51 protein-coding genes (2 of these 51 cut by a window edge) are annotated in these 56289 nt (G+C 65.5%); 27 read left to right on the top strand and 24 right to left on the bottom strand.

The window, feature by feature from the left end:
* The 3 genes in view from KI242_RS12515 to KI242_RS12505 are tightly spaced (at most 55 nt apart) and all read right to left on the bottom strand, a layout consistent with a single transcriptional unit that may run on beyond the window.
* On the bottom strand, positions 1-323 hold the start of the coding sequence (locus tag KI242_RS12515) for an FAD-binding oxidoreductase (protein ID WP_053157697.1). It extends 958 nt beyond the left edge of the window; 323 of the gene's 1281 nt are visible here — the first part of the coding sequence; its start codon is at positions 321-323; the stop codon falls past the left edge of the window.
* A gap of 55 nt (positions 324-378) precedes the next feature.
* Positions 379-1869 carry an aldehyde dehydrogenase gene (locus KI242_RS12510; RefSeq protein ID WP_152686109.1) on the bottom strand — a complete coding sequence of 497 codons (1491 nt, stop codon included), beginning with the start codon at positions 1867-1869 and terminating at the stop codon, positions 379-381.
* 33 nt (positions 1870-1902) lie between these two features.
* Positions 1903-3279, bottom strand: coding sequence for a glutamine synthetase family protein (locus KI242_RS12505; RefSeq protein ID WP_011060639.1), 1377 nt, complete (start codon positions 3277-3279; stop codon positions 1903-1905).
* 266 nt (positions 3280-3545) lie between these two features.
* On the opposite strand from KI242_RS12505, the gene KI242_RS12500 reads away from it, so the two are divergent.
* The 9 genes from KI242_RS12500 (at position 3546) to KI242_RS12460 (ending at position 12711) form a co-directional block, all read left to right on the top strand.
* Entirely contained in the window at positions 3546-4301 is a 756-nt protein-coding gene (locus KI242_RS12500; RefSeq protein ID WP_011060638.1) for a gamma-glutamyl-gamma-aminobutyrate hydrolase family protein, read from the top strand.
* 232 nt (positions 4302-4533) lie between these two features.
* The gene (potA, locus tag KI242_RS12495) at positions 4534-5676 is read left to right on the top strand and encodes a polyamine ABC transporter ATP-binding protein (RefSeq protein ID WP_011060637.1); all 1143 of its coding nucleotides are present in this window, start codon (positions 4534-4536) and stop codon (positions 5674-5676) included.
* Positions 5677-5720: 44 nt separating this feature from the next.
* Positions 5721-6602 (top strand): ABC transporter permease subunit, encoded by an 882-nt coding sequence (locus tag KI242_RS12490; RefSeq protein WP_212806377.1) that lies wholly within the window; start codon positions 5721-5723, stop codon positions 6600-6602.
* Positions 6599-7495: an ABC transporter permease subunit gene (locus KI242_RS12485; RefSeq protein ID WP_011060635.1), complete on the top strand. Its 897-nt coding sequence runs from the start codon at positions 6599-6601 to the stop codon at positions 7493-7495. Before KI242_RS12490 ends, KI242_RS12485 begins: the two co-directional genes overlap by 4 nt.
* A gap of 136 nt (positions 7496-7631) precedes the next feature.
* A complete protein-coding gene (locus KI242_RS12480; protein WP_053157692.1) occupies positions 7632-8729 on the top strand; it encodes a polyamine ABC transporter substrate-binding protein in 1098 nt (365 codons plus the stop codon).
* 341 nt (positions 8730-9070) lie between these two features.
* Positions 9071-10177 (top strand): hypothetical protein, encoded by a 1107-nt coding sequence (locus KI242_RS12475; RefSeq protein ID WP_227454096.1) that lies wholly within the window; start codon positions 9071-9073, stop codon positions 10175-10177.
* A 205-nt stretch (positions 10178-10382) separates the two neighbouring features.
* Positions 10383-10907: a DUF2867 domain-containing protein gene (locus tag KI242_RS12470; RefSeq protein WP_212806210.1), complete on the top strand. Its 525-nt coding sequence runs from the start codon at positions 10383-10385 to the stop codon at positions 10905-10907.
* 24 nt (positions 10908-10931) lie between these two features.
* Entirely contained in the window at positions 10932-12101 is a 1170-nt protein-coding gene (gene solA / locus KI242_RS12465) for an N-methyl-L-tryptophan oxidase (RefSeq protein ID WP_072442418.1), read from the top strand.
* Positions 12102-12270: 169 nt separating this feature from the next.
* Positions 12271-12711, top strand: coding sequence for a CBS domain-containing protein (locus tag KI242_RS12460; protein WP_011060630.1), 441 nt, complete (start codon positions 12271-12273; stop codon positions 12709-12711).
* Positions 12712-12735: 24 nt separating this feature from the next.
* On the opposite strand, the gene KI242_RS12455 is transcribed toward KI242_RS12460, so the two are convergent.
* Positions 12736-13647: a LysR family transcriptional regulator gene (locus KI242_RS12455; RefSeq protein ID WP_011060629.1), complete on the bottom strand. Its 912-nt coding sequence runs from the start codon at positions 13645-13647 to the stop codon at positions 12736-12738.
* A 134-nt stretch (positions 13648-13781) separates the two neighbouring features.
* Here KI242_RS12455 and KI242_RS12450 point away from each other — a divergent pair, with 134 nt between their 5' ends.
* The 3 genes from KI242_RS12450 (at position 13782) to KI242_RS12440 (ending at position 19199) form a co-directional block, all read left to right on the top strand.
* The gene (locus KI242_RS12450; RefSeq protein ID WP_053157686.1) at positions 13782-14852 is read left to right on the top strand and encodes an AbrB family transcriptional regulator; all 1071 of its coding nucleotides are present in this window, start codon (positions 13782-13784) and stop codon (positions 14850-14852) included.
* Positions 14853-15129: 277 nt separating this feature from the next.
* The gene (locus KI242_RS12445) at positions 15130-17355 is read left to right on the top strand and encodes an LTA synthase family protein (RefSeq protein WP_210693942.1); all 2226 of its coding nucleotides are present in this window, start codon (positions 15130-15132) and stop codon (positions 17353-17355) included.
* A gap of 212 nt (positions 17356-17567) precedes the next feature.
* Entirely contained in the window at positions 17568-19199 is a 1632-nt protein-coding gene (locus KI242_RS12440; protein ID WP_015635108.1) for a methyl-accepting chemotaxis protein, read from the top strand.
* Here the strand turns inward: KI242_RS12440 and KI242_RS12435 are convergent.
* Positions 19189-20400, bottom strand: coding sequence for an MFS transporter (locus KI242_RS12435; protein WP_212806209.1), 1212 nt, complete (start codon positions 20398-20400; stop codon positions 19189-19191). The two genes, KI242_RS12440 and KI242_RS12435, sit on opposite strands and share 11 nt — an antisense overlap.
* 159 nt (positions 20401-20559) lie before the next feature.
* Between KI242_RS12435 and KI242_RS12430 the strand changes: the two genes are divergently transcribed.
* On the top strand, positions 20560-21525 hold the full coding sequence (locus KI242_RS12430) for an AraC family transcriptional regulator (RefSeq protein WP_161466954.1): 966 nt from the start codon (positions 20560-20562) through the stop codon (positions 21523-21525).
* Positions 21526-21608: 83 nt separating this feature from the next.
* On the top strand, positions 21609-22451 hold the full coding sequence (locus KI242_RS12425) for an NAD-dependent protein deacetylase (RefSeq protein WP_053157671.1): 843 nt from the start codon (positions 21609-21611) through the stop codon (positions 22449-22451).
* A gap of 3 nt (positions 22452-22454) precedes the next feature.
* Here KI242_RS12425 and KI242_RS12420 read toward each other — a convergent pair whose 3' ends face one another.
* Entirely contained in the window at positions 22455-23357 is a 903-nt protein-coding gene (locus tag KI242_RS12420) for a LysR family transcriptional regulator (protein ID WP_015635104.1), read from the bottom strand.
* Positions 23358-23509: 152 nt separating this feature from the next.
* On the opposite strand from KI242_RS12420, the gene KI242_RS12415 reads away from it, so the two are divergent.
* From KI242_RS12415 to KI242_RS12405, 3 genes are read left to right on the top strand one after another with little or no spacing between them, the layout of a single operon-like run.
* A complete protein-coding gene (locus KI242_RS12415) occupies positions 23510-24208 on the top strand; it encodes a CoA transferase subunit A (protein ID WP_011060621.1) in 699 nt (232 codons plus the stop codon).
* A gap of 36 nt (positions 24209-24244) precedes the next feature.
* Complete coding sequence (locus KI242_RS12410) at positions 24245-24904, top strand: 3-oxoacid CoA-transferase subunit B (protein ID WP_011060620.1); 660 nt, start codon at positions 24245-24247, stop codon at positions 24902-24904.
* A gap of 11 nt (positions 24905-24915) precedes the next feature.
* Positions 24916-26094 (top strand): acetyl-CoA C-acetyltransferase, encoded by a 1179-nt coding sequence (locus tag KI242_RS12405; protein ID WP_212806208.1) that lies wholly within the window; start codon positions 24916-24918, stop codon positions 26092-26094.
* Positions 26095-26227: 133 nt separating this feature from the next.
* On the opposite strand, the gene KI242_RS12400 is transcribed toward KI242_RS12405, so the two are convergent.
* A complete protein-coding gene (locus KI242_RS12400) occupies positions 26228-26530 on the bottom strand; it encodes a hypothetical protein (protein WP_015635102.1) in 303 nt (100 codons plus the stop codon).
* Positions 26531-26722: 192 nt separating this feature from the next.
* Positions 26723-27667, bottom strand: coding sequence for a LysR family transcriptional regulator (locus tag KI242_RS12395; protein ID WP_015635101.1), 945 nt, complete (start codon positions 27665-27667; stop codon positions 26723-26725).
* Positions 27668-27796: 129 nt separating this feature from the next.
* On the opposite strand from KI242_RS12395, the gene lysA reads away from it, so the two are divergent.
* Together lysA and KI242_RS12385 are read left to right on the top strand one after the other, a co-directional pair.
* A complete protein-coding gene (gene lysA / locus KI242_RS12390) occupies positions 27797-29029 on the top strand; it encodes a diaminopimelate decarboxylase (protein WP_207239044.1) in 1233 nt (410 codons plus the stop codon).
* 187 nt (positions 29030-29216) lie between these two features.
* The gene (locus KI242_RS12385) at positions 29217-29870 is read left to right on the top strand and encodes a hypothetical protein (protein ID WP_212806207.1); all 654 of its coding nucleotides are present in this window, start codon (positions 29217-29219) and stop codon (positions 29868-29870) included.
* 79 nt (positions 29871-29949) lie between these two features.
* Here the strand turns inward: KI242_RS12385 and KI242_RS12380 are convergent, their stop codons facing one another.
* Both KI242_RS12380 and KI242_RS12375 read right to left on the bottom strand, forming a co-directional pair.
* Entirely contained in the window at positions 29950-30753 is an 804-nt protein-coding gene (locus tag KI242_RS12380) for an alkaline phosphatase D family protein (RefSeq protein ID WP_212806206.1), read from the bottom strand.
* Positions 30754-30819: 66 nt separating this feature from the next.
* Positions 30820-32313 (bottom strand): MFS transporter, encoded by a 1494-nt coding sequence (locus tag KI242_RS12375; RefSeq protein WP_212806205.1) that lies wholly within the window; start codon positions 32311-32313, stop codon positions 30820-30822.
* Positions 32314-32440: 127 nt separating this feature from the next.
* On the opposite strand from KI242_RS12375, the gene KI242_RS12370 reads away from it, so the two are divergent.
* Complete coding sequence (locus tag KI242_RS12370; RefSeq protein WP_212806204.1) at positions 32441-33358, top strand: LysR family transcriptional regulator; 918 nt, start codon at positions 32441-32443, stop codon at positions 33356-33358.
* A gap of 27 nt (positions 33359-33385) precedes the next feature.
* Entirely contained in the window at positions 33386-33835 is a 450-nt protein-coding gene (locus KI242_RS12365) for a hypothetical protein (RefSeq protein ID WP_015635096.1), read from the top strand.
* A gap of 72 nt (positions 33836-33907) precedes the next feature.
* Here the strand turns inward: KI242_RS12365 and KI242_RS12360 are convergent, their stop codons facing one another.
* The 3 genes from KI242_RS12360 to KI242_RS12350 form a co-directional block, all read right to left on the bottom strand.
* Positions 33908-35947 carry a methyl-accepting chemotaxis protein gene (locus KI242_RS12360; protein WP_233447059.1) on the bottom strand — a complete coding sequence of 680 codons (2040 nt, stop codon included), beginning with the start codon at positions 35945-35947 and terminating at the stop codon, positions 33908-33910.
* A 217-nt stretch (positions 35948-36164) separates the two neighbouring features.
* A complete protein-coding gene (locus tag KI242_RS12355) occupies positions 36165-36458 on the bottom strand; it encodes a DUF3144 domain-containing protein (RefSeq protein ID WP_011060609.1) in 294 nt (97 codons plus the stop codon).
* 166 nt (positions 36459-36624) lie between these two features.
* Positions 36625-37746: a site-2 protease family protein gene (locus tag KI242_RS12350; protein WP_212806203.1), complete on the bottom strand. Its 1122-nt coding sequence runs from the start codon at positions 37744-37746 to the stop codon at positions 36625-36627.
* Between the two features lie 493 nt (positions 37747-38239).
* On the opposite strand from KI242_RS12350, the gene KI242_RS12345 reads away from it, so the two are divergent.
* Together KI242_RS12345 and KI242_RS12340 are read left to right on the top strand one after the other, a co-directional pair.
* The gene (locus KI242_RS12345; protein WP_092308884.1) at positions 38240-38536 is read left to right on the top strand and encodes a transposase; all 297 of its coding nucleotides are present in this window, start codon (positions 38240-38242) and stop codon (positions 38534-38536) included.
* The gene (locus KI242_RS12340; RefSeq protein ID WP_169894174.1) at positions 38533-39366 is read left to right on the top strand and encodes an IS3 family transposase; all 834 of its coding nucleotides are present in this window, start codon (positions 38533-38535) and stop codon (positions 39364-39366) included. Before KI242_RS12345 ends, KI242_RS12340 begins: the two co-directional genes overlap by 4 nt.
* Positions 39367-39414: 48 nt before the next feature.
* Here KI242_RS12340 and KI242_RS12335 read toward each other — a convergent pair whose 3' ends face one another.
* The 7 genes from KI242_RS12335 to KI242_RS12305 form a co-directional block, all read right to left on the bottom strand.
* Positions 39415-40053 carry a glutathione S-transferase gene (locus KI242_RS12335; protein WP_011060607.1) on the bottom strand — a complete coding sequence of 213 codons (639 nt, stop codon included), beginning with the start codon at positions 40051-40053 and terminating at the stop codon, positions 39415-39417.
* Between the two features lie 39 nt (positions 40054-40092).
* A complete protein-coding gene (gene rtcA / locus KI242_RS12330) occupies positions 40093-41121 on the bottom strand; it encodes an RNA 3'-terminal phosphate cyclase (protein ID WP_015635092.1) in 1029 nt (342 codons plus the stop codon).
* Positions 41122-41129: 8 nt separating this feature from the next.
* Positions 41130-41918, bottom strand: a complete 789-nt coding sequence (locus KI242_RS12325) for a nucleotidyltransferase domain-containing protein (RefSeq protein ID WP_011060605.1) — start codon at positions 41916-41918, stop codon at positions 41130-41132.
* Positions 41919-41933: 15 nt separating this feature from the next.
* The gene (locus tag KI242_RS12320) at positions 41934-42563 is read right to left on the bottom strand and encodes a hypothetical protein (RefSeq protein ID WP_123576487.1); all 630 of its coding nucleotides are present in this window, start codon (positions 42561-42563) and stop codon (positions 41934-41936) included.
* A gap of 16 nt (positions 42564-42579) precedes the next feature.
* Complete coding sequence (locus tag KI242_RS12315; RefSeq protein WP_212806202.1) at positions 42580-43923, bottom strand: PBS lyase; 1344 nt, start codon at positions 43921-43923, stop codon at positions 42580-42582.
* 4 nt (positions 43924-43927) lie between these two features.
* Entirely contained in the window at positions 43928-45154 is a 1227-nt protein-coding gene (locus tag KI242_RS12310; protein ID WP_011060602.1) for an RtcB family protein, read from the bottom strand.
* A 772-nt stretch (positions 45155-45926) separates the two neighbouring features.
* The gene (locus tag KI242_RS12305) at positions 45927-47471 is read right to left on the bottom strand and encodes an RNA-binding protein (protein WP_212806201.1); all 1545 of its coding nucleotides are present in this window, start codon (positions 47469-47471) and stop codon (positions 45927-45929) included.
* 204 nt (positions 47472-47675) lie between these two features.
* Between KI242_RS12305 and rtcR the strand changes: the two genes are divergently transcribed.
* A complete protein-coding gene (rtcR, locus tag KI242_RS12300) occupies positions 47676-49268 on the top strand; it encodes an RNA repair transcriptional activator RtcR (protein WP_212806200.1) in 1593 nt (530 codons plus the stop codon).
* A gap of 116 nt (positions 49269-49384) precedes the next feature.
* On the opposite strand, the gene KI242_RS12295 is transcribed toward rtcR, so the two are convergent.
* A complete protein-coding gene (locus tag KI242_RS12295) occupies positions 49385-49804 on the bottom strand; it encodes a PaaI family thioesterase (protein ID WP_123473616.1) in 420 nt (139 codons plus the stop codon).
* A gap of 197 nt (positions 49805-50001) precedes the next feature.
* On the opposite strand from KI242_RS12295, the gene KI242_RS12290 reads away from it, so the two are divergent.
* Positions 50002-50799, top strand: a complete 798-nt coding sequence (locus KI242_RS12290) for a DUF4349 domain-containing protein (RefSeq protein ID WP_041117320.1) — start codon at positions 50002-50004, stop codon at positions 50797-50799.
* 329 nt (positions 50800-51128) lie between these two features.
* On the opposite strand, the gene KI242_RS12285 is transcribed toward KI242_RS12290, so the two are convergent.
* Both KI242_RS12285 and KI242_RS12280 read right to left on the bottom strand, forming a co-directional pair.
* Positions 51129-51671 carry an ATP phosphoribosyltransferase regulatory subunit gene (locus KI242_RS12285; RefSeq protein ID WP_041117318.1) on the bottom strand — a complete coding sequence of 181 codons (543 nt, stop codon included), beginning with the start codon at positions 51669-51671 and terminating at the stop codon, positions 51129-51131.
* 413 nt (positions 51672-52084) lie between these two features.
* Complete coding sequence (locus KI242_RS12280; RefSeq protein WP_212806199.1) at positions 52085-53176, bottom strand: DUF1615 domain-containing protein; 1092 nt, start codon at positions 53174-53176, stop codon at positions 52085-52087.
* Positions 53177-53508: 332 nt separating this feature from the next.
* Between KI242_RS12280 and KI242_RS12275 the strand changes: the two genes are divergently transcribed.
* Both KI242_RS12275 and KI242_RS12270 read left to right on the top strand, forming a co-directional pair.
* Positions 53509-54123 carry a LysE family translocator gene (locus KI242_RS12275; protein ID WP_212806198.1) on the top strand — a complete coding sequence of 205 codons (615 nt, stop codon included), beginning with the start codon at positions 53509-53511 and terminating at the stop codon, positions 54121-54123.
* A gap of 51 nt (positions 54124-54174) precedes the next feature.
* Positions 54175-55725, top strand: a complete 1551-nt coding sequence (locus tag KI242_RS12270; protein WP_212806197.1) for an FAD-dependent oxidoreductase — start codon at positions 54175-54177, stop codon at positions 55723-55725.
* Here KI242_RS12270 and KI242_RS12265 read toward each other — a convergent pair.
* Positions 55712-56289 carry the 3' portion of an SDR family NAD(P)-dependent oxidoreductase gene (locus KI242_RS12265; RefSeq protein WP_103407871.1) on the bottom strand. The gene runs 280 nt beyond the window's last position, so the window shows 578 of its 858 coding nt (coding positions 281-858); its start codon lies off the right edge, out of view; the stop codon is at positions 55712-55714. The genes KI242_RS12270 and KI242_RS12265 overlap by 14 nt on opposite strands.

The raw sequence follows: 56289 nt of genomic DNA, 5'->3' as shown, positions 1-56289 counted from the left end.
CGGATGATGTCGGCGCCTTCGAAGATCATGCTGCCGAGCACTTCGGCGCTTTTTTCGCCGTAGCGTTCTTCGATCACGTCCACGTCGCGGCTGTAGGAGTTGACCAGTTGCCCGCCGTTGCGCCCGCTGGCGCCGAAGCCGACCTTGGCCGCTTCCAGCACGGTGACGCTGTAGCCGGCTTCCGCCAGGAACAAGGCCGAGGACAGGCCGGTGTAGCCGGCGCCGATCACGCAGACGTCGCACTCCACCAACTCTTCGAGTTGCGGGTAGTCGGTGTTCTGGTTGCGGGTCGCCGCGTAGTAGCTGTTCACGTAGGTTTGCATGAGAAATTCCCCAGCGGGTACGGGCCCGGGCCCGCCGCCGCTGTTGTTATAAGAGTTAGAGCTTGATCCAGGTCGCTTTGAGCTCGGTGTATTTGTCGAAGGCGTGCAACGACTTGTCGCGGCCATTGCCGGACTGTTTGAAGCCGCCGAACGGCGCGGTCATGTCGCCGCCGTCGTACTGGTTGACCCACACACTGCCGGCCCGCAGGCCACGGGCGAAACGGTGGGCGCGGCTGAGGTTGGCGGTCCAGACCCCGGCCGCCAGGCCGAAGATGCTGTCGTTGGCGATCTGCAGCGCTTCTTCTTCGGTATCGAAACTGATGACCGACAGCACCGGGCCGAAGATTTCTTCCCGGGCGATGGTCATGGCGTTGGTCACGCCGTCGAAGATCGTCGGCTCGACATACAGGCCGCCAGTGCTTTCCAGGGTGCGGACACCGCCGGCCAGCAGTTGCCCGCCCTGCTCCTTGCCGATGTCGATGTAACGCAGCACGTTCTCCAGCTGGCGCTGGTCCACTACCGCGCCGACCCGGGTCTCGGGGTCGAGGGCGTGGCCCGGTTTCCAGCCCTTGAGGGCCTCCACCAGCAGCGGGATGAACTGCTCGCGGATCGAGCGCTGCACCAGCAGGCGCGAGCCGGCGGTGCAGACTTCGCCCTGGTTGAAGGCGATGGCTGCGGCCGCCGCCTCGGCGGCTTCGCGCAGGTCCGGGGCATCGGCAAACACCACGTTGGGGCTCTTGCCACCGGCTTCCAGCCACACCCGCTTCATGTTGCTCTCGCCGGCATACACCAGCAGTTGCTTGCCCACGGCAGTGGAGCCAGTGAAGGCCAGCACGTCCACATCCATGTGCAGGGCCAGGGCCTTGCCGACGGTGTGGCCGTAACCCGGCAGGACGTTGAACACGCCCTTGGGGATGCCGGCGTCCAGGGCCAGCTGGGCGATGCGGATCGCGGTCAACGGCGACTTTTCCGACGGCTTGAGAATGAACGAGTTGCCCGCCGCCAGGGCCGGGGCGAATTTCCAGCTGGCCATGATCAGCGGGAAATTCCACGGCACGATGGCCGCTACCACGCCTGCCGGTTCCCGGGTCACCAGGCCCAGCTGGTCGTGGGGCGTGGCCGCCACTTCGTCGTAGAGCTTGTCGATGGCTTCGGCGTTCCAGCGGATGGCGTTGGCCGTGGCCGGAATGTCGATGGCCATGGAGTCGCCAATCGGCTTGCCCATGTCCAGGGTTTCCAGGAGCGCCAGTTCTTCCTGGTGCTCAAGGATCAGTTCGGCAAAGCGCGTGAGGATGCGCTTGCGCTCGGCCGGGGCCTTGCCCGACCAGACGCCACTGTTGAACGCCTGGCGCGCCACCGCCACCGCACGATCGGCATCGGCCTGATCGGTGCTGGCAACGTTGGCCAGGAAGCGCCCGTCCACCGGGCTCAGGCATTCAAAGGTGGCACCGCTGGCGGCGGCGCAGTACTGGCCGTCGATAAAGGCACGGCCTTCAAGGCTGAGGGACTGGAAGTGCTGCTCCCAGTCGCTGCGGGATTTAGTCATGGCAAATACTCAACGCAGGAAGTGACACGGTCATCAGACCGTGTGCAGGTACCAGTTGTATTCCAGGTCGGAGATGGAGTTTTCGAACTCCGCCAACTCGCTTTCCTTACAGGCCACGAACACGTCGATGTACATCGGGTCGATGTACTTGGCCATCACTTCGCTGTCGTCCAGTACGCGCAGGGCGTCCCGCAGGTTGGTGGGCAGGCTTTGTTCGTTCTGCTCGTAGGAGTTGCCTTCAACCGGCGCGCCCGGGTCGATCTTGTTGGTCAGGCCGTGGTGAATGCCCGCCAGCACCGAAGCCATCAGCAGGTAAGGGTTGGCGTCGGCGCCAGCCACCCGGTGCTCGATGCGCACCGCATCGGCAGAACCGGTGGGTACGCGCACGGCCACGGTGCGGTTGTCGATGCCCCAGGTCGGCGAGTTCGGCACGTAGAACTGCGCACCGAAACGGCGATAGGAGTTGACGTTGGGGCACAGGAAGGCCATCTGCTGCGGCAGGGTGTCGAGCACGCCGCCGATGGCATGGCGCAGGGCTTCGTTGGTCTCTGGGTCTTCGCTGGCGAAGATGTTGTTGCCCTGTTTGTCGAGGATCGAGATGTGCACATGCAGGCCGTTGCCCGCCTGGCCCGGGTAGGGCTTGGCCATGAAGGTGGTGTCCATTTCATGGTCGTAGGCGATGTTCTTTACCAGGCGCTTGAGCAGTACTGCGTAGTCACAGGCCTTGATCGGGTCGCTGACGTGGTGCAGGTTGACTTCGAACTGCGCCGGGGCGCTTTCCTTGACGATGGCGTCGGCCGGAATGCCCTGCTCTTTCGCGCCTTCGAGGATGTCTTGCAGGCAGTCGACGTACTCGTCGAGGTCGTCGATCAGGTAGACCTGGGTGGAATGCGGACGCTTGCCGGAGATCGGCGAACGGGGCGACTGCGGACGGCCGTTCACGTTGTCCTGGTCGATCAGGTAGAACTCCAGTTCAAAGGCCGCGCAGATGGTCAGGCCCATCTCATCGAACTTGCTCACCACCTGGCGCAGCACTTCGCGGGGGTCGGCGAAGAACGGCTGGCCTTCGATCTCGTGCATGGTCATCAGCAGTTGCGCGGTGGGGCGCTTCTGCCAGGGCTCGACGCTCAGGGTGCCGGGGATCGGGTAGCAGATGCGGTCGGCATCACCGATGTCCAGGCCCAGGCCGGTGCTTTCCACCGTGGAACCGTTGATATCCAGGGCAAACAGCGAGGCGGGCAGGTTGATGCCCTTCTCATAGACCTTGTGCAGCGCGGTGCGCTCGATGCGCTTGCCGCGCACCACACCGTTCATGTCTGCAATCAGCAGATCGACGTAGAGAACCTCGGGGTGTTTTTTCAGGAAGGCATTGGCTTCATTGAGTTGAATGGCACGCGGGGGGACCGACATGATGCACCTATTGTGTTAATTATTATGTTCACTGCTGTGACACGCCAGCAGTCAACCCGAAAGAAAAACCGGAGTCAATAGCCAACAGCAGCCACCATTCGTCAATTATTTTGCCTCACTAAAGGTCGATACGCCGCGCAATCCGCGCCGCCTGCGGGTTTCAAGCAGATAATGTTTAGAATTTTTTACATGGAAGTTGTTAATTAAAATCAACGAGGATAAGCTCTGGAAAAACTCGTTCCAGCGTGAATTTCGAGGTGATAAAAATGGCATTCAAGCCATTGATCGGCGTTACTGCGTGCGTCAAAGAGATCGGCCTGCACCCCTACCACGTCAGCGGCGACAAGTACTTGCGTGCTGTCAGCGTCGCGGCCGAGGGCCTGCCCCTGATCATTCCTTCCCTGGCGGATCTGATCGACATCGACGATCTGCTGCGGCAAGTGGATGGGCTGCTGTTTACCGGCTCGCCATCCAATGTCGAACCCTTCCATTACCAAGGCACTCCCAGCGAGCCGGGCACCGCCCACGACCCGCAGCGCGATGCCACCACCCTGCCCCTGCTGCGCGCGGCGATTGCCGCCGGCGTGCCGGTGCTCGGCATCTGCCGCGGCTTCCAGGAAATGAACGTGGCCTTCGGCGGCAGCCTGCACCAGAAGGTGCATGAACTGCCGGGCTACATGGACCACCGCGAAGCCGACGATCCACGCATCGAAGTGCAGTACGCCCCGGCGCACCCGGTGGCGATCCAGCCCGGCGGTGTGTTCGAGGCCATGGGCCTGGGCGGCGAGATCCAGGTCAACTCGATCCACAGCCAGGGCGTCGACCGCCTGGCCCCCGGCCTGCGGGTCGAGGCCGTGGCCCCGGACGGCCTGATCGAGGCGCTGTCGGTGGAACACAGCAAGGCCTTCGCCTTCGGCGTGCAGTGGCACCCGGAATGGCAGGTGCTGTCGAACCCGGCCTACCTACGGATCTTCCAGGCCTTTGGCGACGCCTGCCGGCAACGGGCCGCACAACGGCGCTGAACCACCGGCCGCGGCCACAACCCAGACGATTCATCACGCCCTGCCCCGCGGCGAGCGCGCCTGTGCGCGCCCGTCGTCCAGCGTGAGCAACACACGGCAAGACCACAACAACAAATAGCGTCAGGCCGCCAGGGAGGCAGCGCCGAATCAGCCCGCACTCACTGCGGGCTGGCAATCAACCTTTAGGCCCGGCCGAATTGATCGGGCTGCTGACACCTGTTGGGAGTTTCACATGGCAAACGCCTCCAGCACTTACCGCAAGGCCCTCGAAGGCACTCCGAGCCCGCAGAAGGTCCTGGTCAAGATCGACCGCGTGACCAAGAAGTTCGATGAAACCGTGGCCGTGGACGATGTGTCCCTGGAGATCCACCAAGGCGAGATCTTTGCCCTGCTGGGCGGTTCCGGCTCCGGCAAATCCACCCTGCTGCGCATGCTCGCCGGCTTCGAACGCCCCACCGAAGGCCGCATCCTGCTGGATGGCGTGGACATCACCGACATGCCGCCCTACGAGCGGCCGATCAACATGATGTTCCAGTCCTACGCCCTGTTCCCCCACATGACCGTGGCCCAGAACATCGCCTTCGGCCTCAAGCAGGACCGCCTGCCGGCCAGCGAGATCGACGCCCGGGTCGAGGAAATGCTCAAGCTGGTGCACATGACCCAGTACGCCAAGCGCAAGCCGCACCAGCTCTCCGGTGGCCAGCGCCAGCGCGTGGCCCTGGCCCGCTCCCTGGCCAAGCGCCCCAAGCTGCTCTTGCTGGACGAACCCATGGGCGCCCTGGACAAGAAGCTGCGCTCGCAGATGCAACTGGAACTGGTGGAGATCATCGAGCGCGTGGGCGTGACCTGCGTGATGGTGACCCACGACCAGGAAGAGGCCATGACCATGGCCCAGCGCATCGCCATCATGCACCTGGGCTGGATCGCCCAGACCGGCAGCCCGGTGGACATCTACGAAGCGCCGGTGAGCCGCCTGGTGTGCGAATTCATCGGCAACGTCAACGCCTTCGACGGCACTGTTACCGAAGACCTGGAAGGCTACGCCATCATCGACTGCGCGGACCTCGAGCAGCAGATCTACGTCGGCCACGGGGTCAGCACCTCGGTGCAGGACAAGTCGGTGACCTACGCCATCCGCCCGGAAAAGATGCTGGTCACCACCCTCAAGCCCGATGCCCGCTACAACTGGTCCAAGGGCAAGGTGCATGACATCGCCTACCTGGGCGGCCACTCGGTGTTCTACGTCGAGCTGCCTGGCGGCAAGATTGTCCAGTCGTTCATGGCCAACGCCGAGCGTCGCGGCTCGCGGCCAACCTGGGATGACGAAGTCTACGTCTGGTGGGAAGACGACAGCGGCGTGGTACTGCGAGCATGAGTACATCGACCATGAGCACTTTCAATCAGAAGCTGTTCCGTATGCTGCCCAGCGGTCGCAAGCTGGTGATCGGCATTCCTTTCCTCTGGCTGTTCCTGTTCTTCATGCTGCCGTTCTTCCTGGTGATGAAGATCAGCTTCTCGGAAGCGGCCCTGGCGATTCCGCCCTACTCGGAGATCTACAGCTACGCCGAACAGAAATTCCAGCTGCTGCTGAACCTCGGCAACTACGCCATGCTGGCCGGCGACGAGCTGTATTTCTCGGCCTACCTGGGTTCGCTGAAGGTGGCCCTGCTGAGCACCCTGATGTGCCTGGTGGTGGTTTTCCCCATGGCCTATGCCATCTCCAAGGCCAGCAAGGAGGCGCAGAACGTCTTGCTGCTGCTGATCATGATGCCGACCTGGACCGCGATCCTGATCCGCGTCTACGCCTGGATGGGCATCCTCAGCAACAACGGCCTGCTCAACAGCTTCCTGATGTGGACCGGGCTGATCAGCCAGCCGCTGGAAATCCTCAATACCAACACCGCGGTGTACATCGGTGTGGTCTACGCCTACCTGCCGTTCATGGTGCTGCCGCTGTACGCCAACCTGGTCAAGCATGACCAGAGCCTGCTGGAAGCCGCTTCGGACCTGGGTTCGAGCAACTTCAACAACTTCTGGAAAATCACCGTGCCCCTGGCCAAGAACGGCATCATTGCCGGCTGCATGCTGGTGTTCATCCCGGTGGTGGGTGAGTTCGTGATTCCGGAACTCTTGGGCGGCCCGGAAACCCTGATGATTGGCCGCGTGCTATGGCAGGAATTCTTCAACAACCGTGACTGGCCGGTGGCCTCCGCCCTGGCGGTGGTGATGCTGGCGATCCTGATTATCCCGATCTTGCTGTTCAACCGCAGCCAGGCCAAAGAGATGGAGGCACGGGCATGAAACGCTTCGAATTTTCCAAACTGATGCTGGTGCTGGGCCTGCTGTTCATCTACCTGCCGATGCTGATCCTGGTGATCTACTCGTTCAACGCCTCCAAGCTGGTGACAGTGTGGGGCGGCTGGTCGATCAAGTGGTACGTCGGCCTGCTGGACAACCAGCAACTGATGGGCTCGGTAATGCGCTCCCTGGAGATCGCCTGCTACACCGCCATTGCCGCGGTGGCCCTGGGCACCCTGGCGGCCTTCGTGCTGACCCGGGTCACCCGCTTCAAGGGCCGCACGCTGTTCGGCGGCCTGGTCACCGCGCCGCTGGTGATGCCGGAAGTGATCACCGGCCTGTCCTTGCTGCTGCTGTTCGTGGCCATGGCGCAATTGATCGGCTGGCCCATGGAGCGCGGCATCGTCACCATCTGGATCGCCCACACCACATTCTGCGCAGCCTATGTAGCCGTGGTAGTCTCCGCGCGCCTGCGGGAGCTGGACCTGTCCATCGAAGAAGCAGCCATGGACCTGGGAGCGCGACCGTTCAAGGTGTTCTTCCTGATCACCATCCCGATGATCGCGCCGTCACTGGCGGCCGGCGGCATGATGTCCTTCGCCCTGTCCCTGGATGACCTGGTACTGGCCAGCTTCGTTTCCGGCCCGGGTTCCACCACCTTGCCGATGGAAGTGTTCTCGGCGGTGCGCCTGGGGGTCAAGCCGGAAATCAACGCCGTGGCCAGCCTGATCCTGCTGGCGGTGTCCCTGGTGACCTTCCTGGTCTGGTACTTTGGCCGCCGCGCCGAAGCGGCCCGCAAGCGGGCGATCCAGGAGGCCATGGACTTCACCGCCAACGAATCCTGGCAGCCACCGGCAGCGAAAAAACCTGCGGTACGAACACCTGCGACGGCCTAATCGCCTCTTCGCCAGCAAGCAGGCTCCTACGGATAACCCAAACCTGTAGGAGCCAGCTTGCTGGCGAAAAAGGCTCACCCCGAACCCTCGAGTTGCACACGCAGCAATCTGCACAATAAGAAATGGAGTTGTAGTGATGAAAATGCTTGGCAGGACTCTGCTCTCACTGTCCTTGATGGGCGCAATGGTTACCGGCGCTCAAGCCAACGACAAAGTGCTGCGCGTCTACAACTGGTCGGACTACATCGCCCCGGACACCCTGAAGAAGTTCGAGGCCGAGACGGGTATCCACGTCACCTACGACGTCTTCGACAGCAACGAAACCCTGGAAGCGCGCCTGCTCACCGGCAAGTCCGGCTACGACATCGTGGTGCCGTCCAACAGCTTCCTGGCCAAGCAGATCAAGGCCGGGGTCTACCAGGAACTGGACAAGTCCAAACTGTCCAACTGGAAAAACCTCAACCCGGTACTGCTCAAGAACGCCTCCGCCAGCGACCCGGGCAACGCCCATGCCTTCCCCTACATGTGGGGTTCGATCGGCATCGGCTACAACCCGGACAAGGTCAAGGCGGCCCTGGGCACTGATGCCCCGACCAACTCCTGGGACCTGCTGTTCAAGCCGGAGAACGCCGAGAAGCTCAAGGCCTGCGGCATCAGCTTCCTCGACTCGCCCACCGAGATGCTCCCCGCCGCCCTGCACTACCTGGGCTACCCGGTGACCAGCAAGGACAAAGCGCAGATCCTCGAAGCCGAAGCCCTGTTCATGAAGATCCGTCCTTCGGTGACCTACTTCCACTCCTCCAAATACATCTCGGACCTGGCCAACGGCAACATCTGCGTGGCCGTGGGTTATTCCGGCGACGTGCTGCAGGCCCGTTCCCGCGCCGAAGAGGCCGGCAACAAGGAGAAGGTCGCGTTCAGCATTCCCAAGGAAGGCGCCGGCAGCTTCTACGACATGATGGCCATCCCCAAGGACGCCACCAACGTCGACAACGCCTACCTGTTCATGAATTTCCTGATGCGCGCGGACATCATCGCCGAGGTCACCAACAGCCTGGGCTACAGCAACGCCAACGCGGCGGCCACGCCGCTGGTGGACGAAGCGATCCGCAACGACCCGGCGTCCTACCCGCCCCAGGCCGTACTGGCCACCCTCTACGCAGTACCGGACCAGCCGATCGCCATCCAGCGCGTGATGAACCGCGGCTGGACCAGGATCAAGCTGGGCAAATGACTCAAGCTGCCCGCCGCTGGCGGGCACCGCTCGCCTTTTTCCGTTCACGTCGCGCCTTACCACCGCGACACTCCTGCGAACGGCTTCACCCGGCTCCCTCGGTTGGGGTGAATCCTTGGCGCCTTCGGGCGCCTTTTTTGCGTTCCCTGCAGCCGCTGGCGCAGGCGCGAATGGCTGGAGCGACATAGGCGATCCCGGCAACAGAGGGTCCTGCGGCCCCTTTCGCAGCCTCGCTAACGCTCGGCAGCGGCTACAGCTGGCAGACAGCCATTACTTTGGCTAGATTCAGCCGACACGGCTCCCCTCCCACTTCGTTCAATGACCGCCACAGGTCCTTCGACATGCATGCAACCTTACCCGCGCTCTTGCTGGCTTCTGCCTTGTTCCCGCTGTACGCCAGCGCCGCACCACCGGTGCTGGCGCTGGTGGCCCTGCCCTCTACGGCCAAGCCGGCGCCGGGCAGCGAACACTCCATCGGCAACATGCCGCTGGCGACCTCGCAGCAGGGCCTGGGCCTGTGCTTCAGCCACAGCGCGGCGGCGGTATTCAACTACTACCAGTGCCAGGCGGCCAAGGAAGACTGCACCCGCATCGACAAGAACCAGCTGGCGGCGCCCCTGGACATGGCGCGCTTTGGCCGCAAACCCACGGGCGAGGTAGACAGCGTCGCCTCCTACGAGGACATCGACGAGGGCGGTGACCCGCTCTACACCCTGGAAACCGCGGCCCTGATGGTGGGCTCCGTGGTGTCCCAGGCGTGCTTTTCCGAAGAGAAACTGTTCAAGGACAAGTTCGTGCCCAGCGGCGCCATCAGCGCCGAGGACGTCAAGGCCCAGCGCGCAGTACTCAAAGCGCTGGAGGACTTCTATCAACAGAACCGGCTCAAGGCCCCCTGTGCCGAGTGTGTCGCCAGCGCGACGCAGGTGGCCGAACTCCAGGCCATCTACGCCACCACCCGCGATCCCCGGGGCATCGCCCAGGCCCTGGGCAAGCCGCACTTCGGCGGTTTTTTCTCGGCCATCATCATCCCCCCCGAATGCCGGCGCCTGAGCCGCCGGGCACTCTTCGAACTCCAGGACAAGCTGCAGATCCGCGCCCTGCCGGAAACGGCCGCGCAGAACAACTTCGCCGGCCTGTACCCGGCGCTGAAACAGGCAATCAATGCCGACAACCCGGTGATCATTGCCAACGTCTGCCTGTATCGCGGCGCCAAGCAGAAAAAATGCCCCGAGCAGTACCGGCACAGCCTGGTGGCCTACGCACATGCCCGTCTGTGTACGCCCCAGGGCCAGTGCCAGGAAGGGCTCAAGGTGCTCAACAGCTGGGGCGAGCAATGGCAGAACCACGAGGGCCAGCAATGGTTCGATGCCCGGCGCCTGCTGGACAGCACCGGCTATGGCAAGCAGAGCATTGGCTGGCTGGAACACAGGAGCGCGGACCAGGACTGAGCAGCCCGGCGGGTCCCGAGGGTTCCTGCTCGCACCGGCCCCCTTCGGGCTGATAACAGCCGAATCCCGGCGCGGCCATTGCCCAGCGGCAACTGGCCGCTACACAACAGCAGGTTCCTCGCCTCAGGAAGTGGTATTTTTTGCGGCTTCTGGCGTGGCTGATCGGCATGAAGCCAAGGCCGCCAACTTTCAGGGAGCTGCACCGATGAAGTCTGCCGTACACCCTTGCCCGTTGCCCCATGACTCCAGCATCGCGGCCCTGGCCCCGGGTGCCACCTTCATCGACTGCCGCCGCACCCTGGCCGAGGACCCCGAACGCAGCGCCATACGTCACCTGCTGTGCCTGATGAGCCAGACCCCGGCCTGGATCGACCGCCTGATGGGCCTGCGCAACCGCGTGGTGCAGCTGTTCGGCCTCAAGGACCTGGGGCGCCTGACCCGCATCGACCTGTCGCGCCCCGACGAGGATTACCAGCCCGGCGACCGGGTGGGTATCTTCACCCTGATTTCCCAGAGCCCCGACGAGGTGCTGGTGGTGGACCGCGACAAGCACCTGGACGTGCACCTGTCGCTCAACCGCCTGCCGCTGGACGCCGAGGGCCGGCGCCCGGTGGTGCTGTCCACCGTGGTCCACCCGCACAACCGCCTGGGGCGCCTGTACATGCTGCCGGTGGCGCCGTTCCACCGGATCATCGCGCCCATGACCCTGGCCACTATCAATAACTGCTGAGCCTTCCATCCCAAGGATCTTGCCGTGCACACACCGGATTTCGATGTTGTAGTCGTAGGCCTGGGCGCCATGGGCGCCGCCACCCTCTATCAACTGGCCAAGCGCGGGGTAAGGGTGGCGGGCATCGACCGCTTCGCCCCGCCCCACGACCTGGGTTCCAGCCACGGCGACACCCGCATCACCCGCCAGGCGGTGGGCGAAGGGGCGGCCTATGTGCCCCTGGCGATCCGCTCGCAGCAGATCTGGCGCGAACTGGAGGCGGAGCTGGATGTGCAGTTGTTCGAGCAATGCGGGGTGCTGGTGATGACCGCCAGCACCGACCCGCAGCGCCCGGCAGGGGCCCGGGACTTCACCGACAACAGCATCGAGCTGGCCCGGCGCTATGGCATCGAGCACCAGGAGCTGGACGCCGCCGAGATCCGCCGGCGCTTCCCGCAGTTCGCCCCGCTGGATGACAGCGCCCGGGGCTACTTCGAACCCGGCGGCGGCTTTGTCCGCCCGGAACGCTGCATCGATGCGCAACTGACCCGGGCCCGGCAACTGGGGGCAACCCTGATCACCGGCCAGACAGTGCTGGAGCTGGACGCCCAGGATGACGGGGTGCACATCATCAGCGACGGCTCGCGGCTGTTTGCCCGACAGGTCATCGTCAGCGCCGGCATGTGGTCGGCGCAGTTGCTGGGGGCGCCCTTCGATTCGCTGTTGCAGGTGTGCCGTCAGCAGCTGTACTGGTTCCGCCTGGATGAGCCCGAGCGCTACCCGGCCCGCTCCCCGAGCTTCATTCTCCACAGCGCCGATGACGTGGACGCCTGCTACGGCTTCCCGCCGATTCCCGGCGAAGGCAGCGTGAAGATCGCCACCGAGCAGTACAGCGCCAGCAGCCAGCCGGACAGCCTCGACCGCCAGCCCAGCAGCGCCGACGCCCAGCGCCTGTTCCACAAGCTGATCGCACCCCATATCGCCGGGTTGGCCCCCGAGTTGGTGAAGGCCAGTGTCTGTGCCTACACCGTGACCCCGGATTCGGGGTTCATCATCGACCGCCACCCGCGCCTGGCCAATGTCACCGTGGTCAGCGCCTGTTCCGGCCATGGCTTCAAGCATTCGGCGGCGATTGGCGAAGCCCTGGCCCAGCAGCACGTGGACGGCTGCAGCGAAATCGACCTGGAAAGTTTTTCTCTGCACCGCTTCAACTGACGGCAACGGCCCCTTTATCGGGGCCGTGGTGAAAAAAAATCCTCAGGGTGACGTTTTTCGCCGTTTATCTGCCGTTTTCAGCCTTGCTGGTTGGCCGAGTCTCTACGATTCTTTAGAAACCCCTCAGGGCGGCGCATCGCCGCCCCACGTAGAACAACCGGAGCGCCCCATGAAGAGCGTCGCAGAACTGCTGAAACTCAAGGCCAAGCACAACCAGCAAGTGCACACCATCGCCCCGCACCAGATGGTCCTGGAGGCGCTGATGGTGATGGCCGAGAAAAACGTCGGCGCCTTGCCGGTGCTGGAGAATGGCGTGGTGGTCGGGGTCATCAGCGAGCGCGACTACGCGCGCAAGCTGGTGCTCCACGGGCGCTCCTCGGTGGGCACCCCGGTCAGCGCGATCATGAGCTCGCCGGTAATCACCGTGGACTCGCACCAGAGCGTGGACACCTGCATGAACATCATGACCGACAGCCACCTGCGCCACCTGCCGGTGGTGGAAAACGGCCAGTTGCTGGGCCTGCTGTCCATCGGCGACCTGGTCAAGGAAGCAATCGCCGAACAGGCCGACCTGATCCGCCAGCTGGAGCAGTACATCCGCGGCGAATGACCCCATGCCCTGCGCCGCCCTGGCTCACAGGGCGTCACCCGCCGTGAAGAATTGCCGCCCATCGCTCTTGAGCAGATCCAACAGGGCCTGGGCTGCGGGCGACAGGTAGCCTTCGGCGCGTACCAGCACCACGATGCTGCGGCGCATGCAGGTTTGCGCCAGGGGCACTTCCCGCAGGTGGGCGATGCCCTTGAAGTCGTCCAGGGTTTCCCGGGCCAGAAAACTCAGCAGCCCGGTCTTGGCGATCAGCCGCGGCAACAGGGAGATGGTGTTGGTCTCTATCTGCACCGAGGGCAGCGGCAGTTCATGGCTCTGGAACACGTTGTCGATCCAGCGTCGCGCCGACACCCGGGTGCCCGGCAGCACCCAGCGGTAGGCGCACAAGTCGCGCAGGCGCATGGGCGTGGCGAATATCGGGTGGTCGCGGCTGGCCACCACCACCGCCCGGTCTTCGAACAGGGTGTGGTGGCTCAGGTGCGGGTCGCCTTCGAACATCGGGCAGATGACCATGTCCAGGCGCCCGGAGCGCAGGGACTCGCGCAACAGGTCGTCCTGGCCGATCACCAGGTTCAAGGTGATGTCCGGGGCCCGCTCCAGCAAGGTGGCGGTCATCTGCGGCAGCAGGTGTTCGGCCATGCTGGCGGCGCAGCCCAGGCGGATGTTGCCGAGCACGCCGCTGGCGAAGTCCCGCACCTCGCGGTGGGTCTCGGCGATGTTCTGCTGCAGTTGCCGGCTGCGCCGCTGCAGCAACTCACCCACGGCGGTGAGTTTGATGCCGCGGCCTTCACGCTCGAACAGCTTGGTGCCGAAGGACTCCTCCAGGCGCTGGATGCTCTTGGTCAGCGCCGGCTGGCTGCGGTTGAGCTTCTGCGCCGCCCGGCCCAGGTGGCCGAGCTCGGCGATGGTGTCGAAATAGGTCAGGTCGCGCAGGTCCATGATCGATCAACAATAGTTATGAGTTGATCACAATTAGAAACTGGACTTGATCAATCGCGCTATCAATAATTTGCTCCGGCGCAGGTTTTACCGCTCCCGCAACAGGAGTGGCCAGCGTCTTGGAGAGTCGTCCCTTGTCGCCATCGCTTCGTCTATCCCTGAATACCTGGCCCCAGGCGCTGCAATGGCCGGCCTGGCTGTTGCTGGCCGGCATAAGCGGCCAGTTGCTCAAGTACCTGGAGATTCCCGCCGGGCAGTTTCTCGGGCCGATGCTCACGGCGATCCTGTTTGGCGTGTGCGGTGCCAGCATCCGCGTGCCGCGCCTGGCGTTTCGCCTGGGCCAGGGCTCGGTGGGTATGCTCGCCGCCCACTCCATGACCCTCGCCGTGCTCACGGCCATGCTCCAGTCCTGGCACGTGATGCTGGTGGCCACCCTGCTCACCGTCAGCCTCAGCGCCCTGGTGGGCCTGGTGCTGGTGCGCTTCGGCGCGATTGCCGCCAGCACCGCGGCCTGGGGCACGGCGCCCGGTGCGGCCTCGGCCATGGTGTCGATGGCCGACGAGTTCGGCGCCGACTCACGGGTGGTGGCCACCATGCAGTACGTGCGGGTGGTGTGCGTGGTGATGGTCGGGGCCCTGGTCAGCCACTGGATCGGCGCTCCGGCCAGCGGCAGCGAGGCCCACGCCAGCCAGATGGCCCTGCACGGCATGAGCCTGCCGAATGTTGGCCTGAGCATCGTGGCGATCGTCTGCGGTGTGCTCCTGGGTTCGTGGGTGCCTGCCGGGGCCCTGCTGGTGCCGCTGCTGCTGGGCGGCGCGCTGCAGGTCAGCGGGCTGTTGCAGATCAGCCTGCCGTCCTGGCTGCTGGCCTGCGCCTACGGCGCCATCGGCGGCTATATCGGCCTGCGCTTCGACCGCCCGACCCTGAGCTATGTGTTCGGCCACCTGCCGGCGATGATCGGCGGCGCCCTGCTGCTGATCGCCCTCTGTGCCCTCTCTGCCTGGGGGCTGGCCCTGTGGATGGGCAAGGACTTTCTCTCGGTCTACCTGGCCACCAGCCCCGGCGGCCTGGACGCCATGGCGATCATCGCGGTGGACACCCATTCGGATGTCGGCCTGGTGCTGGCGATGCAGACCCTGCGCCTGTTCGCGGTGATTGTCAGCGGCGCGTTTTTCGCCCGGCTGATCATCAAGTGGTCGCGATAGGTGCCGGAGCAAGCTCCCCTGCCCCCCTACAGCGCTTGCCCTTGATTGATCGGCATCAGCACCCAAGGCACATTTTTTTAACAACCTGAAATAGTAAATCCAAGCGGTGTGAAACCTGCCCCTGCTCGCCGCCAGCCTTCCAGGCTGGGGCTTTGCACGGATTCCACCGCCTCTTGGGGGTGATTCGCAAAGCCTGTCCCCAGGTCTTTCCTTGACGATTAAGAAACGTCTTGCCGTCAGCTCTTGTTAAGATCGCGCACATTTGCGTGAAGATTTGATGACAGGCAGGTTATTTGTGAAGTTGATCCGTCGTTGCCTACAACACCCTCTTGCCCCCCTGTGCGCCCTGTTCGGCCTGCTGTTGCTGCTGCCCATGGGCGCGCGCCTGGCCCTGGGCTGGTCCAACCCGCTGGGCTATCTGTCGGACCTGGCCAGCGCCAGCCTGCTGACCGTACTCCTGTACCGCCGGCCCTGGTGGCTGGCGCTGCCGGTGCTGCTGGTCTGGGCCCTGCTGACCCTGGTCAGCGCCGAGCTGGTAAGCGCCGTGGGGCGCATGCCCAACCTCGCCGACCTGCACTACCTGGTGGACCCGCAGTTTGTCGGCAACTCCACCGGCGGCGGCCTGACCCACCCGGACCTGGGCCTGGCGCTGTTGCTGGGGCTGGTGCTGTGGCTGGTGGTCCAGCGCGCCCACCGCGGGGTGCGCCCCCCGGCACTGCCGCGCCATAGCTGGAGCCTGCCGGTGCTGTTGCTGGTGGCCCACGGCGGCATCCAGTACCTCAAGCCCAGCGAAGCCGACCAGTGGCAACTGTTCAACCTGCCCCACCAGGCCCTGGCCACCGCCACCGGCCAGGCGCAGATGCAGGTGGAGGACTGGCTGCAAGGCGACGTCGCCGATGCCCCACCGCCCATGGCCGGGCTCACCCGCCTGGACCTGGAAGGCCAGCCGCTGCTGCCCAGCGCAGGCCGCGCGCGCAACGTGCTGCTGATCACCCTCGAAGGCATTCCCGGTGCCTATATCCGCACCAACCGCGAAGCCCTGAACAGCCGCTACCAGGAAGACCTGATGCCCAAGCTCAGCGCCTGGGCCGAGCGCGGCATGAACACCCCGGACTACGTGCTGCACAGCCACCAGACCATCCGCGGCCTGTACGCCATGCTCTGCGGCGACTACGACAAGCTCGACAACGGCACCCCCAAGGGCGTCGAGATGCTCACCCAGAGCCAGCGCAACCAGGCCTGCCTGCCGGCGCAGATGCACAAGTTCGGCTTCAACACCCACTACCTGCAAGGCGCCGGCCTGCGCTTCATGGCCAAAGACAAGATCATGCCGCACATCGGTTTTGACGCGACCCATGGCCTGGAGTGGTTCAAGAACGACAACTACCTGGAGTTCCCCTGGGGCAAGGACGACAAGGCCTTCTTCGAAGGCGCACTGACCTACGTCGATCAGTTGAAGAAGAAAAAGCAGCCATGGATGCTCACCCTGCTGACCGTCGGCACCCACCAGCCCTACTCGGCGCCCGAGGACTACCTGGAGCGCTATGAGACGCCGAAGCAGGCCGCCGTGGGCTACCTGGACGACGCCATCGACCAGTTCCTCAAGGGCCTGGAACGCAAGGGCGTGCTCAAGGACACCCTGGTGATCATCACCTCCGATGAATCCCACGGCATCGACGGCGTGCGTCTGGCCTCGTCCTGGGGCTTCAACCTAATGCTGGCCCCGGACCAGGACCTGCTGCCTCATCTCAAGTCCGGGACCTACGGCCACGTCGACCTCAGCGCCTCGGTGCTGGACTACTTCGGCCTGCCGGTGCCCGCCAGCCTCAGCGGCCGCTCGCTGTTTCGCGACTACGCCCAAGGCCGGGAAATCATGTCCTACACCAACGGCAAGCTGCGCTACCACGACGGCCAGGGCACCTTCACCGAGTGCGACTTCCAGCAACGCTGCCGCTACTACGCCAGCCCCGGCTTCATCGCCGACAGCGCCAGTCTGCAGGGTCAATACGGAGGCCTGCGAGCCCGGCAGATCAGTGCCCGAGCCACGCATCTGGATCGCAGCCTGCTGCAATCGCCACTGAACCAGCACTATCAGTTCGGCAGCCCGGCGATCATCCCGCTGCAGGCGCAGATCAAGGATGACTGGGCCGACAACCTGATCGGCGCCCAGTACCTGGAAATGCCCAAGGGCTCCCAGACCCGGGTGCGCTTCACCGTGCGCTCCGCCGACCCGCAGCAGAACGCCTACATCCTGCTCAAGGGCAAGGAACTGGAACAGGACGTGCCCCTGGGCCTGCCGGAAGAAATGCTGGTAACCCCGGACCAGCCGCTGCAGATGGACTTCAGCTTCGACAACCCGGAAACCCGCAAGGCGTTCTCCTTCCACCTCCTGGGCTACGGCCTGGGCGCGGTGGAAGTCAGCGACTTCAGCGTAATCACCGAGTTGCCGGGGCAACCTGAAAACGTCGACCCCGAAGAAGACAGCAGCGCCCATTCCAGCTGAACCTTGCCGGACATCGAGCATCGCCCTTTCGGGCGATGCTCGATGCACACCTCTACAAACCCGCAAAAAATATCTTCCTGTACATGAAACTTTTTTTGTACAGGAAAAGTCGGACCGTTGATGTCATTTGAACATCATTGAGCTATCACGCTGCCTCATCTAGACACAGCCCTGTGAAGCATTCAGTCAACGGTTTAGGAGCGGTCCTTCCTATGTTTTCCAATCTGAGCATTTCGCAAAAGCTCTATGCCGGTTTCGGCGTCGTCCTGCTGATCCTCCTGCTGCTGGTGCTGGCGGCCCTGCGCGGTTTCGATCAGGTCAGCAGCAGTGTCAAAAGCAACATCCACAGTTACGAAGTACTCAGCCAGTCCGACGCCCTCTTGCGCAGCCTGATCAATATCGAGACCGGCATGCGCGGTTATGCCCTGACCGGCCGCGACAGCTTCCTCGAACCTCTGGAGCAAGGCGAAAAAGCCTTTACCGACTACTACGCCCGGATCAAGAGCAGCACCGCTGACAACCCCGAACAGCAGGCGCGCCTGGAGCGACTCAAGGCCCTTCACGACCAGTGGCTGCAAGACGACGTCCAGGGCAACCTGGCCCTGCGCCGGGCGATCAATGCGGGAAGCCGGCCTGCCGAAGCCATGGCGGCGCAGATCAGCGCCGGCCGCGACAAAGCCAAGATGGACGCCATGCGCCAGCTCACCAGTGAGTTGCGCGAAGCGGAAAAAAGCCTGCAGGACGCCCGCAGCCAGGCCATGGACGCTGCCAAGTCTTCAGCCCTGGCGATCCTGATCGGCGGCGGCTTGCTGGCGGCGGTGCTGGCCATGCTCGTTGCCTGGTCGCTGTCCAGCAATCTGGTGGGCCGTATCCGCCAGGCCGTGGAGGTGGCCAAGGCCATCGCCGCCGGCCGTCTCGACAGCAGCATCAGCGTCACCGGCCGTGATGAGGTGAGCAATCTGCTGCAAGCCTTCGCCGCCATGCAGGAGCGCCTGCGGACCATGATCAGTCAGATCAAACTGGGGGCCGACCAGTTGGTCAGCGCCTCCCAGAGCATTTCCAGCGCCTCGTTGCAGCTTTCGGCCTCGGCCCAGGAACAGTCCCACTCGGCCTCCTCCATGGCCGCCACGGTGGAAGAGCTGACCGTGAGCATCAACCATGTGGCAGACAACGCCGGGGATGCCCACGCCCTGTCCAGCGAGTCCGGGCGCCAGTCCGAGGAAGGCGGCAGCGTGATCCAGGACACCCTGGGCAGCATGCGCCTGATCGCCGAGACCGTGCAGGCTTCGGCCACTCAGATCGGCGAACTGGGTCAGCACGCCGAGCAGATCTCCAGCATTGTCAGCGTGATCAAGGGCATTGCCGAACAGACCAACCTGCTGGCCCTCAACGCGGCCATCGAAGCTGCCCGGGCCGGCGAGCAGGGCCGTGGTTTTGCCGTGGTCGCCGATGAAGTGCGCCTGCTGGCCCAGCGCACGGCCAATTCGACCCAGGAGATCACCGAGATGGTCGACAAGATCCAACTGGGCACCCGAGAAGCGGTGAGCAGCATGGACGTCGGGGTCAATCAGGTGAAAAGCGGCGTCGAACTGGCCCAGCAGGCCGGCGAGGCCATCGTCAACATCCGCACCTCGTCCGGCAATGTGGTGCGGGTGGTGGACCAGATCTCCCTGGCCCTGCGGGAACAGACTGCCGCCAGCCAGGATGTGGCGCGCAACGTCGAACGCATCGCCCAGATGTCCCAGCAGAACAGCCAGGCCGTGGAAGAAACCACCGAGACGGCCCGCTCCCTGCAACAACTGGCGCAGAACCTGGAGCAGCAGGTGAACGTGTTCAGGCTCTAGGGCTGGCGTCAGCACTGCCCGGCTGAAGGCGCCGTGCACGCACCAGCATCAGGCTCAGCCCCGCCCCCAGCAGCAAGACCGTGATCAGCATCAGCCAGGCGTTGGCAAAACCCGCCGCGCCTTGCTGCACGGCACCGAACAGCACCGGCCCGAGGGCGAACCCGGCAAAGAAGCCTGCCGAGAGCAGGCCCGAGGCCGCGGCCGGGCCGCCAAAGGCCGGATCGCGCAGCAGCATGCTCATGGCGATGGCATTGGTGGCCACGGCGGTCAGGCCCATGCCCAGGGCGCCGAACCACAAGGGCCAGTGCGCCTGGGGCATGGCCTGGGCAGTCACCGCCAGGGCCAGGCTGGCCAGGAGCAATAACGTCAGCAGCAGCCAGGATTCCTCGGCCATACGTGCTGCCAGTGGCGTCAACAAGGTCCGGGCCAGGATGCCCATGACCCCGAACCCGGCGACCATGGCTCCGGTCTCGCCGACCGCCACCCCTTGGCGAGCCGCGAATACCCCAAGAAAGGTCACGAAGGACGAAAGCACCAGGCCGACACACAACTGCACGCTCAGCAGCAGCGCCAGCCGTGAATTCGGCCGGGGAATCTTCAGGCTCATGGTCTTGCCCGCTGCGCTGCCCGCCGCCACCTGTGGCCCCCACAGGGCCAGCAGCAAGGTCGGCAGGAGCAGGCAGGCCAGGGCCGCGCGCCAACCCAGAGACCCGGCCAGAGGCGGCAACAACAGGCCGGCGATCAGCGCGGACAGCTGCACCCCAGACTGTTTCAGCCCCACCACCGCAGCCTTGCTACGAGCCTCGACACACTCGGACACCAGCAGATTGGTCACCGGGTTGGCCAGGGCCTGGGCCACTCCGCAGATCGCCAGGGCCAGCAGCACCCCGGCAAATCCCGGCAGGCTGACCAGCAGGCCGTACCCCGCCAGGGTCGCCCAGAACAGCAAGGCCAGGGCCCGTCGAGTGCCGAGCCGGTTCACCAGCGGCCCCGCCCACAAAGACAGCAATGCCGCCAGGCCAAAAGCGCTCATCACCAGCCAGCCCAGCCAGTGGGGCGCCACCCCAAGATCAGCGATCAGCAAGGGCCCGAGGGTGCCGATGGCGTAGAAGATCAGCATCGGCAGGCCCATGGCACACACCAGCACCGTGCGCAGCCAGAGCCCCCGGGGACCGGCGGATTTCAAGTTCTGCGGGTTCATTGCTTGCTCCTTTACAGGTGGGGCGCCGCAAGATTGCGAGGCTCGCCCCTGCTTGGGAAACAGCTTACTTTTTAGCGAGAATGCTTATCATGCGTGTTCATATGGGAAACGGATCCATTCCCATGGCAAACGCAGAACATCCATTGCAGGAGCGCGAACATGGCCGTTGCACCCGGTTCTTCCCAGTCCTATCGCTTGCCGTGCCACGCACCACGCGAGCACAGCCAGGCCCCGGGCGGCGGGTCACGCCAGCAGTTGCCCGAGATTCTGGGCGATTGCCATTTCGAGAGCCTGCCCTTGGCTCAGGGCCTGACCCTGGTGCGCTCGCGCTATCACCCCAATCGCCCCTTGATCGAGGAGGCCAGCAGTTGCCACGCAGGCCGCTTGCTGGTGATCACCTGCGCCCTGCAAGGTACTTCGGGCTACCTGGATGCCAAGGGTTCGAGCCTGGCGTTTCGCGCCGGACACACCACCGTCACCGCCTTCCAGGCCAGCCGAGGCGAACGCCGTTATGGCGCCAATGAAACGGTGGCGCAACTGCGCCTGCTGGTGGGCGAAGCCCTGCTCCAGCAGTACCTGGGCCCCGCCCGGGCTCACCAGTTGCTGGGCCAGGACGCCTTGCAACTGTTGGCCTGCGGGCCCACTTCCCGGGCCAGTGCCGGCCATCTCAGTGCACTGGCCCAACCCTTGGGCCTGCAGCAGCCACCGACGCTGGAGCTGCATATCCACGCCCTGAGCCTGCTGTCCTTGCAATTGCAGGCCCTGGCACCCGCCCCTGTCGTCCCGGGCCGGCACCTGAAGGCCGCCGATCTTGAACGGCTGCAGCGGGTGCGCGACCTGATGTTCGAGCAGATGCACCAGCCCTTGAGCGTGGCCTACCTGTGCGCCGCTGTGGGTCTCAACGAGTTCAAGCTCAAGCAGGGCCTGCGCGAGCACTACAACACCACACCGCAGCGCATGCTCCTGGAAATCCGCATGGGTCATGCCCACCGCCTGCTGGAAGGCGGCTGCCAAGTGGCCCAGGCGGCCTATCAGGTGGGCTACCGCTTTCCCGGCAACTTCAGCGCGGCCTTTACCCGGTTCTATGGCAAGCCACCCAAGTCGGTGTTCGGCCCCCGGCGCTGAACCTTGGGTAAAACACTGGCGCCGCGAGGGCTTTGCGTCTATTTCTGGTAGGCGTCCCTGGCCACTGGAAACGAGTGCAGCCCATGATCGACCGCCCTACTGCCCCATTGTTCGAACAACTCGCCGCCGCCATGCACGGCCAGCCGTTCATGGTCCTGACCGGGGCCGGCATCAGCACCCCGTCGGGCATCCCCGACTACCGCGACAGCGAAGGCGTGCGCCGCGGCAAGCAGCCGATGATGTACCAGGAGTTCGTCAGCGAGGCCAACGCCCGTCGTCGCTACTGGGCCCGGGCCATGCTCGGCTGGCCGCGCATTCGCCAGGCCCGACCGAATGCCGCGCACCAGGCGTTGGCGCAATTGCAGGCCGCAGGCCGGATCGCCGGGGTGATCACTCAGAATGTCGATGCCCTGCACGACGAGGCCGGCAGCCTGGAGGTCATCGAGCTCCACGGCAGCCTGCAGCGGGTCTTGTGCCTGGACTGCGGCCAGCGCAGCCAGCGGGAGGCCATCCAGCAGCAACTGGAGGCGCACAACCCTTACCTGGCCGGCGTTGACGCGGTGCAGGCGCCGGACGGCGACACCCTGCTGGACCCGGCCTTCGAGGAACGCTTTCAGGTGCCCCACTGCCCCTACTGCAATGGCTCGCGATTGAAACCCGATGTGGTGTTCTTCGGCGAGAACGTGGCCGCGGCCACCGCTGCCCGGGCCTTGAGCGCCGTGCACGAAGCCGCAGGCCTGCTGGTGGTGGGTTCGTCGCTGATGGCCTATTCGGCGTTCCGCCTGTGCCGCGCCGTGGCCGAGCAAGGCAAGCCGCTGCTGGCCATAAACTTCGGCAAGACCCGCGCCGACGAGCTGCTGGACCTCAAGCTCGGCGAGCCCTGTGACCTGTTGCTGCCCCAGTTGGCCGAACGTCTGCTGCGTTGAGCCTCAGAGTAGCGCCAGGCGCTGGCCGAGGTTTTCCTCGCGCAGGATGTCGAACAGCGCCTGGGCCGCGGTGGACAGCTCGTCCCCCGGCTTGGTCAGTACACCAATGGCCCGCTCCACCACCGGATCATGCAGGGTCAGGCAGTGCCCGCCCAGCTCGCGCATCTGCTGGGCGCACAGCGCCGGCACCGCACTCACCCCCAGGCCGCTGGCGACCATGCGCCCCACGGTCGCCAACTGGTGGCTTTCAAACTCCACCGGCAGTTGCACGCCCCGTGCCCGCAGGTGATCTTCGAGCATCACCCGCACCGTGGACGGCCGCTGCAAGGTGATGAAGGGCTCCTGCAACAGCGCCTGCCAGTCGATCTCGCTGCGCCGGGCCAGGGGCGAATCCCGGGGCACCACGGCGACAAAGCGGTCGATGTACAGCGGGGTGAACACCAGCGAGGTGCTGTCCTGGGGCTCGAACGCCACCCCCAGCTCCACCTCGCGATCACGGACCATCTCCAGCACCTGCTCGTTGACCACGTCGTTGACCGTGACGTTGACCTGGGGATAGCGGGCCCGAAAGTGCTTGAGGATCGGCGGCAGCAGGTTGCCGGCAAAGGACGGCATCGCCGCCAGGGTCACCCGGCCTCGCTGCAGGGTGAAACGCTGGCGCAGTTCGTCCTCGGCGTTGTCCCAGTCGGCGATCAGACGCCGCGCCAGGGGCAGCAGGGCCTCGCCTTCCGGGGTCAGGGCCACATTGCGCGTATTGCGCGTGAACAGGCGCCCACCCAGGCCTTCCTCCAGCGCCTTGATCGTCAGGCTCAGGGCCGACTGCGACAGGTGCAGCCGTTCGCAGGCCAGGGCAAAGCTCAAACTGTGGGCCACGGCCAGAAATGCCCGTATCTGTTTAACCGTCATCTGCCATTCTCTTGGGTGTATGCCGCCCTGGATTATGCTGCTTTTCCAATCAATCAACCTTAAAAATCAACTTAACAAATCAATCCCGCAGCGCAACACTGGCCCGCAAACGGCTGGCCAGCCGCCAACGAACAAGAAAGAGGAAGGTGCAAATGGCAGGTTTCGACAAGCGCGTGGCGTCCTACGAGGAAGCCCTGGAAGGTCTGCAAGACGGCATGACCGTGATCGCCGGCGGCTTCGGCCTGTGCGGTATCCCCGAAAACCTGATCGCCGAGATCAAGCGCCGCGGTACCCGCGACCTGACCGTGGTGTCCAACAACTGCGGGGTCGACGGTTTCGGCCTGGGCGTGCTCCTGGAAGACCGCCAGATCAGCAAGGTGATCGCTTCCTACGTGGGTGAAAACGCCCTGTTCGAGAAGCAGTTGCTCAGCGGCGAGATCGAAGTGGTACTGACCCCCCAGGGCACCCTGGCAGAAAAAATGCGCGCCGGCGGCGCCGGGATCCCGGCCTTCTTCACCGCCACCGGCGTCGGCACCCCGGTGGCCGACGGCAAGGAGACCCGCGAATTCAAGGGCCGCACCTACCTGATGGAAGAGTCCATCACCGGTGACTTCGCCATCGTCAAGGGCTGGAAGGCCGACCACTTCGGCAACGTGGTCTACCGCCACACCGCACAGAACTTCAACCCCCTGGCGGCCACCGCCGGCAAGATCACCGTGGTCGAAGTGGAAGAAATCGTCGAACCGGGCGAGCTGGACCCGACGCAGATCCACACCCCCGGCATCTACGTCGACCGGGTCATCTGCGGCACCTTCGAGAAGCGCATCGAACAGCGCACCGTGCGCAAGTGATCGCCCTTCCCCAGCCCGACTAAAAGGACAACAAACATGGCTCTTACCCGCGAACAAATGGCTCAGCGCGTCGCCCGCGAACTGCAGGACGGCTTCTACGTCAACCTCGGCATCGGCATCCCGACCCTGGTGGCCAACTACATCCCCGACGGCATGGAAGTCATGCTGCAGTCGGAAAACGGCCTCCTGGGCATGGGCGCCTTCCCCACCGAGGACGAAGTCGACGCCGACATGATCAACGCCGGCAAACAGACGGTGACCGCGCGCATCGGCGCCTCGATCTTCTCGTCCGCCGAATCCTTCGCGATGATCCGCGGCGGCCATATCGACCTGACCGTGCTCGGCGCCTTCGAAGTGGACGTGCAAGGCAACATCGCCTCCTGGATGATCCCCGGCAAGCTGGTCAAGGGCATGGGCGGCGCCATGGACCTGGTGGCCGGTGCCGAGAACATCATCGTCACCATGACCCACGCCTCGAAAGACGGCGAATCCAAACTGCTCAGCCGCTGCAGCCTGCCGCTGACCGGCGCCCAGTGCATCAAGCGCGTGCTCACCGATCTGGCGTACCTGGAGATCGAGAACGGCGCCTTCATCCTCAAGGAGCGCGCCCCCGGGGTCAGCGTCGAGGAAATCGTCAGCAAGACCGCCGGCAAGCTGATCGTGCCGGACCACGTGCCTGAAATGCAGTTCGCCTGAGGAGCCCCATCATGCAAGACGTCGTCATCGTTGCCGCCACCCGTACCGCCGTGGGCAGTTTCCAGGGCTCCCTGGCGGGCATTCCCGCCGTTGACCTGGGCGCCGCCGTGATCCGCCAACTGCTGGCCCAGACCGGCATCGACCCGGCCCAGGTCGACGAAGTGATCATGGGCCAGGTGCTCACCGCCGGCGCCGGGCAGAACCCCGCCCGCCAGGCCGCGATCAAGGCCGGCCTGCCCCACGCCGTGCCCGCCATGACCCTGAACAAGGTCTGCGGCTCGGGTCTCAAGGCCCTGCACCTGGGCGCCCAGGCCATCCGCTGCGGCGATGCCGAGGTGATCATCGCCGGCGGCCAGGAAAACATGAGCCTGTCCAACTACGTGCTGCCCGGCGCCCGCACCGGCCTGCGCATGGGCCACAGCCAGATGGTCGACTCCATGATCAGCGACGGCCTGTGGGATGCCTTCAACGACTACCACATGGGCATCACCGCCGAGAACCTGGTGGAGAAATACGGCATCAGCCGTGAAGCCCAGGACGCCTTCGCCGCCGCTTCCCAACACAAAGCCGCAGCGGCCATCGAGGCCGGGCGCTTTGTCGACGAGATCACCCCGATCCAGATTCCCCAGCGCAAGGGCGAGCCGCTGACCTTCGCCACCGACGAGCAGCCACGCCCCGGCACCACCGCCGAGGCCCTGGCCAAGCTCAAGCCGGCGTTCAAGAAAGACGGCAGCGTCACCGCCGGCAACGCCTCGGCGCTGAACGACGGCGCTGCCGCGGTGATGCTGATGAGCGCCAGCAAGGCCCGGGCCCTGGGCCTGCCGGTGCTGGCAAAAATTGCCGCCTACGCCAACGCCGGCGTCGACCCGGCGATCATGGGCATCGGCCCGGTCTCGGCCACCCGCCGCTGCCTGGACAAGGCCGGCTGGACCCTGGACCAGCTGGACCTGATCGAAGCCAACGAAGCCTTCGCCGCGCAGTCGCTGTCGGTGGCCCAGGAACTGGAATGGGACGCCAGCAAGGTCAACGTCAACGGCGGTGCGATCGCCATCGGCCACCCGATTGGTGCATCGGGCTGCCGGGTGCTGGTGACCCTGCTGCATGAAATGATCAAGCGTGATGCCAAAAAGGGCCTGGCGACCCTGTGCATCGGCGGCGGCCAGGGCGTGGCCCTGGCGATCGAGCGCTAACCTCCGCGCAAAACCGCCCTCCTTGTAGGAGCTGGCTTGCCAGCGAAGGCGCCCGTGAGAGCGCCTTCGCCAGCAAGCTGGCTCCTACGGGGAATGCGTGCGCAGGATGGTCTTTGCCAGCGAGTTTTTCCCGCTATGCCAGGTCCAGCTGTACGCCATCCACGGCACCATCGACTGTCCATTGGCGAGCCCAGTCGCTGTCTTGAACCACACTGCTATGGCCCTGGTAGACGACGCTCAACTGGGCAGCCTGGGCAGCATTGGCATTGCAGATCAGATACAGGTCGGCACTGGCATCCGCTTGCAGGACATAAAGAACCACGTTTCCTTGGGCAGGTATGTTGACGTTGGCCAGGTTGTTGCCCTGGGCGGTATTCCTGATGGCGACTTGCTGCGCAGCGGCGGTGTTGTTGCGTGCGTGAATGGCAATAGGCATTTTATTTGACTCCAGAACTGGTCAGGGGATTGAGTCGCTACGGTCCGGGCCTGCACCTGAGGCTTGTCACAAGATCAGCCGACCGCAGGGCTATCCTCGGTAACTGTCTGCCGCCATACGAGAGGGACATGTTTCCCTGAAGCGCCAACACACCCTCTTCACCAACAAGCTGAACATTGGGCCACGCCCCCATCAGCCTGAGCGATTCACCCCTTGCCCTCCCTGCACTATCCGCCCGACCTGCTCTTGCAGTGCCTTGGCCTGGGTGCGCAGGGCTTCACTGAAACCCTCGACAAAACTCGACGAGGGCCGGTAATCCGGGCGGATCAGCATCACCCGATAGGGCACCGACAGCTGCAACGGTCGGATCGCCAGACCGCGCCCGGCCTCTTCCATGGCACTCAAGGGGTTGATGATCGCCACCCCGAGCCGCTGGCGCACCATGGCGCACACCGAAGCTGCGTTGGTGGTTTCCACCACTATCCGGCGATCCACCCCGGCCTGGCGAAAATGCTCATCCAGGGTCTGGCGGTAGATATCCAGGCCCGAGAGGTTGATGAAGTCCTGGCCGCGAAAATCCGCAAGCGCCAGCCGTGGCCTGGCCAGCAGCGGATGGTCGTCCGCGAGGATGCAGACCATGTCGGCGCAGAACAGCAGTTCGCCCTGGGTGCCCCGGGGCAGGTGCTCGCTTTCGGTCAGGCCCAGGTCATGGCGCTGGGCACTGAGGGCCTCTTCCAACAGCGGCGATTCCTGGGCGGTGATGCTCAGGCCGATGCCCGGGTGCTGCGCCTGGAACTGCTTGCACACCGGCGGCAGCAGGGTCTGGGAGAACAGCGGCAGGCAGCTCAGGCTCAACTGGCCGTGCTCGAAGCGGCGGATCGACTGGGCCACGCTGTTGATCCGCTCCAGCCCCACATAGGCCCGCTCGACTTCCTCCAGCAACAGCAGGGCCTGGGCCGTGGGCAGCAGGCGCCCGCCTTCACGATCGAACAGGCGCAAGCCGGAAAGCGTTTCCAGCCGGGCCAGCTCGCGACTCACGGTGGGCTGCGAAGTAAACAGCAGGCGCGCGGCGCCGGTGACGCTGCCGGCCTGCATGATGGCGCGGAACACTTCGATGTGCCGCAGGGAGATGTCCATGGCGGGAAACTCGCTTAATCAACCAGCCCATATCAAATATGAATATCTTGGCAAAGAATAGATATTTTCTTGAATAAACACCAACGGGCATGCTGCCTCCATTCCCACTGATCACAGATTGCATTCGCCATGGCCATTCCATTTTCCCCCGCTCAACTTGTCGCCGCCGCCCGCCAGTACGGCACTCCACTGTGGTGCTATGACGCTGCCACCATCCAGGCGCGCATCGCCCAGTTGCAGGCGTTCGACGTGGTGCGCTACGCCCAGAAGGCCTCGTCCAACCTGCACCTGCTGCGCCTGATCCGCGAGGCCGGGGTACGGGTCGATGCGGTGTCCCTGGGGGAAATCGAACGCGCCCTGCTGGCCGGCTTCAGCCCGGTGGATGCCGGCATCGTCTTCACCTGCGACCTGTTCGACGAGGCCACCCTGGCCCGGGTGGTGGAACTGCAGGTGGAAGTCAACGCCGGCTCCATCGACATGCTCCGCCAACTGGGGGAGAAATCCCCGGGGCACCGGGTCTGGCTGCGGATCAACCCGGGCTTCGGCCACGGCCACAGCCGCAAGACCAACACCGGTGGCGAAAACAGCAAGCACGGCATCTGGCACGACCAGATGAGCGAAGCCCTGGCAGTGATCCGCCAGCATGGCCTGCACCTGGTGGGCCTGCACATGCACATCGGTTCCGGGGTCGACTACGACCACCTGGAACAGGTGGGCGCAGCCATGGTGGCGGCGGTGAAATCCCTGGACCACGACCTCGAGGCCTTCTCCATCGGCGGCGGCCTGTCCACCCCCTACCGCGAGGGCGACACCCCGGTGGACGTGCAGCGTTACGCCAATGCCTGGAAAGTGGCGCGCCAGGAGATCGAGGCCTACCTGGGCCACGGCGTGCGCATGGAGATCGAACCGGGGCGCTTCCTGGTGGCCGAGGCCGGCTGCCTGGTCAGCGAAGTGCGGGTGGTGAAGACCGCCGGCCAGCATCACTTCGTGCTGGTGGACACCGGGTTCAACGACCTGATGCGCCCGGCCATGTACGGCGCCTACCACGGCATGAGCCTGCTGGACGCCGCCGGCCACCCGGTGGAGCGCCCGCAACAGCTGACCGTGGTCGGCGGCCCGCTGTGCGAGTCCGGCGACATCTTCACCCAGGACGACGAATGCCTGACCCCGCGCCCCCTGCCCCAGGCCCGGGTCGGCGACCTGCTGGTACTGCACGACACCGGCGCCTATGGCGCCAGCATGTCCTCCAACTACAACAGCCGCCCGCTGCTGCCGGAGGTGCTGTTCGAGAACGGCCAGCCGAGACTGATCCGCCGCCGCCAGCCACTGGCGGACCTGCTGGCGCTGGAACTGGGGCTGTAAGCCGCCCCTGGGTACTGACTGGCAAAGGGACACAGGGCACCCAGGCCCTGTGTTCGCCCAACCGCGTGTTCGAGGCGCCCCCTGCCCTGGCAGCACTGAAAGTGCTTGTCCAGCCCGTTCCGTGGACAACGCTCCCCCCTTGAACTAAGAGTTAGGAGCCAGGAGTTCCTGGGCAAGGGAGAGCGCCATGTGCGAAGCAGACAAGGGCAAGAAAGAGCCTGGCAAGAGCGAGGGCGGCAGCGGGCTCACCTCGATCCTCAACCTCATTCCCAGCGTCTATTACGATCTGATTGCACGGATCTGCCCGGGCATGGCGTTCTGGATCGTCCTGGCCTTCAAGTACCCCCACGAACAGCTGCAACCCCCCGATATTCTCGGCGGCGCCCTGTTGTTCGTGCTGATCATCCTCAGCTACGTGTCCGGTATCGTCTTCACCGGCTTCGCCCCGCTCTGGGACTGGCTATCCATCGCTACGCTGAACCGCTGCAGGTTCCTGGCGGCGCTGGTAGGCCTGGCAGATGCCCCGGCATCCTCCAGCTTCGCCAGGTGGAAGGCGGTGACCAGGCAACTGGATGAAGTCATCCAGGCAGATGACGGCGCCGGCAAGACCCTGGTCAAGGCGATGGCGGAGGTCAGCCTCTGCCAAAACCTGTTGACCGGCTGTATCGCCCTGGCCCTGATCGAAATCGGCTTCAGCGCCTGTGGGGCGCTGTCCATGGCCCAGCATCCCGGGTTCAACGGCTTTAGCGTCCTGGCCCTGCTCGTGGCGATGTACATGCGCCAGATGATGTTTCTCGGGCGGGTGAGCCATCTGCACCAACTCCATGTGACAGGCCACTAGAGCAGGTGCACCCGGGCCAGCCCCGCTACCAGGGCATCAGTTGCAGCCGCTCCGGCTGGTCGTTGACGCTATCGTCCTGCTAGCGGGTCACCAGGGGCTCGCCGTCGGTGCCGTAGAACTGCACCTGCATTTCGGCGGTGTCGGGGTGCAGGTCCAGGCGGGCGAAGTTGTCGGCCTGGGTAAAGGCCCAGGTGCGGTAGTCCATGGTGCCCGGGACATTTTTCAGGGCAAAGCTGTCCGGGGTCTGGGGGGCGCGCGAGTCATGCACGTAGCCGGCAGGGTCGCCGTCGGCAAAGGGGAACGGCCAATAGAAGGCTGACGAGGTGACCGCATGAGCCTTGATGCCCTGGGCTCCGCCACTGAACTGCAACCGGGAAATGTTCGAGCAATGAATGTCGCCGGACAGGAACACCACGTTCTGCACCTGGTACAGGGCGATGGTTTCCAGCACGGTGCTGCGGGTGCCGGGAAACGCCGACCAGGAGTCGCTCTGGTTCTTGCGCCGCTCGTAGCGCGGGCCCTCGCCCGCGGTATCCACGCCATTGGGTACAAAGACGCTGGACGTCACCACGAACTTGGGGGTGTTGCCCCGGTCCTCCTGCATATGCCGCAACCAGGCGCACAAGCGATCCAACTGGCCGGGTTCGGCCGGGTGCAGTGAGGGTCGGCCCAGCAGGTGGTTGTCCTGCAGGGCGCCGGGCACATCATCGACAAAGCGCTGGGTACGGGTATCCAGCACGAAGAACGGGTAGTTGGAACAGGAAAAGTCGTAGAACAGCTGCTTGACCGAACGGTGCTTGAGGTACTGATCGTTGCCGGACATCGCACGGTTCTGCACATAGCTGTCCTCGAAGCGCGGCCCATGGCTCCACTGGTAGCTCATGTAGGCGCCCATCGCCCAGTTGAACAGGGTGCGCTTGCTACCGTTCTTGTCGATGCGGTCCTGCGTTCAGTTGTCCTCGATCTCGTGGTCGTCGAGGATCATGTAGGTGGGTTTGTGCGCCAGCAGACGACTGATGAAGGGCGAGCCGGCGTCCTCGGACAGCCGGTTGCGCCCGGCGCTGAGCAAGGCCAGCAGCATCAGCAGCGCCGCCACGCCAAAGGTCCAGTGCATGCCGCGGGACACGGCCTCGACGCCGGCCTGCGGCCCCGAGCCCCAGGCGAACAGTGCGCCCATGGCCGCCGCGCCACTGATCAGCCCGAGGTTGCGCGACAGGCTCAGCAACCCCGCCGTCAGCCCGCGCTGCTGCGGCGCCACATCACGCATCACCAGGCTGTTGTTGGCCGTCTGGAACAGCGCGTAGCTGGCGGTGACCAGGGCCAGCGGCAGCAGGTAGCCTGCCAGCCCCAGGCTCCGGGGCAGCAGCGCCAGCAGGCCCAGGCCGCCACACAACCCCAGCAGGCCGAGCCGGGACAGCGGCCGGGCACCGTAACGGTCCACCAGACGCCCGGCGGGGGCGCCGCACAGGGTCGCCACCAGCGGCCCCAGGGACAGGCTCAGGCCCACTGCCAGGCTCCCGAGCCCCAGCCCCCGGGCCAGGTAGAACGGCCCCACCACCAGGGTGGTCATGATCACCGTCGACACCAGCAGGCTCAGCCACAGGCTGCTGCGCAGTTGTGGCCGGCGCAGCAGGGCCGGCTGGAACAGCGGCGCGGCGGCCCGGCGCTCGACACGCACCAAGAGCGCGACCCCGACCACGCTGGCCACCAGCAGGCCCAGGTTCAACGGCGCCAGCAAGTTGTGCCCCAGGGTCAGGGCCAGGGCATAGGCGCCCAGGCTCAAGGCCAGCAGCAGGCTGCCCGGCACATCGAAGGCACTGGCCGACGCCACAGGCCGGTCCGGCGGCAGGCAACGCCAGGCCAGTAACAGCGCCACCAACCCCAGGGGCACATTGACCAGGAACATCCAGCGCCAGCCGACGCTGGCCAGTATCAGGCCGCCGAGGGCCGGGCCCAGGGTGGTGCCCAGGGCCGACATACTGCCCAGCCAGCCCATCGCGGCCCCGATGCGGGCCTTGGGCAGCGCGTCACCCACCAGGGCCATGCTCAGGGCCAGCATTACCGCCGCCCCCAGGCCTTGCAGCGTGCGGGCCGCCAGCAGCCAGCCCAGGCCAGGGGCCAGGCCGCAGCACAGCGAGGCCAAGGTGAACAGGGCTATCCCCGCCAGCAGCGCCCGGCGCCGGCCCCACTGGTCCCCCAGGCGCCCGGCGCTGGCGATCAGGGTGGTAATGGCCAGCAGGTAGGCCAGGACAATCCATTGCACCTGCTGGAACGACGCCTCAAGGGTCTGGGCCAGGCTCGGCAGCGCGGCATTGGCGATGCTGGTGTCCAGGGACGGCATCAGCATCGCCAGCGACAGGCTGGCCAGGGCCCAGCGCGCACGGGGCGCCAGGGCTTCCTGGGGGGCGGTTTGGGGGGCGGCTTGGGACTCGGGAATGGGCATCGCACAGGCTCCGGCAAGGTGATGCCCGCCAGCCTAGGGCCAGCCGTGACCAGGCGGAAGGCGCAGCCTTTGCAGTTAATTGATGCATTCAACGCCATGCCAGCTGCCTGCGTGCTACATTGCGCCGATGTCGACTCCCGATCTGAACCTGCTGCTGACCCTGGACGTACTGCTGGCCGAAGGCAGCGTGGCGCGGGCTGCCCAGCGCCTGCATCTGAGCCCCTCGGCCATGAGCCGGGCGCTGGCCCGCCTGCGCCAGGCCACCGGCGACCCGCTGCTGGTGCGCGCCGGGCGCGGCCTGGTACCCACCCCTCGGGCCCTGGAGCTGCGCCAGCGCATCGGCCAACTGGTGGCAGACGCCCAGGCCACCCTGCGCCCGGCCGAGCAGATCGACCTTGGCCGCCTGCAGCGCACCTTCACGCTGCGCAGCCGTGATGGTTTCGTCGAGAATTTCGGCCCGGCGCTGGTCAGTCGCCTGCGGGCTGAAGCGCCCGGGGTGCGGGTGCATTTCGTACCCAAGCTGGACCGCGACAGCCAGCCCCTGCGCGATGCCAGCGTCGACCTGGAAACCGCGGTGATCGACGCCGACACCAGCCCCGAGTTGCGCACCCGGGCGCTGTTTCGCGATCGCTTTATCGGCGTGGTCCGCGCCGGCCACCCCTTGAGCCGGGGGCCGGTAAGCCTGGATGCCTACGTGGCTGGCGAACATATCCTCGCCGCCCACCAGGGCCATGCTCATGGGCGCATGGACGAGGCCCTGAAAGCCCTGGGCCTGGAACGACAGATCGTCACCCTGGTCAGCGGTTTTTCCGCCGCCCTGGCCCTGGCCCGGGGTTCGGACCTGATCGCCATGGTGCCCGAGCGCCACACCAGCAACCTGCGGCACGGCCTGCACGGTTTCAGCCTGCCGGTGCCCCTGCCGGAGATGACCATCTCCCTGCTCTGGCACCCGCGCATGGAGGCCGACCCGGCCCATCGCTGGTTGCGCCAGGTGGTGCACGAGCTGTGCAGCCAGAGCGCCGTCCCCGACCATCAGCCCGGCTGATCCACAACTTCATTAGCGAGATCCTGCATGTCTTCCAGCTCCCTGCGCCTGCTCTCCCTGAATCACCTGCCCGCTGCCGCCGCGTTGCTCTGGGGGCTGTCCCTGGCAATCGTCCGGGCCTGGCAACCGATAGATTATTTCTGGGAGAACTTCGCCGCCTACTGGCTGCCCCAGGGGCTGATTCTCGGCCTGCTGCTGTGCACCCGGCCCACGCCGGCGCTGTTCACCGGCGTGGCCCTGGCCCTGGCCGCGCACCTGCAACTGTTCTGCCTGTGGATCAGTTCCCCGGAAGGCGCCTTGGGCTGGCTGTTCTATCTGTTCGACTTTCCCGGCGCGCTGATCGGCGCCGCCATCGCCCGCTTCCTGGCCACGCGCGTGGCTCCCGGCAAGCCGTTGATCAATGGCCTGCTGGGGCTCGGCTGGGTGTCGTTGGGGCTGTTGCTGAACTTCAAGCTGATGATGTACAGCCAGATCTGATACGGGCCGGCGAATGCGGCCGGGGGGGACTGAAACCCGCCCGGGCCACCGACGGCCCGGGCAGACAATGCCTCAGTGGTGGCCCTGGCTGAGGTTCGACAAGCGCCCGGACAGGGCCTGCATGGCCTCGCTGACCTTGTCCAGGGCCTGGGCGTCCCGGGCGTTGTCCTCGCTGATGCCGTGGATGCGCACCGCCAGTTCGTTGATCTCCTGGGTCACGTGGCTCTGCTGCTGGGCCGCCACGGCAATCTGCTGCGCCCGCTGGGAAATATCGTCGAAGCTGGTCACCGTGCTGGACAGCGCATCCGATGCACCGGACGCCTCGCCCACCGCCTGGCGGGTTCGTGTTTCGCCGGCCTGGATCGCCTGCACCGCCTGACGCGAGGCCTGCTGCAAGTCGTTGATCATGCCGCTGATCTCGTTGGCCGAGGTCTGGGTGCGGCCGGCCAGGGTCCGCACTTCGTCCGCCACCACGGCAAAGCCCCGGCCCTGCTCCCCGGCCCGGGCCGCTTCGATGGCGGCGTTCAGCGCCAGCAGGTTGGTCTGCTCGGAGATCGCCTTGATCACATCCAGCACCGCGCCGACCTGCTGGCTGTCCTGCTCCAGGCGCTGGATCACTGCCGCCGCCTCGGCCATTTCCGCGGACAACTGCTGGATCGACTGGCTGTTGGCATCGACCTTGTGCTGGCCCTCCTGCACCACCACCAGGGACTGGCGCGCGGTGTCGGCGCAGTTGTTGGTGTTCTGCGCCACTTCCAGGGCACTGGAGGACATCTCGGTGATGGCCGTGGCCAACTGGGTGTTCTCCTGGCGCTGCTGCTCGGCACGCTGGGCCAGGGTGCTGCTGAGTTGACCCAGGCGCGCGGCTTCGTTCTGCAACTGCCGGGCTTCGCTGGCGATCTTCTGCAGCATTTGCCGCAACTGCCCGGCATAGCGGTTCACCGCGGCGCGCAAGGCGCCGATCTCGTCGGCCCGGGCCACGTGCAGCTCGGCGTTGTCGCTGGCCTGGCCACTGCCCAGGGCATCGATCTGCCGGGTGGTTTCTTCCAGCTGGGCAATCAGCTTGTGCCCGGCCAGCCAGGCAAAGAACAGCAGCAGCGCCAGCAACGGCAGGAGGAACAGCAAGATCTCGGTGGTCATGGCCCGGGCCAGGCCGGTGACCTTCTGCTCCGGGGTCACCAGGCCGATGGTCCAGCCGCTGCCGGGCATGCTGAACAAGCTGACCCGCGCCGCTTCCTGCAAGCGCCCGTCCTCGTCCAGGTCCAGGCTGCGCACCTGCCCGGTCGGTGCCGGCTTGGCCAGGGCCTCGGCCACCGGAAGCAACCAGGGTTGCTGCTTGCTCAGGGCGTCGAAGCTGAGCATCTGGCCCCCGCCGCCGGCCTGGGCATCAGGGAAATACAGCACGTTGCCGGCCTGGTCCAGGGCGAAGGCATAGCCACCGGTGACCGCCCCCTGCTCCTTGAGGAAGCGCGCCAGGTCGTCCAGGCGCAGGTCGATGGTGGCGACCCCGGCAAAGGCGCCGTCCTGGCGATAGGGCACGCTGCAGGTGGTCATCGGCACCTGGGTCACCGGGTCCTGGTAGGCCTCGGACCACAGGCAACGGCCCGGCGCGCTGTTGCGGGCGCCGGTATACCAGGCTTCATGGTGATAACCGGCGCTGCCGGCGGCGTTGTAGTCATCTGAGAATGCCAGGGGCCCGGCATCGCTGCGGGCCCAGAAGAAACTGCGGCGCTCCACGCCGGGGGTGAAGGCATTGGGTTCTGGCCAGATGCCGCCCCCGGCGATCGCCTTGTCGCCTTCATGGTCGATCACCTTGGGCAGGGTAGCCATGACCAGCGCCTGCTCCTTGGGCAGCCCTTCCAGCAGGTGGGCCATGCTCGCGGTCACCCCTTCGATGCCCGCCAACTGCAACGCCAGCTGGCGAACGATGGCGCTGCCGGTCTGCTCGATCAGTGCCGAGCTTGCCTCCACCACTTTGGGCTGCCCCCGTAAGGTCATCACGGCAAATACCGCCAACGCCGTGAACAGCAACAGCAACACACTGCCGAGGGTCAAACGATGAGACAGACGAACCGGTAGCAAGGCCATGACGAACTCCATATCAATAGGCATTCAGAGCTTATCGACCGGATGCCTGCTTCCCTTGAACAAAGAGTGATGCCGTTCACTTTTTTTGTCAGCGCAACAGGCGGGAGTACACCTGGAGAGGGGCGACTCAGGCAGCGCTCTCGGTAGCCGGGGCCCTGCCATCCTCGAAACAAGACCCCGGGCTACGGGCAGCCCGGGCCAGGCACGAGAAGCGCTACACAACTGGCGGCGCTGGGCGCCTTCAGTCCTGCTTGGCGCCCATGTACAGCTCGAAGTTCTCGATGTAGTCCGTGAGGTTCTCTTCCATCATCAGGCGGAACTCCTCGACGAAATAATCCACCGCCTGCTGCTTGGCCGCCGCCAGCTCCTGGGCATTGCGGCACCCGCAGGCGCTGACCCAGGCGCTGAAACGGGAGTTGGCGTACATCAGCGACGCGCTGGCCTTGCCCCGGCTGCTGTCGGCGATATGGGAGTTGGCCAGCTCGATAACGGCGTCGGCGCGGTTGTAGAAATCCTGGTCGGTGTCATTGGCCACGGGGCGTTCCTCTGGGGGAGTGGGGAAAATAAAGCGCCGGAGTATAAGAGTTTTGTCCTCCTGCACCGACTACTTTCATCCCCAGGCCGCACAAGCCGGGCTGCCGGCGAAGGGGCCCATGAGCCTTGCGCCAGGCTGGCAGCCGCTTTCGCTGGCAAGCCAGCGCCTACAGATGGGTGGGCGCCGGCAAGGCTCGCAGCTGTTCGGCCAGCAGGGCTTCACTCTTGCCCTGGGACAGCACCACGCTGTTATTGGCCGCTTGCAGCGCCTGTTGCAGATGGTGCTCGCCCCGCTGCCGGTCGCCTTCAAGAATGGCTTGCAAGGCCAGGCAGCGCGGTCGCAGCCAGGGTGCGCTCCAATCCACTTCGGCGCTCATCGGCGTGTTGTTCAGGGGCGCGGCGTCACGCTGCAGCAAAGCGCGGCAGAACGCCAACTCGCCCCTCAACAACTCGATCAGGCCACTCATGCCGTTCAGTTGCGCCGACCGGGCCGCCAGCAATTGATCCAGTTCCTGCTCCATCTGCACCGCGGCCGGCCAGTCGCCCTGGTCCTGCAGGGCATTGAGGCGGCAGCCGAATGCGACCAGGGGCCCGGGCATGGGGCCTTCGGCCAGGCGCTGAAGATCGTCCACCGGCAATTGTGCGCTGGGCACCCCGGCCACGGTCAGGGCCAACAGGCGTGCCTGGGCCAGCTCCGGACGTTGATCGTCGCGATGCCGGTACCAGCCCAGCAGGAGCATGCCGTCGCTGGGCAGTACCCGCCAGGCAGGCATCAGGTTACCCACCCCCATGGCCAGATTGATCACGGCAAACGCCAGGGCAATGGCCCCCGGCACCCCGGGCCAGGACAGCCCAAGCGCCAGGGAAGCGCCACCCACCAGCAGATTCAGCAGCGGCCCGCACAGGACCACCAGCATCCACTGCTGCCGCAGTGGCCGTTGCAGATTGCTCGCGGCAATCACATAGCCGCCCAGGCGATTGCGCTTGAGCTGCGGTGCCCAGCGCACCCGCCAGCCGCGCCGCAGCACCTGTATCTCCACGGCGGCCACCCGTACATGCAACACCGGCATCGCGCACCCGCGTGCCCCCAGGTAATGCCCGCCCTCATGCACCACCAACGCGACAACCCCCAACAGCGAAGCCAGGAACATCGCCAGAAAGGGCTGCAACCCGGACTTGATGGTGAACCCCAGCACCAGCGCGGCGATAAACCAGCCACTGAGCAGCACCAGGCGCTGCACAATCGTCAGCAGAGTATTCAAGGCCTTGAGCCAGGTGTTGCCATCCATCGAGTACGTCCCTGAGAGAAAACCGACACTGAACCGGGCGCGCAGACTGCCAGCTTCGCCCCAGGAAACTCAACCGCTGATTCACCTCTCTATCACCCCACCTCCTAACCGCAGGAGCGGGCTTGCCGGCGAAGGGGCCCTTGAGCCCTGCATATGTCTGGCGGATGCTTTCGCTGGCAAGCCAGCTCCTACGACGCGGGGCAGAGTGCCCCTCTCCCATCAATATCAAAACCCACCGTAGGAGCCGGCTTGCCGGCGAAGGGGCCCGCGAGCCCTGCATATGACTGGCGGATGCTTTCGCTGGCAAGCCAGCTCCTACGACGCGGGGCAGAGTGCCCCGCTCCCATCAATATCAAAACCCACCGTAGGAGCGGGCTTGCCGGCGAAGGGGCCCGCGAGCCCTGCATACGGCTGGCGGATGCTTTCGCTGGCAAGCTGTTGTGGCTCAATATTCCTGAACCACTCTGTAGGAGTTTCAACCTAAGGAAGCATCATGGGATTTCGGGTTGTTAGCGCTGAAGAAAAGGCTGAAGCTATTCGCCTGGTCGTGGAAATGAATTACTCGGTGCCTAAGGCGTGTGAGCAAACCGGGGTTGGGCCTACAGCCCTGCGACGCTGGGTCGCCAGATGGCGCAAGGAGCATGAAGGAGCCTTGCTGCCCACACGCCCTCAGGACCAGGAACTGATTGACTCACTGCAGGCCAGGCTCGCCCTGCTGGAAGCCGAGAATAGCGTCCTAAAAAAGCAATTGCCCTCTCATCTGAAGGTGCTGTTCAGCCGAATCAAATGATCGAGGGTTTGAAAGGACAGCTCTCCATTCGGCACTGCTGCCGACTTCTGGGCGTGCCTCGCAGCAGCTATTACGCCAAGCACTTGGCCCGGTCTGAGCCTGGGGTCGAGCGGCAACTGGAAAAGACCATTCGGCAGTTGCACCGGGAGCATCGAGGTGCCCTGGGCGCCCGGGGATTTGCCAGGGAGCTTAAAAAGCAGGGCGTCGTGGTTGGACGCCATCGTATGGGCCGTCTGATGAAAAACCTTGGTCTGGTCAGACGACGAGCCCGTTACGCTCACTATCGTCGGACCGGAAAGCCCAGCAATACCGCAGCCAATGTCCTTGATCGTCGCTTTAATCCTGCATCGCCCAATACGTTTTGGGCCGGAGACATCACTTATATTCGCGTCGGTGGAAGCTGGCTGTACCTGGCAATCGTGATGGATCTGTTTTCACGTCGGATCGTCGGCTGGGCCTTTTCCAGGACCGCCGATGCCGAGCTGTCGCTCAAGGCGTTGCGGCTGGCTGTTGGCATACGTCGACCTGGTTCAGCGCTGGTATTCCACTCGGACCAGGGCTGCCAATACACCGCGGATCGCTTTGTCGAATACCTGGCTGAGAAGCAGATCGTGCAGAGCATGAGTCGACGCGCAAACTGCTGGGACAACGCGGTGGTGGAGCGTTATTTCCGGACACTGAAACACGACTGGTCGCCTGAAAATGGCTACCAGAATCATTTCGAGGCGCAGAAGGATGTGATGGATTTCATTGCCCATTACAACCATCGGCGTTGCCACAGCGCCTCAAACGATCTGCCGCCCGCTGCTTTTGAAAGGCTGGCGGCCTAATGCTCCTACAGAGTGGTCCAAAAAAGCTGGACCACTACAAGCCAGCTCCTACGAGGATGCGGGGGGCCAGTGGCGGGCCAGGACCGCGGCGATGCGCGGTTCGCGGTCGATGCGTTGCAGCAGGGCAAGAAAATCGGGATGGCTATCGCGCAGGTGCTCTCGCGCACCGGACCAGCGCGACACCACTGCCGCCTGGATATCCAGGGCACCCGGCGCCGCACCGCCGAAATATGGTCGCGACGCAAACTGCTCGGCGAACAGCCCCCAGCTGCGATACAGGCGCTCGGCCGCGGCGGCGCGCACCCGGGCCTTGAGCGGTTCGTCGGGGTCGCTGATCCAGCGTTCCGGGTAGTCGAGGATGCCGATGGCCGAATAGCAGTTGGCGGCGATGTATACCAGGCCGCGTATCACCTGGGCCCGGGCCGACGCTGGCGCAGGCAGCAACCCGGAGTCGGGAAACTCCAGGCCCAGGTGGATCAGGATCGCCGCGCTTTCGGTGAGGATGCTGCCATCGGGCAGTTGCAGGGTGGGAATCTGCAACAGCGGATTGAGCCGTGCCAGGGCCTCGCGCCCGGGGTTGTCCTCCCAGGGCGCGGCCTCGATGCGGCGGTAGGCCAGCTGGCAGTACTCCAGGGCGATCTCGACGATGGCCGAGCCGGTGCCCTGGCTTCCATACAGGTGATACATGGCGACAACCTCCTTGATGACCCGGGCCCATTAGCCCTTTCACGACAAGGCGTGGCATTGCACCTGCAGTACTTGCTCGCTCAGTGGCCGCGCCTCGATCCGCACCGGCAAGAATGCCTCGATCACCCGGATATTGCTCTGCAGGTGCTCGGTCATGCACGGCGTGGTGAAGCTGCCGCCACCGGCCAGGGCCATGGGCAGCAACAGTTGATCGGCCAGGTGTTCCGCCACTGCGGCACCGGAGTCCAGCCAGTCCCGGGCCTGATCGATGGCGCCGTCGGCGACCTTCTCCGCCCGCAGGCTGTTCTGGCCGAAACCGCAAAACAGCTCGGTCAGGTGCTCGAAGGCGAACTCCAGCAGCAGCACATTGCCCGGGCCGTACTCTTCATCCAGCAGCACCGGGGTGAGCTGCTCGCGAGGCAGTTGCAGGCGATCGTGCACCCGGCGCAACTCCCGCTCCGCCACATGCTCGGGCAGGCCCGCGCTCAAGGCCCAGGCTCGACTGCCGAGCAATGCTCCGCGCTCTTGAAGATGCAAGGGTTGCAGCTCCGAAGGCTGGATAAAGGCCTCCAGCTCGCCACCGCCGGCCGGGACAAAACCATGGCGCAGCAGCTGCAGTTCCACCCGCCCGCCCATGCGCCGCAGTTGCGGGAGCCAGGCCTGCTGGAGGAAATCCACCGGCGGCGCCAGGGGGTTGTGGGTGCCGCCGCTGATGCTCACGCGGCTCGGCTGCGGCGCTCGCAGCAAGGCCGGCAGCAGGGTCTGCAGCACCAGGGTGCAACTGCCGGCGGTGCCAATGGCGAAGCGGTAGTCGCCGCCGCGGATCGGCCCCGGCTCGAAGCTCAGGACCTGGGAGCCAAGCTCGGCCCCAGTGGTTCTGGCGCCACATACCTGGGCCGCCGCCAGCACCGCGGTCAGGTGCTGGCGCAACAGCCCAGGGCGGCTGCGCCGGGCGCGAATATTATGGATACGCAGGGTCTTGCCGGTGAGCATCGACAGGCTCAGGGCGCTGCGCAGTACCTGGCCGCCGCCGATGGCGCCGTCCAGTTCGATTACATCCTGTTTCATCACATTCCTCAGGCGTAGTGCCGGACCGTTTCCCGCAGGTAAGCGTCCAGCAACGCGTTGTCTTCATGGGTACGCACCAGTTTCGGCACCGGGCGTTCCAGCTCGGCGGCGATAAAGGCGTGCAGTGCCGGGCGTCGCGGTCCGTAGGCGGACTCGTCGGCGCAGCGTTTCAAAACCAGCAGCTCGGCCACTTCGTCCAGCAGTGGCTGATGGTCGACGGTGGTCAGCAGGTCGGCGAAGGTCATCGGCGGTCGGCCGCGCCCCTGGTCGATCCAGCGCACCGCGAGCAAGGGCCGCAGGACGTAGAAGTACTTCTTGAAGCGCACGCTGTCGCCTTGCAGGTAACCGCGAAAGTTCTTCCTGGCCATCGACAGATAATGGTTGCGCGCCGCCGGCGGGCTGTAGAACGCCTCGGCCAGCTCGCGCAGGCGCTCGGCGGCGGTCGGTTCGCTGCGGTACACCAGGGGCGAATCCAGCCATTCCAGCAGGGTCGGGTTGGACTTGCGCAACAGCCCCAGGGTCTTGCGCAGTTCCCAGCCGCTGATGTCCAGCTCGTCGTCCAGGGGCCGCTCGATCACGTCGCGCCCGGCATCCACCTGGATGAACCATTCGGGCTTTTCCACATAGACGAAACGCACATCGTAATCGCTGTCGGTAGAGGCAAAGCCCCAGGCCCGACTGCCGGATTCGCAGGCATACAGCACCTGCACATTGCGCTCGCGCTCGATCCGCGCCAGCTCGGCCAATACCCGTTCGCGCATGGCGCTGCTCAGTGGATGGCGCTCCAGATGTTCCATGATCCTTTTCCTTGTTCAATCCGTGGCGCTGGCGGCCAGCACACTCAGGGTCCGGCGCACGGGGTTCCACACCGTCAGGCACCAGACGCCCCACCACTCCAGGCCTTCGTCGAAATACTCACTCCAGGGCAGCAGATGCGGGCCCATGGCCGGGGCCTGACAATCCAGCTCCAGGTCGCCCACCCAGTTGATCACCTGGGGCTGCTGCTGGAGATCGAGCCCCAGCAGGTCCAGCCATTGGCCGTACACCTGGCGGGCCTGTTCGGCCCCACCCGGGAAATGCAGCCCGTACGGTGGCTGGCAAAACGCCCGGTACAAGGCCCAGTCCTGCTGCTCCGGGTCTTCGCAAACCAGTTGCCGGACCTGCTGCGGGCTGAGCCGCTCAGGCAGTGCCCGCTCCGGTTCCCAGCGCATCTGCGGTTCACCAACGTCGGCGTAGCGCGGGTCCTGGCGCAGCTTTTTCCAGGCCTCACGGCGCCTGGCCATCAGGTGCTGATACAGGTGCTGCAAGCCCTGGCGATGCAAGGCCTGATTCACCTCGACACCCGGCTCCACCGCCAGCCGCACAAAATCGAACACGCAAAACGCCGCTTCCAGCTGTTGGCGCAGCGCCTGGCTGTGCTCATCTTCAACCGGGGTCAACATGGCGGTTCTCCTTTCCTCACAACAGCCGCTGGACCGAACCGACGGGTAATTCCCCGGCGGCTTCCATCGCCTGCAAGCGTTGCACCATGGCCTCGCGCAGGGGCTTGGGGGTCACCGGGTCGAACATCCCGTAGCGGCTGTCGCACCAGCGCGCCAGGGCCTCGCGCCAATAGGCGGCGTCACTGCCGCCCTGCCCCAGGCGCCACAGCAGGTACTCCAACTGACGCCAGCCCGGTTTGAGGGCCAGCATGGCCCAGCGTCGCGCCTTGGGCAGATCGTGCCAATGCTGGTCCAGACGCTGCTCCAGGGCCTCGTCGAATACCGCCCACGGCTGCTGGCGCAACAGGCCCAGGGCGCAGTCGAAGACCTTGTCCGAGGCATCGTCCAGGGCCGCCAGTTGCTCGGCCATGCCACGTTCGCCCAGGGTTTGCAGGGCCTGCAGGCGCACGCTCAGCGCCGGCGAAGCCAGGGCCTGGCGCACCATGGCATCGGCCTGTGGCTCCTGCAGCTCCCTGACCAACCCCAGTAGCCCCAGCCACTGGCGCTTGTTGCCCGGGGCCGGCTGCTGCAAGCGGGCCAGCAGCACTGCCCGCGGGTCCAGCCCATGGCGCGGCGCGGCCCAGTGGGCCAGGCAACGCAAGGCCCCCGAAGGGTCGAGCAGGGCCTGCGCCAGATACTCGCGACAATCGGCCAGGCGCGACAGCAGCAGCCGCAGGGCCTTGACCCGCACACTGGCGCCGCAGCTGCGCATCACCTCTTCCAGCAAGGGCAGCGCCTGCTCATCGGGCAGTTCGGCGCAGGCGTCCACCGCCATCTGCCGCACGCTGACCTCCGGGTGGCGCAGGGCCATGGCCAGCAGCGCCGGTCGGTCTTCGACGCCCTTGAGCAACAGCTCGAAGACAAAGCGCGCAGCCTTGCCCCGGCAAGCGCCAAAGGCCCCTTGCACCTGGTCGCGCACCTGGGCCAGTTGCAACACGGCGCTGGCCCGCTCCAGGGTCGCGCCGTGGTCGGCGCGCTGCTTGCCCGCCAGGGCCAGCAGCGGTGCCAGGGTCTGCAACAGCAGCCCGGCATGCTCCGGCACCCAATAGGCCTCGACCGCCGCGGCGGCCTCCTGACGAACCTGGGGCACCCAGTCGTTGAGGCGCTCCAGCAAAGCCACCAGGGCCTCTGCCGAAGGCTGCGCGGCCAGCCCGCGCACCGCGGCCTGACGCACGAAACCGTTGCCGAAGCGGCTCAGCTCCAGCCAGGCGCTGTGCCTGTCCAACTCGTCCATCACCTCCCGCACGCGGCGGGCTTCGTAGTCGCTCAGCTGGTACTGCCAGCCGGGCGGGGTTGCTATCAATGCATCCATGTCGTCCATTGTTCTACCCCTTAACGCACACCACCTGACGCAGGGTGTGCAGCACTTCCACCAGCTCGCGCTGGGCGTGCATCACTTGGTCGATGTCCTTGTAGGCCATCGGGATTTCATCGATCACCGCTTCGTCCTTACGGCACTCCACATGGGCGGTCGCACGGATCTGGTCGGCCAGGGTGAAGGTGTTCTTGGCCTTGGTGCGGCTCATGGTACGCCCCGCGCCGTGGCTGCAGGAGCAGAACGCCTCCTCGTTACCCAATCCGCGGACAATGAAGCTCTTGGCCCCCATCGAACCCGGAATGATCCCCAGCTCGCCCTTCTTCGCCGACACCGCCCCCTTGCGGGTCACCAGCACCTCTTCACCGAAGTGGCGCTCCTTCTGCACGTAGTTGTGGTGGCAGTTGACTGCCTCAAGCGCCACCTCGAAGGGCTTGCTGATCACCTTGCGGGTGGCCTGGATCACCAGTTGCATCATCAGCTCACGGTTCTGCCGGGCGAAATCCTGGGCCCAGGCCACCGCTTCCACGTAATCGTTGAAGTGCTGGCTGCCTTCCTCGAAATAGGCCAGGTCGCGGTCCGGCAGGTTGGCGATGTGCTGGCGCATATCGGCCTGGGCCAGGTGAATGAACAGGTTGCCGATGGCGTTACCTACGCCACGGGAACCGCTGTGGAGCATGAACCAGACCCGGTTGGCCTCATCCAGGCAGACCTCGATGAAGTGGTTACCCCCGCCGAGGGTTCCCAGGTGCTTGCGGTTGTTGCTGTTGGCCAGGGCCGGGTACTTATCGGTGATCGCCTTGAAACGTGGGTGCAGCGCAGCCCAGGCCTGGTCGGCCTGATTCGGCACGTCGCCCCAGGCGCCCTTATCGCGACCGCTACGGGGCGAGGTACGACCGTGAGGCACCGCCGCCTCGATGGCGCTACGCAATCCGGCCAGGTTATCCGGCAGGTCGGAGGCGGTCAGCGAAGTACGGGCGGCGATCATTCCGCAGCCGATATCCACCCCGACCGCAGCCGGGATGATCGCGCCCACCGTGGGGATCACGCTACCGATGGTCGAACCCTTACCCAGGTGCACGTCGGGCATCACCGCCAGGTGCTTGAAGATGAACGGCATCTTCGCGGTGTTCATCAATTGCTGGCGGGCTTCGTTTTCCACCGGCACGCCCTGGGTCCACATCTTGATCGGCTTGCCGTTGGCGACTTCCAGCAGCTGGTAGGTCTTGTGTTCCATGTCGTTGACTCTTTTTCCTGTGGCCGCGGATACGGCCTTGTTCAATAGGGTGCGCAGGAGCCGGGTCGCAGAAGACGATCTCGGGGGTCTCTTCGCTGGCAAGCCAGCTCCTACGCAATTGCGGTGTTCGGTGCAAACGGCGACAAGTGGAGGTGAAACATGCAGCGCGCTCTGCCTCTGAGCTAGCACCTTGCGGTGAACGGGACTCGAACCCGCGACCACGCTGTCCTGTAGTTCCACCGGCATTCGCCGGGTCAATCGGTGCAGGCCGGGCCTGCGGGCAGCGACAAGGGAACAGGCACATTTGCTCTACCGACTGAGCTACAGCCTTGCGGCTGGCGGGGTTCGAACCCGCGACACGATGTAGTACCCGTGGCATTCGCTGCCATCCCGCCGAGGCGGGGGGAAAAGATGCGACGACAAGGAGTCGATGAAACGGTGCACTCGCGTTCTGACCATTGAACCACGGCGCCGTTTTCCGGCACCGGCGGGAATCGAACCCGCATCTCGAACCTTGGATGTAGTTCCATCAGCATTCGTCGCAAAAACTGCAAAAAAGGTGGCACGACAAAAGAAGTGACTGATCGCCGGATTCGAACCGGCTTAACCAATATGTACAGCCACTGGCATTCGTGCCGTCACCGGCCCTGACAAGAGTTGCTGAGACGCCTTTGGATGTAGTCACAGCGGCATTCAGGGCCAATGAGCAAAAAATCTGTAGTGTGCGCCGGCTGGCCGGCGCACGGTGTGTTTCATCCTCTACCGATCAGCGTTACATCGCCTCGATCGCCTTTACCCAGTGCTGCGCACCGTAATTGCCCGCAGTGAACTGCTCGATCACATCGAACACCGCGTCACTGAAGCCGCCGACGTTGAGGATGTCCTCGCGGTCTGGTGCCTGGGTCGTGGCCCCGGGCTGCATGTCGATGCACACCAGCTTCGCCTGCGGGTTGATGGCCCGGATCCGCTCCCACTGGCGCATCGTTTCCGTGGCGCCGTGGCGCCGCGCATCGATCCACGACTCGTTGTCCGAGACCAGGATCAGGGTGTCCACGCGGCTCTTGGCGTTGGCCAGCTGCGCCAGGGGCGCCGAGCAGTTGGTCCCCCCTCCGCCGATGTTCGCCAGCTTCTGCGCATTGCTCATCACGCTGTCCCGCGGGTTGAGGTGGATGTTCACCACTCCACGCTCGAACGGCATGACCCGCGCCGCCGGCTGCTTGCGCAACACCGCTGCCGCCACCAGTGCCGCCACATCGATGCAGCGCACCGCGGTGGTGGCGCCCTGGCGATAGCCGGTAACAGGGCTGTGCATCGAGCCCGATACATCCGGGCAGACCACCACGTTGCCCGCCAGCGCCGGCACGTTGGCCAGGGACAGCTCCAGGGCATCCTGCAGCGCCTCGCGGACCGGCTGCGGCACCTCGTCACCGGCCATGCGGTAGGCCGCCAGCAACTGGTACGGATAGACCCGAGCCTTGGCCACCTCCCCCGCATCCGCCAGCCGCGCCGCCACGTACTCGGTGCAACCCGGCACCTGGAACGCGCCGTGGCGCGCCAGGGTATTGAGGTTCATGCGCAGCCCCTGCCAGCCCATGTTGCGGGCCTGCCCGGCCCATTGTTCGGTGCTCAGTGTCTCGTTGCCGAGCAACTGGAACGGCACCTGGGGCACTTCCCGGGTCGCTCCGCTGCGAAACGCCAACAGGTCCCGGGTCAGCTCAGGCAGCGCCTGCACATCCACCGGCTTGCCGATCAACCAGGCAAAGAAGGCTTCACGCCAGGCCTCGCCTGGCTTGGGGTGAACCATCTTCACCACGTCCGCCAGGGACGGCTGGTTGCCGATCGAGGCCTGCAACAGCTGGCGCTCGGTAGCGCTGTTCAACCAGTTCTGCACCAGGCGCTTGGGCTGCGACCCCAGGGATTTGCGCCCGGTCACGCCGCTGCGCAGGATCTGCACGAAGTTGCGCAGCATCTTGCCGTTGTCCACCACCTGGGCGAACAGCTCCGGCACCAGGGCCGAGCGTTGCGCGGTCAGTGCCGCCAGCAGCAGCGCCGGCATGTCCTTCATATGGCCTTGCTGCCGAGCGTAACGGGCGGCCTGGGCGACGAAGCGGCTGTCCAGCTCGCTCACCAATTGCAGTACCGCTTCCAGCTGGCCTTCAGGCGAGGTGTAGAAGGTCGAGTTCAGGCAACCGGTGACCGCCAGCTGGGCCAGGCGATGCTTGGCGTTGTAGGCATAGGCCCCGGCCTTGGAAGCGTTCAGGGTGGTGCTCGCTGGCGCTTTTGCCTGTTGGGTGTTGAACAGCTGGAAGTTGGCCATCTTGGCGTCTCGCTCTGTTGTCTTGTTCGTTGCCAGAGATATTGCAGCCGCTGTGCCAGGTTTTGATTTTCCACCAAATTATTTTTCAACTAATTGATTTATAAGGTTTTTATTTTTTATCACTTTTTCATCACGTATCCGGCAAGACAAACACCTCGATAATTTTATATCTTTGCTTATCGTTTTTTATCTCCAGGTATAAACATGTCGAACAAGCCCACGGTCGCCATAGGTTTTGTCGGTTCCACCCTCGATCGCGTCGGCAAGGGTGCCAACCGCTGGAGCCATTGGCGGCCCACGGTCGGTCTGTGCCAGCAGCAGGATGTGCTGATCAACCGCCTGGAACTGATCCATGGCCTGGACGCGCGGGATGTCAGCCTGGCCGAACGGGTGGCCAACGACGTGCGCCAGGTGTCGCCGGAAACCGAGGTGCGCCTGCACCCCATGGGCCTGAACAATCCCTGGGATTTCGAGGAGGTGTACGGCGCCCTGCACGACTTCACCAGCGCCTACCCGTTCGACACCGAGCGCGAGGACTACCTGGTGCACATCACCACCGGCACCCACGTGGCGCAGATCTGCTGGTTCCTGCTGACCGAGGCGCGCTACCTCCCTGCCCGGCTGATCCAGACCTCACCGGCGCGGCGCCGCGACCCGGACCAGCACGCCACCGGCACCCACGCTTTGATCGACCTCGACCTGTCGCGCTACGACCGCATCGCCTCGCGTTTTGCCCACAAGCGCCTGGAGGGTCTGGCCTTCCTCAAGTCCGGGATCGCCACCCGCAACCCGGCATTCAACCGCTCCATCGAGCAGATCGAACGGGTCGCCGTGCGCTCCAGGGCACCGATGCTGCTGATCGGCCCCACCGGTGCCGGCAAGTCGTTCCTGGCCCGGCGCATCTATGAGCTCAAGCGTGGCCGGCACCAGGTGCAGGGGCGCTTTGTCGAGGTCAACTGCGCCACCCTGCGCGGCGACGGGGCCATGTCGGCGCTGTTCGGCCATATCAAGGGCGCCTTCACCGGCGCCCAGAACGCCCGGGAGGGCCTACTGCGGGCGGCCCACAGCGGCATGCTGTTTCTTGATGAAATCGGCGAACTGGGACTGGACGAACAGGCGATGCTGCTCAAGGCCATCGAGGAAAAACGCTTCTTCCCCATGGGCGCGGACCAGGAAGTGGAGAGTGACTTCCTGATCATCGCCGGGACCCACCGCGACCTGCGCGGCCGGGTGGCCCAGGGCCTGTTCCGCGAAGACCTGTATGCGCGGATCAACCTCTGGACCTTCAACCTGCCGGGACTGGCGGGACGCCGCGAGGACATCGAGCCGAACATCGATTTCGAACTGGAGCGTCACGCCCGGGAGCAAGGGCAACTGGTGCGTTTCAACCTGGAGGCGCGGCGCCGCTACCTGGCCTTTGCCAGCTCCAGCGAAGCGGCGTGGCTGGGCAACTTCCGCGAGCTGTCGGCCTCCATCACCCGCATGGCCACCCTGGCCGACAGCGGGCGCATCGACCAGGCCCAGGCCGAGGAAGAGATCCAGCGCCTGCGCCACGCCTGGGGGCTGGAGAACCAAGAGGACGAACTGCAGAAACTGCTGGGCGATGATGTGGAGCTGGACCTGTTCGACCGCCTGCAACTCAAGGCAGTGATTGCCGAGTGCCGCCGCGCCGACAGCCTGTCGGAGGCGGGGCGCCGGCTGTTCGGCGTGTCACGCCTGGGCAAGGCCAACCCCAACGACGCCGACCGCCTGCGCAAATACCTGGCGCGTTTCGGCCTGGATTGGAAACAGCTGTAGCCGCTGCCGCAGGCTGCGCAGCAGACGCCGCGATCCTGGGGCCTCTGCGCGATCGACGGGAGATCGCCAGGCAAGGTCCTGCGGACCTTTGCGCAGCTTCGCAGGCTCAGCAGCGGCTACAGGGCTGCGGCTGGGACGGCGAAGACGCCGCTGGCCCGGGCCACTTCCCGTTCGCCGACCCGCAGCACCACGGTGGCAAAGGCCATCTGCCGGCCACGCTTGGCATGCTCCAGGTGCACCTCGATCCATTCCCCGACCTGCACCGCGCCCAGGTAGTCGAGGGTCATGCTGGCGGTGATCAACGGCAAGGGCGGATCGCTGGAAAACGCCATGGCGTAGCCCATGCCGATGTCCGCCAGGGTGGCGATGATGCCGCCATGCACCGTGCCCCGGCCGTTGGCGTGCCGGGCATCGGCCCGCAGGCCGACGCGCAGTTCGCTGCCACTGCCGCAGCCGTAGACCGGGCCGATCAGTTCCAGCAGCGGGCTGCTGCGGGGCAAGGGGGCAAAGCCTGGGGGGATATCCGACTCGCGCATGACGCACTCCTTGATCTGCGCCGAAACTCCGTCGTCCCGGGCTGCCACAGGTGTAGCCCTGAACCCGCGCCGCGCCTATCAGCATTAGCCAGGAAAATTATCCTCGATAAGCCCAGCCGGGATCGTGGTCTTTCCCCGAACGACGGTAAGATGCGCACCTGCGACCCTGTCGCCGATTCATCCCTCAAGGAGCCCCCATGCAACATCAGGACGATCACCCTGCGAAATTCCGTCGACTGGCCCTGGCCCTGTTCGGCGCCCTGGCCCTCAGCGCCTGCTCTCCCAGCGACCACAACAGCAGCGCCGTGGCCTTGGGCGGGGCCCAGGGCAAGGCCGGCGCGCAATTGGCCTATGAGCATGAACTGAGCCTGTCGCTGCCAGCCGCGCAGATCGGTCCGCGCCTGGCGCAAACCCGCGAAGCCTGCGAGAAGGCCCAGTTCGGCCCGTGCAATATCCTGCGCCTGGAACAGGGCAAGTACCGCGCCCAGGTGACGCTGCGAATAGTCCCGGACGGTGTGGAGCCCATCGTCCAGCAGGCCTCCCAGGGCGCGGAACTGGGCGAGCGCATCACCAGCGCCGAAGACCTGGCCGATGCCGTGGCCGATGTGCAGCGCCAGCAGCAGCGGCTCAAGGCCCAACAGCAGCGCCTGGACGAACTGGCGGCGCGCAAGGACATCAGCGTCAGCGACCTGATTGCCCTGAGCCGGGAACAGGCCGGCATCGAGAACGACCTGCAGGCCCTGGCCCAGACCGCCGCCGGCCAGCAACGCCGCCTGGACACCAACCTCCTGACCCTGAAGTTCCTGCCCAGCGACGGCGTCCAGCGCGAATCCAGCCTCAAGCGCGCCTTCAGCAACCTGCTGGACAACCTGGCCGACGGCACCGCCGAGGCCCTGGAGAAAGGCAGCTATGTGCTGCCCTTCGTGATCCTGGCCTTCCCCCTGGTGCTGCTGTGGGTCTGGCTGTGGCGCAAATTCGTGCGCCGGCGCCCCTGACCCCACCCCGTAGGAGCCGGCTTGCCGGCGAAGAGGCCCGCAAGCCCTGCACCGCCCTGGCGAACGCCTTCGCTGGCAAGCCAGCTCCTACAGCAAGCAGGCACATCCCGGAGCCCCACCCGTAGGAGCCGGCTTGCCGGCGAAGAGGCCCGCAAGCCTTGCACCGCCCTGGCGAACGCCTTCGCTGGCAAGCCAGCTCCTACCGCACGCAGGCACATTCCGGAGCTCCACCCCGTAGGAGCCGGCTTGCCGGCGAAGAGGCCCGCAAGCCCTGCACCGCCCTGGCGAACGCCTTCGCTGGCAAGCCAGCTCCTACCGCACGCAGGCGGTCAGGCTTGCAGCGCCAGTTGCAGGCGCTCCAGGCCAATGCCGAAGCCGGCACCCTGGCGATAGGCGCCTGCCCCCACCACTTGCTGCTGCGCCCCCAGGCGCGGGCAGCGCACTTCGAAACCCTCGCCATTGAGGTAGTAGGTCAGGCCGCGCTTGACCCCGAGGTTGAGCTGGTATTCCAGGCCCAAGGCGTCGAGAAAGCCCACGCACAGCGCCCGCGCCTGCTCCAGGGCGCGCTGCGGATCGGGGCCGAGAATCTCCAGGCCCAACTGGGTGAACTCGCGGTAGCGCCCGGCTTGCGGCCGCTCGTAGCGATAGCAGCGGGCAACGTAGAAGAAGGCCGCCTGCTCGCGCCCCGCCAGCAGCTCGCCGGCGGTTTCCTGGAACAGCGCGGTGGCTTCCGGGATCAGGCAGCAAGGCCGCCCGGCCTTGTCGTTGAAGGCCCACATCTGGCCGATGACTTCGCTGCCGCCGGCCTTCTCGATAAAGGTGTCCTGGCCCCACAGCGCCGGGACAATGACTTCTTCAGCGCCCGCTTCGATGAAGCCAGCTCCGGAAGCGTCCTTCCAGGGTGCGCAGGGTGGCGGCTTGTTCGCCGGTGATCATTCGAGTGCCACGTAACATGGTCATGGGTCATTCCTCTGGTTTTTTGACAGGCAATAAAAAAGGCGCCTTGTGGGGCGCCTTGGTTTTTTTCATCGAAGGTCAGTGATCGCGATTGCTCGATGACTGACGGCTCGACGCGCACAAGCGACCACGGCCCCGGAGATGAGGTCGATGGTGATGAGGGCGGGAGACGAGCCGGAAAAAATTCATGGCGCATCCTGCCACGCCGCCCCCGGGCCTGACAAGCAAGCACCTGCGCCCCGCACAACAGTGCCCCCTGTGGAAGCCGGCTTGCCGGCGAAGAGGCCCTGCATCGCCCTGGCGGCCGCCTTCGCTGGCAAGCCAGCTCCTACAGCGGGCGTTGCAGGCAGCGCTGGTAGCGTTCGTCCACCCGTTTGGCGAACCAGGCGGTGGTCAGCTGGCGGGTGATCTTCGGGCTCTTGAGTTCGATGCCGGGCAGTTGCTGGCGCGGTACGGGCTTGCCCGCCACGCGATCGGCCAGGGCGAACACCTGACGGTACAGCTCGGTTTCTTCGAAGTCCTGGCGGTCGCCCTTCTCCAGCTGGGCGCGGATCTGCGGGTTACGCAGCCCCAGCTGCTTGCCCAGGGTGCGCACCGCCAGTTCGGTGCTGCCGGGCATGACCGAGCCGTAGCGGATCAGGTCGCCATCCAGCGCCAGCCTGATCCCGCTGGCACGGCTCACCGCGCTCTGGAACGCCGCGTTGCGGCTGGCGTACCAGCCGGCGTTGAAATCGGCGAAACGGTACAACGGCTGCGGGTAGTCCACCGGGTAGCCCAACAGGTGGGCGATGCCGAAATACAGGCCGCCGCGGCGGCTGAAGACCTCATGACGGATGGAGTCCTGCACCGGGTAGGGATAGCCCTGGGCATGCTGCTGGGCGAACTCGATGCTGACCTGCATCGGCCCACCGGTGTGCACCGGGTTGAAGCCGCCGAACAGGGTCTTGCCCAGGGGCACCATGCCGATGAAGTCATCGAAGATCGCACTCAATTCCTTCTCGCTGCGGGCACTGGCCAGGCGCTGGCTGTAGGACTGGCCGTCCGGGCCGCGCACTTGCAGAGCGGCGCTGACCAGCAGCGCCGGCACATGCACCTTGGCCGCGCGGCGGTCGATCTCTTGCCGGGCGATGCGCCCCAGGCCCGGCACCGTCGGGTCGACCTGGAAGGTGGACTCCTGCTCGGTCACCGCCAGCACCGCGCACAGGTTGCTCTGGCTCGGCTCAAGGCCCTGGGCGCTGAAGGCCACCTGGATGTCCCGGGCCCAGCCCGGGCGGTCCGCCACCTGGGCCGGCAGCAGGCGCAGGATCCGGGCCTGGGTCTGTTCGGCGGTCAGTGTTGGTGCCTGGGGGCCGCGCTGGCTGGCGCAACCGGCCAGCAGCGACAGGCACAGGAAGCAACTGAGAAGACGAGAGGAAATCATGGGGCTCCGCGAGATGGCTGGGCGAGGGCCGTGCAAGTAAAGCAGCGGCTGGGGCGTTCGACCAAGGAATGCGAGCGCTGTTCCCGCCGCGTCCCTTGTAGCCGCTGCCGCAGGCTGCGTAGCAGACGTCGCGACCCTGAGGCCTCTGCGCGATCGGCGGGAGATCGCCAGGCAAGGTCCTGCGGACCTTTGCGCAGCTTCGCGGGCTCAGCAGCGGCTACAGGCTAGAATCCTTCTATTGGCGGTGTGGCTGGGTGTATTTTGATGACCCCCGACTTAGGTGTGGCGCCCAGCCCTGACCCCGCGCCTGCCCTCAATGGAGTGATGCCCGGATGTTGACCCTGGATTTCCTGATCACCAGCCTGATCGTCGTGCTGATTCCCGGCAGCGGCGTGATCCTGACCATTTCCACCGCCCTGGTGGCCGGCAAGCGCGCCAGCCTGTTCACCGCCATCGGCTGCACCGCCGGGATTGTCCCGCACCTGCTGGCCTCGATCCTCGGCCTGTCGGCCATCCTGCACTCCAGCGCGCTGGCCTTCCAGGGCCTGAAGTTCGCCGGCGTCGCCTACCTGCTGTACCTGGCCTACGCCACCTGGCGCGACCGCTCGGCCTTCGCCGTGGACAGCAACGCCGTCAGCCATGGCCCCGGCGCGCTGATGCTCAAGGCCTGCCTGCTGAATATCCTCAACCCCAAGCTGACCCTCTTCTTCCTGGCCTTCCTGCCCCAGTTCATCGCCCATGACGGCAGCGACCCGATCCCGCAGATGCTGCTCCTGAGCGGCGTGTTCATGGCCATGACCTTCTTCGTGTTCGTGCTCTATGGCCTGCTGGCCAACCTGTTCCGCACCGCGTTGATCGAATCGCCCCAGGTGCAGAACTGGCTGCGCCGCAGCTTTGCCGCAAGCTTCGCCGGGCTCGGCCTGAACCTGGCCTTCGCCCAGCGCTGAGCCCGGCGGCAGCCGCCTGCATGACCTTGATCGTCTACCGAGGGCAAGCCCATGAATTGCAGCGACGTACTGATCATCGGCGCCGGCCCCACCGGCCTGGTCCTGGCGCTCTGGCTGCGCCGGCAGGGGGTCAAGGTGCGGATCATCGACAAGACCCCGGGCCCGGGCACTACCTCCCGGGCCCTGGCGGTGCAGGCGCGAACCCTTGAGCTGTACCGCCAGCTGGACCTGACCCGGGCCATCGTCGAGCGCGGCCACCATGTGCCGGCGGTGAACCTCTGGGTCAAGGGCGAGCGCGCCGCCCACCTGCCGTTCAACGCCATCGGCGAAGACCTGACGCCCTCCCCCTTCCTGCAGATCTTTCCTCAGGACGAACACGAGCAACTGCTGATCGAACGCCTGGCGCTGCAGGGGGTGGAGGTCGAACGCAACACCGAGCTGCTGGCCTTCACCGACCACGGCCACCTGATCAACGCCCGCCTGCGCGGCCCCGACGGGCGCGAAGAACACTGCCAGGCCTTCTACCTGGCCGGCTGCGACGGCGCCCGCTCCACGGTGCGCAAGACCCTGGGCACCAGCTTTCCCGGCGGCACCTACCAGCAGGTGTTCTACGTCGCGGATGTGCAGGCCAGCGGCCCGAGCATCGACGGCCAGTTGCACGTGGACCTGGACGACGCCGACTTTCTCGCGGTGTTCCCCCTGGCCCAGAGCGGCCGCGCACGGCTGATCGGCACGGTGCGCGACGAGCGTGCCGAGCACCCGGAGAACCTGCGCTTCGAGGATGTCAGCCAGCGCGCCATGCGCCAGCTCAAGGTCGAGGTGGCCCAGGTCAACTGGTTCTCCACCTACAAGGTGCATCACCGGGTGGCCGAGCAGTTTCGCACCGGCCGGGTGTTCCTCCTCGGGGACGCCGCCCACGTGCACAGCCCGGCCGGCGGCCAGGGCATGAACACCGGGATCGGCGATGCCATCAACCTGGCCTGGAAACTGGCAGCGGTACTGAGCGGCAAGAGTGCCGAGCGCCTGCTGGAAACCTACGCCACCGAACGCATGGAGTTCGCCCGGCGCCTGGTGGCCACCACCGACCGGGTGTTCAGCTTCGCCACCGCCGACGGCCCGGTGGCCTACCTGGCGCGCACCCGCCTGGCGCCCCTGCTGCTGCCGAAGATCGCCGCCTTCGACAGCGCCCGGGAGTTTCTCTTCCGTACCGTGTCGCAGATCACCCTGAACTACCGCGGCATGCCCCTGAGCGCCGGCGGCGTCGGCCCGGTGCACGGCGGCGACCGCCTACCCTGGGTGCGCGATGGTGAACACGACAACTTCGACAGCCTGGAGTACCTGGGCTGGCAGGTGCATGTCTACGGCGTCACCAGTGACGCCCTGCGCGACTGGTGCACCGCGCACCAGGTGCCGTTGCGCACCTTCGACTGGCGCCCGGCCCATGCCGCCGCGGGGCTGGCGCGCAACGCCTTCTACCTGCTGCGCCCGGACACCTACGTGGCCCTGGCCGAGCGCTCGGCCGACCCGCGCGTGCTGGAGCGCTACTTCCGCGAACGGGAGATCTCCCCGCAGAGCGCCGCCCCCTCCCTCAAGCCCCGATGAAAGGCTGCTTGATCTGCCCCCAGCGCCGGGCGAACTGCTCCGGCGTGGCCGCCGCGATCCGCTTCAGGTCCCGGGGGTAATCCACACCGGGGGCCTCCTGGGGGCGCCAGGCACTGAACTGGCCATTGCTGGCCCGCAGGATGTAGCCGCTGTCCTGGCACTGCTCGCTGACCAGAAACAGCACCCCCGGCGTCACCCAGTCCGGCTTGAGTTCCGGCGGCTCCTCGCTGACGCCCCACATGCGGGTCTTGGCCACCGGCGACACCGCGTTGACCCGGATCCCGTGCTCCGCCCCTTCCTGGCCCAGGGCATTCATGATCCCGACCTGGGCCATCTTGCCCGCGCAGTAGGCCAGCAGCCCCGGCTGGGCATATTCCGGGTACAGCGCACGGTCGGAGGTGGTCAACAGCAGCCGCGGTGCGGCGGACTGCCGCAGATGGGGCCAGGCATGCCTGGCCAGCCAGATGGGCGCATACAGGTTGATCCCCAGCATGCGCTCGAGAAACCCGGCGTCGGTCTGCTCCAGCGCCTGGTAGCCAACCCAGCCGGCGTTGTGAATCAGGA

Origin of the sequence: Pseudomonas sp. Eqa60 (genome assembly GCF_018326405.1) — a bacterium.
Lineage (GTDB): Bacteria > Pseudomonadota > Gammaproteobacteria > Pseudomonadales > Pseudomonadaceae > Aquipseudomonas > Aquipseudomonas protegens.
This window is presented reverse-complemented; position numbering and strand designations above follow the sequence as displayed.

What these genes read in the sequence shown, in the direction of transcription:
- KI242_RS12410 (WP_011060620.1), top strand. Translation starts at nt 24,245, where the DNA reads ATGGCTCTTACCCGCGAACAAATGGCTCAGCGCGTCGCCCGCGAACTG.
- KI242_RS12305 (WP_212806201.1), bottom strand. Translation starts at nt 47,471, where the DNA reads ATGGCCAACTTCCAGCTGTTCAACACCCAACAGGCAAAAGCGCCAGCG.
- KI242_RS12295 (WP_123473616.1), bottom strand. Translation starts at nt 49,804, where the DNA reads ATGCGCGAGTCGGATATCCCCCCAGGCTTTGCCCCCTTGCCCCGCAGC.
- KI242_RS12360 (WP_233447059.1), bottom strand. Translation starts at nt 35,947, where the DNA reads ATGCCTATTGATATGGAGTTCGTCATGGCCTTGCTACCGGTTCGTCTG.
- KI242_RS12440 (WP_015635108.1), top strand. Translation starts at nt 17,568, where the DNA reads ATGTTTTCCAATCTGAGCATTTCGCAAAAGCTCTATGCCGGTTTCGGC.
- KI242_RS12310 (WP_011060602.1), bottom strand. Translation starts at nt 45,154, where the DNA reads ATGGAACACAAGACCTACCAGCTGCTGGAAGTCGCCAACGGCAAGCCG.
- KI242_RS12405 (WP_212806208.1), top strand. Translation starts at nt 24,916, where the DNA reads ATGCAAGACGTCGTCATCGTTGCCGCCACCCGTACCGCCGTGGGCAGT.
- KI242_RS12340 (WP_169894174.1), top strand. Translation starts at nt 38,533, where the DNA reads ATGATCGAGGGTTTGAAAGGACAGCTCTCCATTCGGCACTGCTGCCGA.
- KI242_RS12470 (WP_212806210.1), top strand. Translation starts at nt 10,383, where the DNA reads ATGAAGTCTGCCGTACACCCTTGCCCGTTGCCCCATGACTCCAGCATC.
- KI242_RS12320 (WP_123576487.1), bottom strand. Translation starts at nt 42,563, where the DNA reads ATGTTGACCCCGGTTGAAGATGAGCACAGCCAGGCGCTGCGCCAACAG.
- KI242_RS12270 (WP_212806197.1), top strand. Translation starts at nt 54,175, where the DNA reads ATGAATTGCAGCGACGTACTGATCATCGGCGCCGGCCCCACCGGCCTG.
- lysA (WP_207239044.1), top strand. Translation starts at nt 27,797, where the DNA reads ATGGCCATTCCATTTTCCCCCGCTCAACTTGTCGCCGCCGCCCGCCAG.
- KI242_RS12430 (WP_161466954.1), top strand. Translation starts at nt 20,560, where the DNA reads ATGGCCGTTGCACCCGGTTCTTCCCAGTCCTATCGCTTGCCGTGCCAC.
- KI242_RS12510 (WP_152686109.1), bottom strand. Translation starts at nt 1,869, where the DNA reads ATGACTAAATCCCGCAGCGACTGGGAGCAGCACTTCCAGTCCCTCAGC.
- rtcR (WP_212806200.1), top strand. Translation starts at nt 47,676, where the DNA reads ATGTCGAACAAGCCCACGGTCGCCATAGGTTTTGTCGGTTCCACCCTC.
- potA (WP_011060637.1), top strand. Translation starts at nt 4,534, where the DNA reads ATGGCAAACGCCTCCAGCACTTACCGCAAGGCCCTCGAAGGCACTCCG.
- KI242_RS12445 (WP_210693942.1), top strand. Translation starts at nt 15,130, where the DNA reads ATGACAGGCAGGTTATTTGTGAAGTTGATCCGTCGTTGCCTACAACAC.
- KI242_RS12425 (WP_053157671.1), top strand. Translation starts at nt 21,609, where the DNA reads ATGATCGACCGCCCTACTGCCCCATTGTTCGAACAACTCGCCGCCGCC.
- KI242_RS12485 (WP_011060635.1), top strand. Translation starts at nt 6,599, where the DNA reads ATGAAACGCTTCGAATTTTCCAAACTGATGCTGGTGCTGGGCCTGCTG.
- KI242_RS12280 (WP_212806199.1), bottom strand. Translation starts at nt 53,176, where the DNA reads ATGATTTCCTCTCGTCTTCTCAGTTGCTTCCTGTGCCTGTCGCTGCTG.
- KI242_RS12400 (WP_015635102.1), bottom strand. Translation starts at nt 26,530, where the DNA reads ATGCCTATTGCCATTCACGCACGCAACAACACCGCCGCTGCGCAGCAA.
- KI242_RS12385 (WP_212806207.1), top strand. Translation starts at nt 29,217, where the DNA reads ATGTGCGAAGCAGACAAGGGCAAGAAAGAGCCTGGCAAGAGCGAGGGC.
- KI242_RS12365 (WP_015635096.1), top strand. Translation starts at nt 33,386, where the DNA reads ATGTCTTCCAGCTCCCTGCGCCTGCTCTCCCTGAATCACCTGCCCGCT.
- KI242_RS12315 (WP_212806202.1), bottom strand. Translation starts at nt 43,923, where the DNA reads ATGGACGACATGGATGCATTGATAGCAACCCCGCCCGGCTGGCAGTAC.
- rtcA (WP_015635092.1), bottom strand. Translation starts at nt 41,121, where the DNA reads ATGAAACAGGATGTAATCGAACTGGACGGCGCCATCGGCGGCGGCCAG.
- KI242_RS12480 (WP_053157692.1), top strand. Translation starts at nt 7,632, where the DNA reads ATGAAAATGCTTGGCAGGACTCTGCTCTCACTGTCCTTGATGGGCGCA.
- KI242_RS12435 (WP_212806209.1), bottom strand. Translation starts at nt 20,400, where the DNA reads ATGAACCCGCAGAACTTGAAATCCGCCGGTCCCCGGGGGCTCTGGCTG.
- KI242_RS12345 (WP_092308884.1), top strand. Translation starts at nt 38,240, where the DNA reads ATGGGATTTCGGGTTGTTAGCGCTGAAGAAAAGGCTGAAGCTATTCGC.
- KI242_RS12375 (WP_212806205.1), bottom strand. Translation starts at nt 32,313, where the DNA reads ATGCCCATTCCCGAGTCCCAAGCCGCCCCCCAAACCGCCCCCCAGGAA.
- KI242_RS12350 (WP_212806203.1), bottom strand. Translation starts at nt 37,746, where the DNA reads ATGGATGGCAACACCTGGCTCAAGGCCTTGAATACTCTGCTGACGATT.
- KI242_RS12380 (WP_212806206.1), bottom strand. Translation starts at nt 30,753, where the DNA reads ATGAGCTACCAGTGGAGCCATGGGCCGCGCTTCGAGGACAGCTATGTG.
- KI242_RS12455 (WP_011060629.1), bottom strand. Translation starts at nt 13,647, where the DNA reads ATGGACCTGCGCGACCTGACCTATTTCGACACCATCGCCGAGCTCGGC.
- KI242_RS12500 (WP_011060638.1), top strand. Translation starts at nt 3,546, where the DNA reads ATGGCATTCAAGCCATTGATCGGCGTTACTGCGTGCGTCAAAGAGATC.
- KI242_RS12475 (WP_227454096.1), top strand. Translation starts at nt 9,071, where the DNA reads ATGCATGCAACCTTACCCGCGCTCTTGCTGGCTTCTGCCTTGTTCCCG.
- KI242_RS12415 (WP_011060621.1), top strand. Translation starts at nt 23,510, where the DNA reads ATGGCAGGTTTCGACAAGCGCGTGGCGTCCTACGAGGAAGCCCTGGAA.
- KI242_RS12460 (WP_011060630.1), top strand. Translation starts at nt 12,271, where the DNA reads ATGAAGAGCGTCGCAGAACTGCTGAAACTCAAGGCCAAGCACAACCAG.
- KI242_RS12505 (WP_011060639.1), bottom strand. Translation starts at nt 3,279, where the DNA reads ATGTCGGTCCCCCCGCGTGCCATTCAACTCAATGAAGCCAATGCCTTC.
- KI242_RS12335 (WP_011060607.1), bottom strand. Translation starts at nt 40,053, where the DNA reads ATGTATCACCTGTATGGAAGCCAGGGCACCGGCTCGGCCATCGTCGAG.
- KI242_RS12325 (WP_011060605.1), bottom strand. Translation starts at nt 41,918, where the DNA reads ATGGAACATCTGGAGCGCCATCCACTGAGCAGCGCCATGCGCGAACGG.
- KI242_RS12420 (WP_015635104.1), bottom strand. Translation starts at nt 23,357, where the DNA reads ATGACGGTTAAACAGATACGGGCATTTCTGGCCGTGGCCCACAGTTTG.
- KI242_RS12290 (WP_041117320.1), top strand. Translation starts at nt 50,002, where the DNA reads ATGCAACATCAGGACGATCACCCTGCGAAATTCCGTCGACTGGCCCTG.
- KI242_RS12395 (WP_015635101.1), bottom strand. Translation starts at nt 27,667, where the DNA reads ATGGACATCTCCCTGCGGCACATCGAAGTGTTCCGCGCCATCATGCAG.
- KI242_RS12275 (WP_212806198.1), top strand. Translation starts at nt 53,509, where the DNA reads ATGTTGACCCTGGATTTCCTGATCACCAGCCTGATCGTCGTGCTGATT.
- KI242_RS12370 (WP_212806204.1), top strand. Translation starts at nt 32,441, where the DNA reads ATGTCGACTCCCGATCTGAACCTGCTGCTGACCCTGGACGTACTGCTG.